The following is a 54,550-nucleotide window of genomic DNA, read 5'->3' on the forward strand; positions in this document are numbered from 1 at the left end:
TCCTGCTCTATCCGGGCGGCCACAGCGAAACGGAACTGCTGTTTGCCTATGGCAGCTCGTCTTTCGCCAGCAAGATGGGCGCGCTGGCCGGCAATCATTTTCTGACCCTGGTCGAAGGTCAGGAGCAGTTGGAAGAGATGGGCCGTCTCGTTCTCTGGCAAGGCGCCCAGCCGATCCGCTTCGAACGCTGAACTGCATCAAGACGCCAAGGACGGCGTAGCATCTCCCTGAAACAGCGATTGCTGGCTGTGAAACAGTGCCACCAGCCTGTCGATCATGATGCGCACCTCGGGCCGGTTGCGGTCATCGTCATGCATGGCGATCCACAGATCGACCGACAGCGCCTCGATCGGAGCGCCGATGCGCACCAGTCCCGGTTCCGTGTCTCCGATCAGGCAGGGCAGGACAGCCCTGCCGGCACCGGAACGGGCCAGCTCCAGCAGGGTTGGCGTGGTCGTCGTCCAGACGCTGATCCACTTGTCGGGCTGTCTTGAAATCCAGCGGTCGGCGGTGCTGGAGGCCTGCTCGCGGCCGATCGATATCCAGCGCTCTTCCGGCTCTGCCGCAACGGCCGGCGTCGCATAGGCGGCATAACCGGTGCGCACCGTTTGCCGTGACGCAAGATTGCCGGCCGCCGGCCGCTGGTGGGTCAATGCGATCTCCGCCTCGCGGAAAATCAGGTCGACACCGGTCTCCGTCGCTTTCAGGCACAGGCGGAACGGATCGTCCTTGGTCCAGATATCCGTCAAATGCCGCGCCAGGAACATGGCGAGCCAACCGTCACAGGCCACCGAGACGATCGGCAGGCAGTATCCGTTCTCGTTCCACTGGCGGATGAAGGATGCCTGTGCATCCATGGCCCGCACATGGGCCAGCAGCACTTCGCCATCCGGGGCCAGCGAATAGCCCTTGTTGTGACGGACGAAGAGATGATGGCCGGTCGCCCGCTCCAGCGCCAGCATGCGCCGGCCGATGGTCGGCCCGCTGATCCCGGTTTTTTCCGCAGCGCCCACCAGGCCACCCTCACGGGCCACCGCCAGGAACAGCCGAAGATCATCCCAGTTCTCGTCTTTCATGGTTGAAACGATCCGTTCATTCTTGCGTCTACACTGAACAATTCCAGAGGCTTAAGTGATGTTGCTGATGATTTCACTGTGAAGGAAACGGCAATGCAACTCAACTGGCTTTTGATATTCGAGGCCAAGACGGCCGAGGGAAAACGCAAGTGCCACCCGCTATCGGACCCTTTGGAAAGGCCGGAGTGGCAGAGGTGCGGATGGGCACTCGGAATGATGGCCTGGCTGTTGCACGAACCACGCGGCAAGCGGAAGGCCCGCCTGCCGGCCCGCCGTCAAGCGGAGTGCTCGGCCTCGCCGTCATAGAGGGCCTTCGCGGCGGCCGTGATGCCTGCCATCGCCTGCCGGTAGGCGCCGGGGCCATAGCTGAGGCGCGAGACGCCCAGTTCGGCCAGGCGCGGGATCGGCGGCGTGCTGCCCATCGCCATGATGTTGACCGGCAGCGAGACGGATGCGCAGACCTCGGCGATCAATTCCTCGCTTGCGAGACCTGGAACGAAGAACCCGTTTGCTCCGGCGTCGGCATAGGCGCGGGCTCGCCCAATCGCCTCCGTCATCAGGCCCTTGTGTCGGGCGTCGTCTCGTTCCTGCAGGAAAAAATCGGTGCGGGCGTTGATGAAGAGCGGTACGCCTTCGCTGTCGGCGACAGCGCGGATCGCGGCAATGCAGGCCGTTTGCCGCTCGATCGGGTACAGGCCGGATCCGTCGGGCTTGCCATCCTCGAAGTTGATGCCGATGGCGCCGGCTTTCAGCATGCGGCGGACATTCTGCGCAACGGTATCCGCGTCTGCCGCATAGCCGCTTTCGAAATCGACCGAGAGCGGCAGGTCTGTGGTGGCAGCGATCCGCGCGACGATGGTCTCGACCAGGCCGAGCGGGATGGCCTCGCCATCGGCATAGCCATGGGCGGCGGCCACCGACCAACTGCCGGTCGCCAGCGCCGGCGCACCGGCTGCAGCCACCGCCTTGGCGGAGCCGGCATCCCAGATATTGTAGAGCACAAGCGGCTTGCCTTTGACATGCAGGGCCGCAAACGCCGTCGCCTTGTCTGTTGTCATGTGTCAGGCCGCTCCTTGTTTCAGGTCGATTGCTTGGATGCGTCAGCGACCATACGCCGCTCGTGTTCGATCAGCCAGCGCTTGCGCCACAGACCGCCGCCATAGCCCGTCAGGCTGCCATCGGCACCCAGCACCCGGTGACACGGCACGACGATGGCGATCTGGTTGGCGCCATTGGCGCGTGCGACGGCCCTGACGGCAGACGGCCGCTCCAGCATCAGGGCGACATCGGTATAGCTGTGCACCACACCTGCCGGAATGGCGCGCAGAGCCGCCCAGACCTGTCGCTCGAAATCCGTGCCATGGCCTGCCAGCCGGGTGTCGAACGCTGCACCGGTGCCGGCAAAATAGCGGCCGAGTTCCTGTTCGATCTGCTCGATCGGCGCATTGCGTCCCATGACGATGCCGCAGCCGGTCACACGCTGTAGCCGGCGGATTTCGTTCGGCAGGGCCGGGCGGTCGGCGAATTCGAGAAGATGCAGGGCGTGCTCGTCGGCAATCGCCATCATCGGGCCGATCGGCGTTTCGATCCAGGCAGCCTTGAGAAAGACCTTGCCGCGCAGATGCGCCGGCGCCTCGCCGAACAGCTGCATCACGGCGGCGCGGAAGCCACTGCCCGATTCGAAACCGGCGTCGAGTTGGGCATCGATAACGGCTGTGCCGCCCGTCAGGTGTTCGGCAGCCTTGCCGACCCGGCGCAGGCGGGCGATTTCCAGAAAGCTCATGCCGAAGCGGCGCTTGAAGGCCCGCCGGACGGTGGACAGATCATGGCCGCGATCGGCAATGTCCCGCTCACTCCATCGCCGATCCGGCTCCGCATCAAGCGCTTCGAGCAGGGATTTGACCAGCGGGTCCGCCTCGCCGTAGGCCAGCATCGGCCGGCAGCGTTTGCAGGGCCGAAAGCCGGCCTCCAGGCAGCCGGCGATCGTCTCGCGAAACACGCAGTTTTCCCGTTTCGGCTTGCGGGCTGGGCAGGTGAACCGGCAGAAAATGCCGGTCGAGGTGACGCAGACATAGGCAAAGCCGTCATAGGCGGCGTCGCGGCCCGTCAGGGCTTCATAGAGGATATCGTCGGTGGGGCGTTTGAACAGCATGGACCGACTTTAGCCGATCGATGCGAAAACGCCGCCGAAAAAAGAGCGTTGATTCCTCTCCGTTCGGCGGCGCGGTTTGAATGCCGACGTTCAGGCGGCGTAGCGCTGGCTGTAGGCAGCCGAGACCGGCTTATGCGCTTGGGAGCGGGACACGGTGAAGCGGGAAATCAGCGTCGTCAGGTGGGTGGAGACATCGACCAGCGTATAGGTCGAGGCATTGGTTTCCTCCACCATGGCGGCGTTCTGCTGGGTCATCTGGTCCATGCTGTTGATGGCCGAATTGATCTCGCTGACGCCGGCCGCCTGTTCCTGGGCAGCGGTGGCAATCGCTGCGATATGGGTGTTGATCTCCTGCACCTGGGTGCTGATGGTGCGCAGCGCTTCGCCGGTCTCGTTGACCAGCGACACGCCTTGCGCCACGTCTCTGGAGGAACGGTCGATCAATGCCTTGATTTCCTTGGCCGCTTTGGCGGAGCGTTGTGCCAGCTCGCGCACCTCCTGGGCAACGACGGCAAAACCCTTGCCCGCGTCGCCGGCCCGGGCCGCCTCGACGCCGGCATTCAGCGCCAAAAGGTTGGTCTGGAACGAGATTTCGTCGATCACGCTGATGATCTGGGTGATCTTGGACGAGGAATCCTCGATGGCGCCCATCGCCTCGACCGCCTTGCCGACGATCGTTCCCGACCGGTTGGCTTCTTCGGCGGAACTGACCGCGACAGCCTGCGCCTCCTTGGTGCGCAGCGCCGATTGCTTGGCAATCGCCGTGATCTGCTCCAGGGCGGCCGATGTCTCTTCCAGTGCCGCAGCCTGTTGCTCGGTGCGCTTTGCCATCTCGTCGGTGCTGCTGGTCAGTTCGCGCGTATTGGTCGAAACCTGGACGGCCTGGCTGACAATGTCGGCAAAGGCGTTCGCAAGGGTTTCCAGCGCGGTGTTGAAGTTCGCCTTCAGCGGCGCAAATTTCGCCGCCAGCGGCTGGTCGATCGCAGCGGTCAGGTTGCCGCGGCTGAGTTCGCCAAGCGCTGCGTCGAGGGCTGCCAGTGCCTGTTCCTGTTCGGCTTCAAGGACATCACGTTCATGTTCCGCCGTGGCGCGGGTTTCCGCCAGCGCTTCCAGATAGACCGAGATCGAATAGTCCATGTCGAGCATGGCGGCCTTCATAATGGCGCCGATCTTGCTCGACAGCGCGCGCGCCTTCTTGGCCTGAAGGAAACCGCCCAACTCGTCGGCAATGATCGTTTCGATCAAAGCATCGAGGATCAGCGCATAGCCGCCGATATACCAGCGTGGCTCCAGCCCAAGTCGGGCATGGGTGCGGCCGATCGTCGATACCGCGCTCACATAATCCTGGTTGAATTTGCCAGAGGCGATCAGGCCCCAATGGCTCACCTGACGCTGTTTGGCGTGCTGGATATGCGCATCGTTCGAGAAGAATTTCGCGGTGTCCGGATGGGCCTTCGCCGTGGTGTAGAAACGGTCCAGGGCCGGGCCGATTCTGGCGGAAATCAGGGGTTGCAGAGCGGCAAGCGTGGCCTTCTGTTCAGGCCCGAGTCCTAAAAAAGTCAAGCGCTCGCCAAGCTGGAGATCGGTCCTGCTGGAATTTGTCATGATGTACCTATGGGGTCGCAATGCGAAGAAACGGAAAAGGGCATGGCGAAGAAACCGGGTTGCCTCGCCCCGTTCCTTACATGCGCATGCGTAATGCTATGTCGCATAACAAGTTAAGAATATGATAATAGTCAGATGATGATGCGCTCTGGCAGCCCGGTGGGCTGGGTGCCGCCGGTCGGCGGCGCGGGGCAAGGGGGCATCGGCGGCCGGCCATGCGGTTCGCCGCAGGCGCTCGGCTCAGTCTTCCAGGTCGATGTCGTTGGAGACCACTTCGACCGTGCGGCTCGGGCGTTCGCTCGGGTCGCGTCCCACTTCGGCCTTCAGGGTGACCAGGTCGATGAAATGGTCGGCCTGCCGGCGCAGGTCGTCGGCGATCATCGGCGGCTGGGTTGCCATGGTCGAAACGACCGAAACCTTGCGGCCCTTGCGCTGCAGCGCTTCCACCAGGGTGGTGAAATCGCCGTCGCCGGAGAAGATGACCAGGTGGTCGACCGTGCTCGACTGCTCCATGGCGTCGATGGCCAGTTCGATATCCATATTGCCCTTCACCTTGCGGCGGCCCATGGAGTCGGTGAACTCCTTGGCAGGCTTGGTGACGACCTTGTAGCCATTGTAGTCGAGCCAGTCGATTAGCGGCCGGATCGACGAATATTCCTGGTCTTCGATCAGGGCGGTGTAATAATAGGCCCGTAGCAGATAGCCGCGCTTTTGAAAGGCCTTCAGCAATTTTCGATAATCAATGTCGAAGCCGAGGCTCTTCGACGCAGCGTAAAGATTGGCGCCGTCGATGAACAGGGCAATTTTCTCCCGCGGGTCAAACATGCTGCAACATTCCTTTTCTTTTTAAAATTAGCATCGCGGCAAACGTCAATCAAAACAAAAGATTACCGTAGTTCTCATGAATAGCCCATGTAATTTATGAAATATTCATATACGAATCCATTTAGGGCAGGACTTCCGATATTCCAAGCACGCAGGGGTTGAGTAAGGGGTTTGTTGCGCCCATTTATTCGCTGCATCGCGGCAGGAATCGATCTGCCGGAAGGAAAAACTTGAATTTGCCCTGTTTTAATTGTATCGCGCTCCTAATCCAAAAGAACTTGACCAAAAAGGACAGGCAATGGCCCGCGTCACAGTAGAAGATTGCATCGACAAGGTAGACAACCGCTTCGAGCTGGTGCTCCTTGCAAGCCATCGCGCACGGCAGATTTCCCAGGGCGCTTCGATCACCATCGATCGCGACAACGACAAGAATCCGGTCGTGGCGCTGCGCGAGATTGCCGACGAAACCCTTTCGCCGGACGATCTGAAGGAAGACCTCATTCATTCGCTGCAGAAGCACGTCGAAATCGACGAGCCGGAGCAGGAAGCTGGTTCTTCGTCCGGCACGGCGGCCCTGGTCTCCAAGAACGATGAAGACGACGACATGCCGGAGCCCGTCACCTTCGACCAGATGTCGGAAGAAGAGCTTTTGGCCGGTATCGAAGGACTTGTTCCGCCGGAAAAGAGCGACGATTACTAATCGTCAAGCTTTCCGATCTAATCTGGCGTGATGGAGTGCGTTTTCGTGCGTCAACCGTAATGGTTGGCGCGCTTTTTCTTTCCCGGAGTAGCCTTGGATGATGCGGCAATACGAGCTCGTTGAGCGAGTTCAGAAATATAAGCCCGACGCCAACGAAGCGCTCCTGAACAAAGCCTACGTTTATGCCATGCAGAAGCATGGCCAGCAGAAGCGGGCGAGCGGCGACCCCTATATTTCCCACCCCCTCGAAGTCGCCGCCATTCTCACCGACATGCATCTGGACGAATCGACGATCGCCGTCGCCCTTCTGCATGACACGATCGAGGATACGACGGCGACGCGCGCCGAGATCGACGATCTGTTCGGCGAGGATATCGGCCGTCTGGTCGAGGGCCTGACCAAGCTCAAGAAGCTCGATCTGGTCACCAAGAAGGCCAAGCAGGCGGAAAATCTGCGCAAGCTGCTGCTGGCGATTTCGGACGATGTGCGCGTGCTGTTGGTCAAGCTTGCCGACCGGCTGCACAATATGCGCACGCTGGAGCATATGCGCGATGACAAGCGCGCCCGCATCTCCGAAGAGACGATGGAAATCTATGCGCCGCTGGCCGGTCGCATGGGCATGCAGGACATGCGCGACGAGCTGGAGGATCTGTCCTTCCGCTACATCAATCCCGAAGCCTATGAAACGGTGACCAAGCGCCTGGAGGAATTGTCCCAGCGCAACGAGGGACTGATCAAGAAGATCGAGGACGAGTTGCGCGAGCTTCTGGTGGCGCAGGGGCTGGAGGCGCCCGCCGTCAAGGGGCGCCAGAAGAAGCCCTATTCGGTCTTTCGCAAGATGCAGTCGAAGTCTTTGTCCTTCGAACAGCTCTCGGATGTCTACGGCTTCCGTGTCGTCGTCAACGACGTGCCGTCCTGTTACAAGGCGCTCGGCGTTGTCCACACCCGCTGGCGCGTCGTGCCGGGCCGGTTCAAGGATTATATCTCGACGCCCAAGCAGAACGATTATCGCTCCATTCACACCACCATCGTCGGCCCGTCGCGCCAGCGCATCGAGCTGCAGATCCGCACCCGCCGCATGCACGAGATCGCCGAATACGGTATCGCCGCCCATGCGCTTTATAAGGATGGTGAAAACGGCGAGCCCGGCGAACTGCTGTCGCGCGAAAGCAATGCCTATTCCTGGCTGCGCCATACCATCGAGGCCCTGGCCGAAGGCGATAACCCGGAGGAGTTCCTCGAGCATACCAAGCTCGAGCTGTTCCAGGACCAGGTGTTCTGCTTCACGCCGAAGGGCAAGTTGATCGCCCTGCCGCGTGGCGCCACGCCGATCGATTTTGCCTATGCCGTCCACACCAATATCGGCGACACCACGGTCGGCGCCAAGATCAACGGCCGGATCATGCCGCTGGTGACCCGTCTGAGCAATGGCGACGAGGTCGAGATCATCCGCTCGGGCGTCCAGGTGCCGCCGGCCGCCTGGGAGGAGATCGTCGTCACCGGCAAGGCGCGCTCTGCGATCCGCCGCGCCACCCGCATGGCGATCCGCAAGCAATATTCCGGCCTCGGCCATCGTATCCTGGAGCGCACCTTCGAGCGCGCCGGCAAGGTCTTTTCCCGCGACGCGTTGCGCCCGGCTTTGCATCGCCTCGGCCATCGCGATGTCGAGGATGCCATTGCCGCGGTTGGGCGTGGCGAAATGTCGTCGCTGGATGTTCTGCGCGCCGTGTTCCCCGACTACCAGGACGAGCGCGTCACGGTAAAGCCGGCGGCGGATGATGGCTGGTTCAACATGCGTTCGGCCAGCGGCATGATGTTCAAGCTGCCGGGCAAGACGGCGGCGGACCGTGAAGCGGCGGCCAAGGCGGCCGCGGCCGGCGAAGCGCTCGACCCCTTGCCGATCCGCGGCCTCTCCGGTGCCGTCGAGGTGCATTTCACCCCGGCCGGCGCTGTGCCGGGCGACCGCATCGTCGGCATCATGGAAGAAGGCAAGGGCATTACCATCTATCCGATCCAGGCCTCGGCGCTGCAGCGTTTCGACGACGAGCCGGAACGCTGGATCGATGTGCGCTGGGATCTCGACGAAGCCAACAAGTCGCGCTTCCGCGCCCGCATTCTGGTCAATGCCATCAACGAGCCGGGCACGCTGGCAACCGTGGCCCAGACAGTTGCCGGTCTCGACATCAATATCAGCAGCCTGACCATGATGCGCGTCGCCACCGATTTTACCGAAATGGCCTTCGACCTCGAAGTCTGGGATCTGCGCCAGCTCAACCAGCTGCTGAGCCAGATGAAGGAACTGGACTGTATCTCCACGGTCAAGCGCGTCTACGATTGACAATCCGCCGCCTGGAATGCGTTTCCTGGCGGCTGACGCACAAAGTCGTGCCATTATTCTCCTCGAAAGTTCCAAAAAACAGGCATTTATTCGCCTAGCTATGCGTTATGCGCAGGGCTGCGGTCTCTCCTTGGCGTTGGTAAATTGTGCATCGCACAACTATATTCGTGTCATACGATGAACAACCCAGAAGAGAAGGAACGAAACAATGTTTGCCCCCATTCGCAAGCTCGCCCGCGCCCTGCGCGTCCCCAGCGCCCAGGATCGTGAAATGGCCTATCTGAACGGCTCGCATGACCGCTTCGACCTGGAATACCGTCAGCGTCAGATCGACAACGGCCTGTTCCGCAACAAGTTCTGATTTCGCCTGCTGATGTGCCGGTCAGGATCTCCATCCCGGCCGGCTTGATATGCAAGGCTCGTCGCTCCGCCGAGCGCTCCGGCAAGGCCGTTTAGGCACTTGAACTTGGCCACGCATATCCACTACATGTGGCTCATGCTGTTTCGCCGTCGCAAACCCGCAGGATTGATGGAAAAGCTGCGCGGCTTGGTCTGGCCCCGTATGGGTTTTCTGCGCTCATTTCGGTATTTTCGCATGCGTGTCTTGAGGCTGACAGCCTCGCCCCATGCTGTCGCGGCCGGCGTTGCTGCCGGTGTCATGTCCTCCTGGACGCCTTTCGTCGGCTTTCACTTCATCCTGTCGTTTGTCCTGGCCTACCTGCTGGCCGGCAATCTGATCGCCGCCGCGCTCGGCACGGCTTTCGGCAATCCCCTGACGTTTCCGTTCATCTGGGCTTTCACCTGGGAAGTCGGAAACCAGATGATCGGCCATCAAAAGCCGGGGCAGGGCAGCGCCATCGATCTGGTCAGTCTGTTCGAGAAACTCGAGCTGTCGCAACTGTGGGATCCCGTGCTGAAGCCGATGCTGATCGGCGCGGTACCGCCGGCGCTGGTGTCCGGCCTGCTGGTCTACGGCCTGGTTTTTTATGCCGTTCGCGGCTTTCAGGCGCGCCGCCGCGCCCATCTGGCCGAGCGTGCCCGCAACCGCCTCGGCGAGGCGGTCAGCGGCGTTCGGAGCGTTTAAGAGGAACATGTCATGATCATCGGCATCGGCAGCGACCTGATCGATATTGCCCGCGTGGCAAAATCGATCGAGCGTTTCGGCGATCGGTTCACCGCCCGCTGCTTCACGGATATCGAGCAGCAGCGCTCCGATGCCAGCCGCAACCGCGCCGCATCTTACGCCAAGCGTTTCGCCGCCAAGGAGGCCTGTTCGAAGGCGCTGGGGACCGGTCTTGCCCAGGGCGTATTCTGGAAGGACATGGGCGTTGCCAATTCAAAGGAAGGCAAGCCCTCCATGGTGCTGACCGGCGGCGCCGAAACGCGGCTGAAGTCGCTGCTGCCGGCCGGCCATGAGGCGATCATCCACCTGACCATCACCGACGAGCATCCCTATGCCCAGGCCTTCGTGGTCATCGAGGCGCGGCCTCTGACCGGATGAACCGGGCGCCCTCCATGGATTTTCACGTCCTAACCGTTGCCGCGGATGCGCGAAGCGACTAGAGAAAGCAGCTAATTGCTAAAACAAGGAAGAGACAGGCGTGTCCGAGCAAGTTGAAAAGAAGCAGAGTGCCCTTTGGGAAAATATCAAGGTCGTCATTCAGGCCTTGCTCCTGGCGATGGTCATCCGCACGGTGTTCTTCCAGCCCTTCACGATTCCGTCCGGGTCGATGATGCCCACCCTGCTGGTCGGCGACTATATCTTCGTCAACAAGTTCTCCTACGGCTATTCGAAATATTCCCTGCCGTTTTCGCCCAATCTGTTTTCCGGCCGCATCTTCGGCAGTGATCCGGAGCGCGGCGACGTGGTGGTCTTCCGCTTTCCGCCCAATCCCGAAGTCGACTATATCAAGCGTCTGGTCGGTCTTCCCGGCGACCGCATCCAGGTGATCGAAGGCGTGCTGCATATCAACGGCAAGCCGGTGCCGAAGGCGCCGGACGGCACCTTCACCTCGGATTATCGCCAGGATCCGGGTATCAACGTGCCGGTCTTCCGCGAGACCATGGACAATGGCGTAACCTATGACACGCTGGACCAGTCGCCGATCTCCAAGGGCGACAACACGCCCGAGCGGATCGTGCCCGAGGGCCACTATTTCATGATGGGCGACAACCGCGACAATTCGCTCGACAGCCGTTTCGACGTCGGTTTCGTGCCTGCCGAAAACCTGATCGGCCGCGCCTCGGTCATCTTCTTCTCGCTGGGCAACGACACCTCCTTCCGCGAGATCTGGAAGTGGCCAACGAACATGCGGTGGGAGCGCCTGTTCAAGGTTGTTCAATGAAGACAGCCAAGGGGTTGAGAGACGAGGACCGGTCGCGCATCGAAGCTGCGATCGGTCATTCGTTTGCGAACAAGGAGCGCCTGGATCGGGCGCTCACCCATTCGAGCGCCAAGACCGCCAAGGGCGGCAATTACGAGCGGCTTGAATTCCTGGGCGACCGCGTGCTGGGCCTCTGCGTCGCAGAACTCTTGTTCACGACGTTTCGCGCGGCTGCGGAAGGCGAGCTTTCGGTCCGTCTCAATCAATTGGTCAGCGCCGAGACCTGCGCGCAGGTTGCCGATGAGCTGGAGCTGCATCGCTATATCCGCACCGGCGCCGATGTGAAGAAGCTGACCGGCAAGAACATGCAGAACATTCGCGCCGACGCGGTGGAAAGCCTGATCGCCGCGATCTACCTCGATGCCGGCCTGGAAGCCGCCCGCGCCTTCATCCTGCGTTTCTGGAGCGCCCGCGCGGCCCGTGCGGATGCGGCGCGGCGCGACGCCAAGACCGAGCTGCAGGAATGGGCGCATGCGAATTTCGCGCAGACTCCGGTTTATCGGGTTGCAGAGCGCTCCGGACCGGATCATGATCCCCGCTTCACGGTGACGGTGGAGATTATCGGCTTGCCACCCGAGACAGGCGTGGAGCGCTCCAAGCGCACCGCCGAACAAGTGGCCGCTACCAGATTACTTGAGCGCGAAGGCGTATGGCAGAAACCTTCTGCCGGAAATTGATTGGACATCATGACAGACAGTGACAACACCCCGGCCATCGGTGGCCGCGAGATCGAAGGCGTACCGACCCGTTCCGGCTTTGTGGCGCTGATCGGCCCCACCAATGCCGGCAAGTCGACGCTGGTCAATCGCCTCGTCGGCGCCAAGGTCTCGATCGTCAGCCACAAGGTGCAGACGACACGGGCGGTTATGCGCGGCATCGCCATCCACAACAACGCCCAGATCGTCTTCATGGACACGCCCGGCATCTTCAAGCCGCGCCGCCGGCTCGACCGTGCCATGGTCACCTCGGCTTGGGGCGGTGCCAAGGATGCCGATTACATCGTCCTGCTGATCGACAGCGAGCGCGGCCTGCGCGGCGATGCCGAATCGATCCTGGAAGCCTTGAAGGATGTGCACCAGCCGAAAGTCCTGGTGCTCAACAAGATCGACCAGGTGCGCCACGAGGACCTGCTGAAGCTTGCCGCGGCCGCCAATGAGACGGTCCGCTTCGAACGCACCTTCATGATTTCGGCGACGACCGGCTCGGGTTGCGACGACCTGATGGACTACATCTCCGCAGCATTGCCACAAGGACCCTGGTACTATCCGGAGGATCAGATCTCCGATCTGCCGATCCGCCAATTGGCCGCCGAAATCACCCGCGAAAAACTGTTCCTGCGGCTGCATCAGGAGCTGCCCTATTCCTCTCATGTCGAGACGGAAAAGTGGGAAGAGCGCAAGGACGGCTCGGTGCGAATCGAGCAGGTCATCTATGTCGAGCGCGACAGCCAGAAAAAGATCGTCCTCGGCAAGGGCGGTGATGCCATCAAGGCGATTTCGACCGCATCGCGCAAGGAAATGTCGGAAATCCTCGAGCAGCCCGTCCATCTCTTCCTGTTCGTCAAGGTGAGAGAGAACTGGGGCGACGATCCCGAGCGGTTCCGCGAAATGGGCCTCGAATTTCCAAGGGAATAGAAGAGACAAAGGGGGCTCCCATGACAATGGGAGCTCTTTTTGCTATCGTGGATCCGAACCCGAATCCAGGCAAGGCAGCGCATGCAGTGGAGCGATGAGGCAATTGTGCTGGGCGTGAAGCGTCACGGCGAGACAAGCGTCATTGCCGAAGTGATGACGCGCAGCCGCGGCCGCCATTTGGGCCTGGTGCGTGGCGGCCGGTCGCGCAGCCTGCAGCCTGTGCTGCAGCCGGGAAATCTGCTGGAGGTCACCTGGCGGGCGCGACTTGACGAACATCTTGGTGAATACAGGGTCGAGCCGGTGAGGCTGCGCGCTGCCCGGTTGATGGAGAGTGCGACGGCGGTCTACGGCGTCCAGGCGCTCTCGGCCGTGCTGCGGCTTCTGCCGGAGCGCGATCCCCATCCGCATCTCTACGAGATGCTGGATCTCGTTCTCGACCATCTCGACGAACCTCGGGCGGCCGGCGAACTCTTTATCCGCTTCGAGCTGGCCGTGCTGAACGATCTCGGATTCGGGCTGGATCTGGCGCGCTGCGCGGCGACGGGACGAAGCGAGGACCTGGTCTATGTCTCGCCGAAATCCGGCCGCGCCGTCTGCCGGGACGCGGGTGCACCCTATGCGGACAAGATGCTGGCTCTGCCGCGGTTTTTGTCTGCGGGGGAGGCCAAGGCCGCCGATGGCGGCAGTCTGGCCGAGGCTTTCCGTCTGACCGGCTATTTCCTCAACCGGCATGTCTACGAGCCGCGCGGTCTGGAACCGGGCGCGGCTCGCGACGGATTTCTTCATGCGGCGTTGAAGGCCTTGCGATCGGGCACGCCAAGCGATGGCCCGGTCACGGACGGAGCAATCGCCGAGGCGAAGATCGCCTGACCATTGCGATCGGCCATTTCAAGGTGGTTGCGGATGGCGACCTGCAGTTCCGCGAGGTTTTCATAGATCTCGCCATCGAGTTCGATGACCGGAAACTTGACCGCGATGAACTTGACGCCCTTGCCATCGGGAATGGTGATGCCGACCGGGATGCCGGCGTATTCGACAACTTGCTTTTCCATACTATAGATCCTCGCCCGCATGAAAAATCGCGGGCTTCAACACTGAATTCGATTGTGACGGGTTAGAGAGGCTGCCGGTTCACATTCGACAGATGCTGGATTTCACGCACACAAGGGATGTGCCATGTCGGACGCTGCGCCAGGAGCCGACTGTATTACGAACGATAAAACGCATTACACGAACCTCCTTTGTCTGCGGGCGCCAGTCTTCACGCCCAGGCTACGTCCTTGCCGGCTTGAGCCGACGGGTTGAAAGGTAGGTGCGTCGTGTCGCGACGTCAACCACCGCCAGAGAAAAAATAAAATAATATTTTGCAGCGCAGCAAATGTGAAAGCTTTGCGGCAAAATAAATCCGCTGCGCCGCAATTGTTAAAAAATGGATCCGTATTTTGGCTTATTCCGCCGGCACCAGCAGGCCGCGGTCGATCGGCCGTTCCTTGATCGGCCAATGCACCACGGCGGCAAAAAGCCCAAGCGCCACACCGAACCACCAGACGCTGTCATAGGAGCCGAGGCGGTCATAGAGATAGCCGCCCAGCCAGACGCCGAGGAAGGAGCCGATCTGGTGGGACAGGAACACCATGCCGCCCAGCAAGCCCAGATGGCGCGTGCCGAACATGATGGCAACCAGCCCATTGGTCGGCGGCACTGTCGACAGCCACAACAGCCCCATGACGATCGAGAACAGGATGACCGATGTCGGGCTCTGCGGCAAAAGCAGGAAAGCCGTCACTGCCACTGAGCGCAGGACATAGATCAGCGCCAGGAAATACGGTTTCGAGTACCGCTGGCCGATCACGCCGGCGGCCAGAGAGCCGATGATGTTGAAGAAACCGATCAGCGCCATGGCAATCACCGCGTATCGAGCCTCGATGCCGATATCGCCGAGATAGGCCGGGAAATGCGCGGTGATGAAGGCGACCTGGAACCCGCAGACGAAGAAGCCAACGGCCAGCAGGACGTAACTCGTGTGCGAAAAGGCTTCCTTCAGCGCTTCGGCAACGGTCTGCTTGAACTGGTTTTTGCCTTGCGTTCCGGAATTGGCATTGCCGCGCAGCGGATAGGCCAGAAGCGGCACGATCAGCATCATGATGCCCATATAGACCAGGCTGTCGGACCAGCCATAGGTCGATATCAGCGCCTGGCTCAGCGGCGCAAACAGGAACATGCCGGCTGAGCCTGCCGCCGTGCCGATGCCAAACGCCATCGAGCGCTGCTCGGGGGTGACATGGCGCGCAAAGGCCGACAGCACGACACTGAAGGATCCCGCACCGATCGCCATGCCGACCAGCACGCCGCCGCCGACATGCAGCCAGATCGGCGCCTCGGCATGGGCCATCATCAGCAGACCGGCCGCATAGAGCAGGCCCGACATGGCCAGCACGCGCGCCGTGCCGTATTTGTCGGCCAAGGCGCCGAAAAATGGCTGGCTGAGGCCCCAGCAGAGGTTCTGCAGCGCCATGGCCAGACCGAAGGTGGAACGGTCCCAGCCGGTATCGTGAAGCATCGGCAATTGGAAGAAGCCCATGGCCGAGCGCGGCCCGAACACCAGCATCGCAATCAGCGAACCGCTGGCGATGATCAGCCAGGGCATGGAACTGCGAGCGGTCTTTTCCATGGGGGGAATCCTTGTTCTTGATGAGACGACATTACGGCCGGCTCGAGCCAGGGAAAAGCGCCTTTTCGTGAAGCAAGGATCAGCTAAATTGATCGATGTCTGTTTTGATGAAAGGCCCGATGGCGCAAATAAACGCTGATGGCCCCACCCGAGCCTATCGCCGCTTTATGGCCCAACTCTCCGACCGTTCCGAAATCACCGTCACGGTATCGCCCACGGCAACCGCTCCGTGATCGCGGGGCGTGGCATTCCAGCCGAACAGCGGACCGGGCACCCGCCGGTCGGCCGACATGCGCAGGCGTCCCATGGCCGGCATCGGGCTGGCAATATCGCGCGAGCCGGTGCGCTGATCCTGGGTGGTCATGATGCAGCGCGCGCAGGGTTTGACGAGGTCGAAGCGGATGCCGTTGATTTCTATGGCCAGCCAGCGGTCGTCCGCCCAGGGCTCGTCGCAATCGATGACGATATTCGGACGGAAGCGGTCCATGCCGACAGGTGCCTCGCCATGGGCCTGCATATCCGCATTGAGGCCGTTCAGCGAGCCGGTGGTGGTGATCAGCACCTGATAGCCATCGGCAAAGGTGACGGGCGTGTCGGGGCCGGCCCATTCGGGATTGGCGATGCGCCGGGCCCGCTCATCGAAATGCACCAGCTTCAGGTCGCGGCCGAGCCAGTCGGAGAGGGCTGCGTTGGTGGCATCATCGGCAACGGCGGCGCTGACGATCGATTTCCACACCGCCACATCCATGCGGCGATCCGGGTCGGGCAGGGGCGTCGTCACCGATCGGCCGTCGTCCAGCAACAATTGCACCTTTCCGGCGCCGGGCGTCACGGTGAGGGTGGCGAGGGCCGGCAGCTCCCGTTGCGTCACGAAATGGCCCGAGGGATCGACAACCATCATCCGCCGGTCGCCGACGAGCCCGTGGGCATCGACGTCTGACGAGGTCAGGGCAATGCCGCGGGCACTCTTCAAGGGATAGATGTGGAGTTCGCTGACCTGCATGGGATGGACCTCAGATTTCGTCGATGAAAAGGGCAAGAACCTGTTTCAGCCGCTCATGGCGCTCCTCGGCAAGTGCCCGACCGGCCTGCGTCTGGAAGCCGTCGGCCAGTTTGAACAGTTTTGCCGCGAAATGGTCAATGGCATAGCGCCTGTCGTCGAGCGGCCGGTGGGCGGCCAGCGGATCGGCGGGGTCGTAGAGGGCGGAGCCCATGCGGCCGGCGCTATAGAAGCAGCGGGCGGCGCCGACCATGCCGATGGCATCGAGCCGGTCGGCATCCTGCAGGATCTTCGCCTCCAGCGTTTCAGGCGCAATATTGGCCGAAAAGCTGTGGGCGTGAATGGCATGCGCGACCTGGTCGATGGCCGCAGGCGTCCAGCCGAGCAGGCCAAGAATGCCGTGTGCCTTTTCCGCGGCGAGCTTTGATGCTTCTGCGCGCAAGGGAGAATTCTTTTCCACCGCCACGCAGTCGTGCAGCAGGACTGCCGCCGCCAGCACCTCGCCATCGCCGCCCTCACGGCCAAAGATCCGCATGGCGTTCTTGTAGACCCGCAGCAGATGCGCAATGTCATGGGAGCCGTCACTGCTGTCGGCGGCATACGGCAATAGCTGTTCGGCCAGATGCGGATGTGCCGAAAAGGCGGCCGCGTCAGCGGGCATGTCCATCGTTTGCGTCTTTCGATTCGGAAGCGACTATTCCGCTCTAAACGACGTTGCGACGGGTTCAAGCCGAAATGTGAAAGCGGGATGATGGAGCGGACGCAAAAGGCCGGCAGATGTCAATTATATGACGCGAATCGTGACGATCATTGCAGCCTGAAGCGGCATCGGGCGCAACTGTTAGTTATTGCCTATAACAAATAATTTTGACGATAGGGCCCAAATCACCTTATTTGCCTTAATCAAGTTTTGAGGTTCTTGTGCTGCGTACCGAAAAATCCGCCCATTTCCAATGACGCGAATTTTAACAGGGGGTATTCATGACCAGCATTTCAGCCGCATTGCCTACGACGTACACCAGTTCGATTTCCAGCCTCGACACCAACGGCGACGGCGTCGTCAGCGCCGAGGAACAGGAGGCCGCCAACAGTAACAAGCGTACCCAGGATCCGACCGTCGAGAGCGAGAACGCTGCCTCCAGCGTTGCCTCGCAGCTGACCGGCGACATGGTCGCCATGATGCTCAGCCGGGGCGACATGACGCCGCCGTCTGACGAAGACATGTTCTCCAATATGGACACAGATGAAGACGGCAAGGTGACCGAAGCCGAATTCGTCGCTGCCCGCCCTGAAGATGTGAGCGAGGAAGATGCCGCGTCGCTGTTCGCATCTTTCGATGAAGAGGGAACCGGTTCCTTGACCGAGGCCCAGCTTGCCGAGGCCCAGGAAGACATGGCCCCGCCGCCACCACCGATGATGATGGAGATGATCTCCACCGGTGATGAAGGCTCCGAGACCGAGACGATGAGCATCGAAGATGTTCTGGAGGAAATGAAGTCTGTGATCGACGCCTATCGTGAACTGGCCAGCAGCGCCGAGACGGCCGAGGCCGAGGCTGAAACCGAGGCCGTCTGACGGTCTGCACACCATGCATCAGGCGAGCCGGGGGTGGATGGAAATCTTCCCTCGGCTTTTTTTTGTGCGATGTCCAGTCAGGCGCCCGTAAGTGCTGCCGGTGCCGTCAGCGGCAGGACGAAAGGGGCATTGCCATCGGCATCTCTGCCGCGGCCGATTTGGCGAACCGCGCGGACAAGATTGCCCTGGCGGCCCAGAACATCATCGGCAATCTCCACCAGGCGGGCATTCGGCGTGGCAAAGGGCGAGGCGAGCCGCAGGCGCTCGGCAAGGGCGAAGTCGTCTTGCTGCGGGTCGACGGCGAGCCCGGCAATCAGCGCGGCGGCCGGCGACCGCGACACGCCCATCCAGCAATGGATCAGCAGCGGCGCCGACTGGTCCCATGTCCGGGCAAAATCGATGATCTGCAGCACATGGCTTTCCTGCGGTGCGATCAGGTCGCCGGTCCCGGCAAAGGTAATATCGTTCATGCCGAGCTTCAGGTGACGGGCGGCATCGATGACCGCCGGCCGGTGAAAGTCCTGCTTTTCGGCGAGAAGGCTGATCATCTCCCGCGCCTTGTGGCGCACGGCCATTTCGGCGATGCGCGACAGCGGCGCCACCACGATCGCGCTCATGGCGCCGGTCTCCCGCTGCCGGCCCTCGCCGCCTCGATCGCCTCGAAGCGCTCTGCAAACAGCCTCTGGGCCTGGGTGGCGGCAAGCGGTGCGATGGTCAGCATTTCGACGGTAATGCCGCGCGGCTGGCCGAAGAATTTGCGCGCCTCGGCTTCCGAAAACCCGGCCAGCACGGTCGCCTCGAAATAGGCTGCGATGCAGTCGGCTTTCTTGATCAGGGTCTTCAACTCCCGGGAGGGATGCGGCGGCAGGCCGAAGCGCAGGTGGATGGCCGCCTCCAGGCGCTTTTCAACCGTCTTGTAACCGCCGCCGACCACCGCCTTGAACGGAGAAATCATGTCGCCGATCACATATTCAGGCGCATCGTGCAGCAGCGCCATCTGCAGATCGTTAGGGGGCGCCTTCGGATTGCAGCGACGAAAGATCTCCTCGACCATCAGGCTGTGTTGCGCCACCGAGAAGGCGTGGTCGCCGGCGGTCTGGCCGTTCCAGCGCGCCACGCGGGCCAGCCCATGGGCGATATCGCCGATCTCCACGTCGAGCGGCGAGGGATCGAGCAGATCCAGCCGCCGTCCCGACAGCATGCGCTGCCAGGCCCGAGCCAGGGTTTCACCGGCGGCCGTCACGCCTTAAGCCTCTTCGCTCGTCGTGGTCGGGAAGGAGAGCCCGCTCCAGGCCGGCAGCGACAGCGAAACGGTCGTGTCACCGGCAAGGATTTCGGTGTTGGCCGCAAGGGCGTCACCCACCCGGTCGGTGCGCACGATCGCAAGGCCGCGGTTGCCGGCAACCGTGCCCAGCTGGCCGACCGGTTTGCCGCCAGAGGTGATCGCCGTGCCGGTTGCAGGCAACGGCTCTTCGGCGGAGACAATCACCACCCGCCGCCGTGCCGTGCCACGATGCTGCATGCGCGACACGACCTCCTGGCCGACATAACAGCCCTTCTTGAAGGATACGCCGCGATTGAGGTCCAGCAATACGTCGTGCGGAAAGGCATCCTGCAGTTCGAAGTCAAAGCCCGATTCGACAATGCCGTTGAGAATGCGCAGCGCGTGATAGCCAGCGGGTGGCGCCTCGGCATGCTGGCCTGCCCGGCGCAGCAGGGTCACGCCGGCGGCGGCAAACCGCATGTCCCGGATGTCGTCGGCTGCCGCATCCTCGCCCCAGAAAACGATAACCCCCTGTGTTTCGGAGACGGAAATCTCCACCGCCGCCCGCAATTTATACATGGAAAGCCGCCGGATCAGTGCTTCTTGAGCGGCCGCCGTCGTCTCGATCAGGAATGCGTTGCCATCGCGCCAGACCAGGAAATCGAACAGGATCTTGCCCTGTGGCGTCAAAAGTGCGCCGGGCCAAGCTTCGTTTTGGCCAATCGCCTCGATATCCGTCGTTATCAGGTTTTGCAGGAAGTGCTCGGCGTCGGCGCCGGCGACGCGGATCAACGCGCGATCTGGCAGGAATGCTGCTGGCATGGTCTGTTCATCCCGGTTGTTGAAGCCGAAGAATTAGAAGGTCGCAGACCAGGCGGCAAGGCCGTTAGTCGCCGGCGGTGAAGAATTTCCATTGGCCATCCGGCGAAATGCCGGCGCGGAAGAAATTGTAATTGCCGTATTCGAGCATGCCGTCGTAATCGCCGGCTGTGACGATCCGCAGCAGCTCGACCTTTTCCGGCGCCGTCAGCGTGCCGAGCGGCTTTTCTGCAAAATAGGGCCAGACATAGACTTCGTCGGGTGTGCCGGCATCGACGCGGACGAAGCCGGTCGACAGGACATCGAGCAGGATGGCCAGCACCTCAAGGCCGTCGGGATCGCCCGACAGGCTCTTCAGCAGCTCGACCGGGTCGGTGTCATTGTCGCCAAGCACCACCTGCGTCTGGTTGGGGCCGGGGTTCATCAGCGGACGCAATCGTTCGAGATCGCCGGACGCGGCTGCCTCGACCATCAGTTGGCGCAGCCGGCGGACCGGCTCGGGGGCTTTCTCGATATCGTAGATCACCTCGACAGGGGTTGCCGGCGGTTCTTCCGCGGCACTGGCGTCCGGTGTGGCGGCGGGCTTATTGTCGATCAGCGGTGCCGGTTCGGGCAGGCCGATGACGGCATCCGGTCTGTCCTCCGTGCTCTCATCGACGGAGGGAGCGGGCGGCGTCTCGTCCTTTGCCGGCGATTCGCTCGTCTGGCCGGGCAGGGGCTTCAGCTCGGAGAGCGCAAGGGCCGGGCGAATCGGAAAACCCACCGTCGAACTGGCGAGCATTGCCAACAGCAAAACTGATGAAACGGCCCACCGTCTGTGAGCTCCAGCCACGATCCGCATCGACAAAGGCCTCTAAATATTACTGAACGCTACGCGTTGGGGAAAATTCGCCGGCGAGCATGCGGGTCCGCAGGGAGTTCAGCATGGCCTCCGCGCCGTCCTCGCCATGAATTCGAATGGTCTCGCGCATTGCCAGCGCAATGGCAGCATCTGCAATGATTTCCGGCTCGATACCGTCGGCCATGCCGTCGGCCCAGGCCTCGTTTTGATATTCCAGGGCGGCTTGCATCTTCTCATGAACGATCATGTCGTCGATGTCGTTGCGGCGTGGTTCCATTTGCATTCCTCGCAAGCGTCCGGTTCTTACTCACTTGTTAACGACTTTATCAGCCTTTTATCAAAACGACACGGCCTCATGCCAAAACAGGTAAATTAACGGTTAATTTCCAAATCTGGTCGTGATTTCCGTAACCAGTGTTGCGCCTTCGTTACGGTATCGCTCGCCCGCGGCGCGTGCCGAGGCCGTGCAGGCGCTGTGAACCGAGGCAAAAGCCCGGTATCCGCGATTGAAGGCTGCGACCAGCTGCTCCTGCCGCGCCGGCTCATTGGCCGTCTCGGTCGCGATCAGATCCTGCATGGCCTTGCGCCATTGCGGCTCGGACGAATCCCTGCACAGATTGCGCAGATAGGCGACGGCGCCGAGGATCTCGGACAGCTTGCCGAGCTGGGCGTCATAGGGTGCCGGCGATGCGACTGCCGGCGCCGTTTCCACCACGCCAACAGCGCCTTGCGCTTGCGCGGGGCCGGCCGGATTCAGCGTCAAGAGCAGCAGTGCGGGAAGGAGAAGGCGGGTCACGATCGTTCTTCTTGGATTGGTACGGAATGGCACAATGCCCGGTTGGCGGCCCGGCTGTCCTGCTCTTACTCCCCTTTGCTCATCGCCACCAGCCTGCGCACGCAGTCGAGCACGCTTTCCGGCACGGGCAGTTCGGCGATCTCTTCCGGCAGATACCAGCCTGCTTCAGTGGCGTCGCTTGAGGCTTGCGCGATCGTCTCGTCATCCGTCTCGACACGAAACACCGACAGGAAGAAATGATGGGCTGCAACGCCGTCGCGGGTCTCCGGCAGCAGGTCGTAGGTGGCAAACAGCCGTGGATTGGCGCCGCGAAGCCCGGTCTCCTCGAACAGTTCGCGCAGGGCCGTCTCGGCCGGCGTCTCTCCGGCCTCCGCCCTGCCGCCGGGAAAGGCGAACAGGTCGGCGGCCGGCGGATTGCGCCGGCGAATCAACAGGAGACGGCTTTGCCGCTCCACGATGGCCGAAGAGGCGAGGGTGGGTTGGCTTGTCATGGCGCGCTGGCAGTCCTTCTGCACGACGGATCAGTCGCCGCATCTTAGGAGCAGCGCGGACGGAACGAAACGGAAAATCTTGCATCTCCTCGCCGCAGCGCACATCTTGACCCACCTGCGGCTGGCTGCCATGTAAAGTCCCATGTGTGGACGGTTTTCCCTGACGGCAACACCGCAAGAGGTGCAGGAATTCTTCGGCCTTCTCGAGATGGAAGGGTTTCCGGCGCGCTACAATATTGCCCCGACGCAGCCTATCCTCGTGGTCCTCTCCTCGGAACGTGCGATGCCCGGCAGCAATCTTCCCGACCGCCGCGCCATGCTGGTCAGATGGGGTCTGCTGCCGTCGTGGGTCAAGGATCCCAATGATTTCCCGCTGCTTCTGAACGCCCGCGCCGAAACGGCGATCGGCAAGGCGTCGTTCAAGGCGGCCATGCGTCATCGCCGGGTGCTGGTGCCGGCCTCCGGCTTTTATGAATGGCATAGGCCCGACAAGGAGAGCGGCGAAAAATCGCGGGCCTACTGGATCCGGCCGAAAAACGGCAAGATCGTCGCCTTTGCCGGGCTGATGGAGACGTGGTCGTCGGCCGATGGCAGCGAGGTCGACACCGGGGCGATCCTGACGACGGGGGCCAATAGCACGATCGGGCAGATCCACGATCGCATGCCCGTGGTGATCAAGCCGGAGGATTTTTCGCGGTGGCTCGATTGCAAGAGCCAGGAGCCGCGCGACGTTGTCGACCTGATGGTCGCGGCACCGGAGGATCTTTTCGAAGCCGTGCCTGTCTCCGACCTGGTCAATAAGGTCAAGAATACGGGCCCCGACGTTCAGGCTCCTGTCGCACCATCCCTGCCGGAAGCCGCGCCGCAGAAGCGCCGCGAACCGCCGGGCCAGATGTCACTGTTTTAAGATGGATCGCTGTGAAACTCAGGCGAGCTTCTTGACCGGCTTGCGCTTCAGCATCAGCGCCGCCGCCACCACCGCTTTCAATCCCAGCGGACGGTAATGGGTATGCAAGTCCGATTTGCCGGGCTGCTGCTGTTTGGCGCCGGCCTTGGTCGAGGTCATGTCAGTCTCCTGAAAGTGTTTCCCGTAGTTTCTTATTTTGGCTCTGTCGGGACAGATCATGACAAAAGCGTGACGGATGCAAATCAATTTAAGTCTTAACTGACCATAATTCGCGATTGGCACGACAAAATTTGGGATTTAGGGAAAAAGATCGGCTTCAACACCGATCAGAGGCCGCGGTCCATGGCCGGTCCGTCGTCTTCGCCGCTGTCCTCCTCCACCGTCAGCGTGCCATAGCGACGCTTCCAGGCCCGTGCACCGAAGGGCAGGGTGAGCAGGTAGAGAATCACCGTCAGCGACAGGACTTCCCAGGTGAAGCTCATCAGCAGCGCCACATAAAGCACCACGCCGAGCATCAGGGGAAGAACGAGGTCCCGGCGGATGCGGCTGGTGGCCGACTTGCCCGACCAGACCGGCAGGCGGCTGACCAGCAGATAGGCGATCAGCACGGTATAGCCCGCAGCGACATAGGCAAAGGTCGGCGAGGGCTCGACGCCGAGGAAGCCGAGATAGACCGGCAGAAGCACGATCATCGCACCCGCCGGCGCCGGTACGCCGACGAAATATTCCGACTGCCAGGGAGCCTTGTTTTCGCGCTCGTCCATGACATTGAAGCGCGCCAGCCGCAGCCCGGCGGCAATGGCGAAGATCAGGCAGGCGATCCAGCCCAATGAGCGGGCGCCGTCCAGCAGGAAGACATAGAGCACGAGGGCCGGGGCTACGCCGAAGTTGATGATGTCGGCAAGCGAATCCATCTGCGCGCCGAATTTTGACGTGGCTTTCATCAGCCGGGCAATCCGCCCGTCTATGCCGTCGAGAAAGGCGGCGACCAGAACCATGCCGACCGCCAGTTCATAGCGGTTCTCGAAGGCCAGGCGAATGCCGGTCAGGCCGGCGCAGATCGCCAGGACCGTGATGAGGTTGGGGACGATCAGCCGCAGCGGGATTTCGCGCAGCCGCGGCCCGCGGGCAGCGTCGCTCTGCCCGTTCGCCTCTTTCTGTTCGATCGTCGGTTCAGCCTTACTCATGGTCGAAATCCCGTCCCGTCCTGCGTGCCGCCAATGTCAGCTCCGGCGGCTGATCACCGGTCCCTTGGAAGAGCCATATTCCGCCAGAACCGTTTCGCCGCCGACGGCCTTCTGGCCCAGCGCGACACGAGGCTCGGCACCGGCCGGCAGGAAGACATCCAGGCGCGAACCGAAACGGATCAAGCCGAAACGTTCGCCGGCATCCAGCGGTTCGCTAGGATTGGCCCAGCACACGATGCGCCGCGCCACCAGGCCGGCGATCTGCACGACGCCGATCTGGCCATGCGGGCTGTCGATGACGAGGCCGTTGCGCTCGTTGTCGTGGCTCGCCTTGTCGAGTTCCGCATTGAGGAAGGAACCCTCGCGATAGACGATGTTGACGATGCGGCCACGCATCGGCGAGCGGTTGATATGGGCATCGAAGACATTCATGAACACCGAGATGCGCAGCATCGGCTCGTCGGACAGATGCAGTTCTTCCGGCGGCTTGACCATCTGGATGGACGAAATGCGGCCATCGGCCGGGCTGATCACCAGGTCGTCGTCCTGTGGCGTAACGCGTTCGGGATCCCGGAAGAAATAGGCGCACCACAGGGTCAGCACCATGCCGATCCAGAACAACGGTTCCCAGATCCAGCCGAGAACCAGCGATCCAACGAAGAAGGCGGCAACGAAAGGATAACCTTCCTTATGGATCGGCACGATGGTGTTGCGGATCGTATCGAACAAAGACATGGACCATCATTCTCCTTGGAAACGGACAGAACAGGTGACTACAGCGAAACCGGTCCCGGGGCAATGGCGCGGCGGTTGGCAGCATCGCCCTGCGCGCCGCGCCTAGCCGGAGACCTGTCATAAGCCATCTATAGGTTCCTATATCGAGACTTGGTATTACTTCATTCGAGGCGTTCTAAATTATGATTATCGTAAGGAAATCGAGCGATTTTGAGGTCGTCACACATCTGGAATTCGGCCGATCATGAACATCAAGCGAAACGACCGGGCAGCAGCAATGCCTCACGGCGACCTCGACGTTTTCTGGTATGCCCTGGACGGCGCTTCCGCGCCGGCAGATTTTCAAGATGTTGCTGTGTTCGATGATGCGAAATGCCTGCCCGGTGGTTCGGGGATCGTGCTCGCGCCGCTTGCCGCCAGCCGCATCGGGGAGGACCTGCGCGCCATACGGGCCGCAATTGGCGAGGAGACCTACCTGATCGCCGTCCTCGGGGACCATCTCAGCGCCGTCTGGCTGGAGCGGGTGATCGAACTGGGGGCCGACGACGTGGTCTTGCTATCCGAACGCCCGGCGATCCTCTTGAGCCTTGCGCGCGCCCGCAGGGTCGTCAGTGGGCGCGCCCGGACCTCAGCCAGCCTTCATGATCTGGCCGAGCAGCGTGACTATCTCCAATATTGTATCGACAATCTTCCCGCCCCGGTCTTCTTCAAGGGTGCCGATGGCGTTTACCTCGGCTGCAACAAGGCGTTCGAGGCCTATATCGGTCTGTCCGCCGAACAGATCATCGGTGGCACGGTCTACGACGTGGCGCCGCCGCATCTGGCGCAGACCTACGACCAGGCGGATCGGTCATTGCTCCATAGCGGCGGCGTGCAGATTTATGAGGCGCATTGTCGCTTCGCCGACGGCTCGTCCCGCGTCGTCAGCTACCAGAAGGCGGTCATGACCGATCGTCAGGGCAGGCCACTCGGCATCGCCGGCGCCATGCTGGATATTACCGAGCGCAAGGCGCTCGAGGCCAAGCTGATCCGCGCCGCCGAGCGCGACCCGCTGACGGATTCCTACAACCGGCGGAAATTCTTCGAACTGGCCGTGGATCTGTCCGCCGAGGCCCATGCGGCTGGCCGGCCGGTCTCCGTCGCGGTCATCGACATCGATCATTTCAAATCGGTCAACGATCGCTTCGGCCATCATATCGGCGATCAGGTCCTGTGCCGGGTGGCGCGGCACCTGGAGCGCCAGATCGGTGAGGGCAATGTCATGGCGCGGGCCGGCGGCGAGGAGTTTTTCGTCCTGTTGCCGGGACATACGATCAGCTCAGCCGGCGATATCCTCGACGCGGCGCGCCAGAATATCGCCGCCTATGAAATCGAATGCGAGAATGCGACGATCCCGGTGACGATCAGCCTCGGCCTTGCCCTCTACGAAGGCCCGTCCGAGACCATCTGGGATGTTCTGAAGAAGGCCGACCGGGCGCTCTACAGCGCCAAGAATGCCGGACGCAACCGCATCGTCATCGCAGCCTGAGGGTCAAAGCATGTCGCCCGAAAGTGGGCACCGGTTTCGGGGCAACGACATGCGATAAAACAAAGAGATGAAGCGTGACGAGCGAATCTGAAAGATCGCGACACGCTTTAAAGGCCAAAAACAATCAGCTGGCCGGCGGCTGGCGGACCACCACGCCGAGATCGTCGCTTTCGCGCACCTGGCGCAGATGTTCCTCAGCCTGGGTCGCTTCACGCTGGCGGTTCCACATCGAGGCATAGAGCCCGTTCTGCTCCAGAAGGCCGGCATGGGTACCGCGCTCGGCAATCTCGCCGCCCTTCAGCACGATGATCTCGTCGGCCCCGACCACGGTCGACAGCCGATGGGCAATGACCAGCGTCGTGCGGTTTTTCGAGACGATGTCGAGGGCGGCCTGGATCTCCTGTTCCGTCGTGGTGTCCAGCGCCGAGGTCGCCTCGTCGAGGATCAGGATCGGTGGCGCCTTCAGCACCGTGCGGGCAATGGCGACGCGCTGCTTCTCGCCGCCCGAAAGCTTCAGGCCGCGCTCGCCCACCATGGTCTTGAAACCGTGCGGCAATTCGCGGATGAAGCGGCTGATCTGCGCCACCTCGGCGGCCGCATCCACTTCCGCATCGGTGGCGCCGATCCGTCCGTAGCGGATATTGTAGGCGATGGTGTCGTTGAACAGTACCGTATCCTGCGGCACCATGCCGATCGCCGAGCGCAGGCTCTTCTGGGTAATGGCCCGCACATCCTGGCCGTCGATGGTGATCGAACCCTTCTGCACGTCGTAGAAGCGGTAGAGCAGCCGCGAGATCGTCGACTTTCCGGCGCCCGACGGACCGACGACGGCGACCGTCTTGCCGGCCGGCACCGTAAACGACACGCCCTTGAGGATCGGCCGCTCGGGATCATAGGAAAAATGCACGTTGTCGAAGACGATGGCGCCCTGTTCGATCGCCAGTTCCTTGGCATTCGGCGCATCCTTGATTTCGGCATCGACGTTCAGGAGGTCGAACATCTGCTCGATATCGGTCAGCCCCTGGCGGATTTCGCGATAGACGAAGCCGATGAAATTGAGCGGAACCGAGAGCTGCAAAAGCATGGCATTGACGAAGACGAAGTCGCCGATCGTCTGCTCGCCGCGCTGCACGGCCAGAGCCGATAGGATCAGCATCACCATCATGCCGAGCGAGAAGATCACGCCCTGGCCGAAGTTCAGCCAGCCGAGCGAGGTCCAGACCTGGGTCGCGGCCTTCTCGTAGCGCTCCATCGAGGCATCGTAGCGGCGCGCCTCCATGTCCTCGTTGCCGAAATATTTGACCGTCTCGAAGTTCAGCAGCGAATCGATCGCCTTGGTATTGGCGTCGGTATCGCTGTCGTTCATCGACCGGCGAATGCCGATGCGCCAGTCCGAGGCGCGGATGGTGAACCAGATATAGGCCCAGACCGTGAAGGCGGTGATGGCCAGATAGGAGAAGCCGTAGCCCCACCAGAACACCAGTGCCGTCAGCAGGAATTCCAGAACCGTCGGCACCGAGTTCAGAATCGTGAAGCGGACGATGGTTTCGATGCCCTTGGTGCCGCGTTCGATGATGCGCGACAGGCCGCCGGTCTTGCGCTCCAGGTGGAAGCGCAGCGACAGCTGGTGCATGTGTACGAAGGTCAGATGGGCAAGCCGCCGCACCGCATATTGGCCGACGCTGGCAAACAGCGCGTCGCGCAGCTGGTTGAGGCCCCATTGCACGATGCGGGCCACATTATAGGCCGCCACCAGCATGACCGCCGAAAGCAGGAAAGCCGGCAGCAGGCCGGCCATGTCGGTGGTGCCATCGAGCGCGTCGGTCGCCCATTTGAAGAAATAGGGCACCATGATCAGGATGAGTTTCGACAGCACCAGGAAGACCGAGGCCCAGACGACGCGCATTTTCAGGTCGAAGCGTTCGGCCGGCCACATATAGGGCCAGAGGTTGATCAGCGTCTGCATGGGATTGCTGCTGTCCGCCGATACGGTCTTCTTATTGTCCGCCATGCTGTCCGTCCCCCGAAGGAGCACCACCGAGTTGCAACGAACCCGCGATAAGCGCCCCTGGATAGTCAATGAGTGCTGTGAGACCCCGGCGGCCGTTCGATGGCGCCGGGATTAAAAAGCGGCGGCTCCCGAAGGAACCGCCGCATGGGCGCGAGATAGGTCCGGCAATCGGCTTTTGCAATGGCCGGAGTGTGAAACTTCAGTGACTTGTGGCGCAAGCGCCTCAGTTCGACCGTCGCTCCTGCAGCCGCTTGCGATGCAGCTCCTCGGCATTCGGCAGGGCCTCGTTCGGAACCTTGAAGGTCTGGCCGGGCTCGATCAGATCGGGATTGGCGATCTGGTCCTCATTGGCCAGATAGATCGTCGTGTAGCGCACGCCCTGGCCGTAGACGCGGCGGGAGATCTGCCACAGCGTATCGCCGCGGCGGATGATCACCGTGTTGCGGCTTTCGGTCAGCGGCGCCTGCTCGATCGTCTTCGGCGCACCGGCCACAACCGGTGCCGGAGCACTCGGCGGGGCAGCCGGAGTACCAGCCTGGGCCGTCTGGTCGGCTGGGGCTGCCGGCTGGGGCAGCGGTTCGAGGACGGCGTCGATCAGGCTGGAGAGTTTGTCGAGGGCAGCGCCAACGGCGGCGATGTCGCGCGGCAGGGCCTGCAACGTCGTCAGGGCCGTTGCGGCCTTGCCGGCAATCCGCATGACGAAATCTTCCTGGGCCTGATCGGCATCATTGCCGAGCCGGAACTCGGCCAGCGACTTCAGGGCGATTTCGGTGGCCGAACGGGCGGCCGCCAGACTTTCCAGCGCCGGCTGCTTGCCGTCGGCATAAAGCGATTTCAGGATGGAGAAAGCTTTTGCAAGCGCATCCCGCTGCTTGGCGAACGCCCCTTGCTCCAGCGGAATCATTGTTCCAGCGGCATCGGCTGTCGTATCGTTCGGCTGTGCGATGACGGCGACCTGATCGCCGGCCGGCCGGTCGAACGGCACGGAGGCGCGCAGCGCCACCTTTCCGTCCGCGCCGAGAAGGTCGACGCGGATGACGTGCTGGCCGACCGTCAGCGCCATCTTGCCATCGACGACGAAATGGCCGCTCTGGTCGACAATGGTTTGCCCGATCATCTGGTCGTCGGCATAGGCCTTGACGGAGCGGCCGGCGGCAGCGGTCCCGGCCACGAAGATCCGGTCGCCTTCCAGTTCCACGGCGGTCACCTGGATTTCCGGCTTCTGCGATGCATCGGCGGGCAGGGTGGTCGGCGCATTTGCCGGCTCGGTGCCGGTAGCCGGCGGTGCGGTGGCCAGAACGCTGGATGCGGCCGGCAGGGCCGGGGTGATGGCGGCCGCGTCGGCCGGCTGATCGGCCGCGACGCGGGTCGTCTTGTCGGCCGTGTTGACGGTCTCGGGCACGGAGATCAGACGGCTTGCCTCGCCGGGCTTGGTCACCATGGCGAGCAGTTCGCCGCCCGATTTTTCCGGGATCGACACGGTGGCGACCTCTTCCGATGTCACCGTCTTGCCATCCTTGGCGGTGGCCTTCAGTTCCAGCGTATGGTCGCCCGGCGCCAGCGGCTGGTCGATCACGGCTGCGAAATCGCCGCTGGGGCCGACTTCGATCGTGGAGATCGGTTTGTCGCCATCGATAATTTCAAGTTTGGAACCGGGGGCCGCACTGCCGGCAATCACGGTGGAACCGTCCGGCTCGACGCGAAGCACGTCGAAGCGCGGCAGGGCGGCGTCATCGGCTGCAGCCGGTACATCGGCCGACGGCTGCGACGCAGGTGCCGCCGGAACATCGGCCGTTATCGTTTCGCCCTTCAGGGCTTTGAGGATGGTCGAGATCGCCGCGGCGGCCTCCTGGGGGCTGTCGGGCAACGATTGCAGCAGCGTGAGCGTCCGGGTGGCCGCCTCGCGCGTCTTGCGGGCGGCTTCCATCACGGCGGCGTCGAGGCCTTCTGGAATCTCCAGTGCCGACAGGGCCGAAACGGCGCTGGTCGCCAGCGCCCGTGCGCCGGCATAGGCTTCGGCGGTCGGTGTCTTGCCGTCGGCAAACAGGGTGGACAGGTCGGTGACGGCCTTTTCGGCCTCGGCCGCCAGCCGCGCCATCTTGGCCGAAACCTCGTTCACGGCCTTTGCCGCCGTATCCGTGGCGGTCGGCGCTGCGTCCGGTGCCTTTGCTGCGGTATCCTTGGCAGGTTGTTGCGGATCGCTTGCCGCCTGTTCGGCCGCTTGTCTGTCGCCCGTCACCCGTGGCAGCACGAAAAAGATCATCAGTACAGTTGCAATGCCAAGCACTACCAAAGCCAGCCAGCCGGCACGGTTTTTCATCATCATTCGTCTCCGCGCGGCCATACCGCTGTATCCCTTGGAATTGCTAGCGTTTTCTCCGCTGTTTCACAAGCTTTGTCGGCGCTGTTCGGCAGCTGCGTCCCCGCCTTTTCGTCAAAATTGTTGACCTTGCTGCCGCTGCATTGTCTTTTTGGCGCATGACGGAAAACACAGACACGATTCGATCCATCTGCGTCTATTGCGGCTCACGGCCCGGACGTGATCCCGACTACATGGCCGCTGGCCGGGCGCTCGGCAAATCTATCGCCGACCACGGCCTTCGCCTCGTCTATGGCGGCGGCACCAAGGGCATCATGGGAGCTGTCGCCAGCGGTGTGCTGTCGAACGGCGGCAGGGTCACCGGCATCATCCCGGAATTCCTGGTCGACATGGAAGCGACGCGCCATTCGCTGGGACAGCTCGACGAGTTGATCATAACCCCTGACATGCATGCGCGCAAACATGGCATGTTCGAACGCGCCGATGCCTTTGTCACCTTGCCGGGCGGCATTGGCACGCTGGAGGAGATCGTCGAGATCATGACCTGGGCGCAGCTCGGGCAGCATGAAAAGCCGATGGTCTTTGCCAATGTCAACGGCTTCTGGGATCCGATGCTGGAACTGATCCAGCACATGCGCGAGGAAGGTTTCGTCCATACCGGCCACCGCGTTCAGCCGATGGTGATCTCGTCGATCGACGAGATCGTGCCGGCCATCCTCAAGCGCTGGGACAGTACGGACAATCTCGACGGCGAAGAGGACCTGATCGCCAAGCTCTGATCACGACGCGGCGGTCGGCTTCAGTCGACGATAAAGAGCTTTGCGCCGCCTGTCGTCGACGAGCGGTGCGGTTCGGCATTGTCGGCCACCTGATAGCTCATGCCGGGCTTCAGGACAAAGGTCCGGCCGTCGGCAAGCTCGGTGGTCAGTTCCCCTTCAAGACACAAGAGGATATGGCCTTTGACGCACCAGTGGTCGGCCAGATAGCCCGGCGTATACTCCACCATGCGCACCCGGACATCGCCGAATTTCTGCGTGCGCCATGTGGCCGAGCCGGTTTCGCCGGTATGTTCGGTTTTCGGGATGGTGGCCCAATCCGTGGTGCCGAACGGAATGCCGCTCATCTGCATCGAAATGTCTCCTGAATGAAACTCAGCGGTTCCGGTAGTCGCGCAGCATCGACCAGGTGTAAATGGCAAGTGCAGCCCAGATCAGCGGAAAGGCGATCATCTTCGCCGTGCCGAACGGCTCCTTGAAGATGAAGACGGCAATCAGGAAGATCATCGTCGGTGCGATATACTGCATGATGCCGATGGTGGACAGCCGCAGCAACTTGGCGCCATTGGCATAGATCATCAGCGGGCCGGCGGTGATTACGCCGCTGCCGAGCAAGAGCAGCGTGTCGCTCATGCCGGTTTGCAGGAAATGGCCCTGGCCGGTTGTCTCGGCATAGAGAATATACAGCATCGCGGGGACACTCAGCAGCAGCACTTCCAGGAAGAAGCCCTGGTTGGGCCCGACCGGCAGCGTCTTGCGGAAGAAGGCGTAAAAACCCCAGGTAAGCGTCAGGGCCAGCGAAACCCAGGGCAATTGCCCGGCGTCATAGGTCAGGATACCGACGGCAACCGCCACCAGCGCGATGGCGCCGATCTGCGTCGGCTTCAGTTTTTCCTTGAGCAGCACTGCGCCGAGGAAGATCGAGAATAGCGGATTGATGAAATAGCCGAGCGCCGTGTCCAGTGCGCGGCCGGCACCGATCGCCCAGACATAGATGCCCCAGTTGACGCTGATCAGGCCGGCGGTCAGAAGCGCCATCAAAAGCGTGCGCGGCGAGCGCAGCGCGGCCTTCAGGTCGTCGGTGCGCTTCAGGATCAGCAGGACAGCAGCGGCGATCGGCACGGACCAGATCACCCGGTGCGACAGCACCTCCAGCGGCGGGATATGCGCGACCATCTTCATGTAGATCGGCAGGAAGCCCCAGAGGAAATAGGCGGTCAGCGCAAAGGCAAAACCGCGTGCGCTGTCTTCGTTCTTCGCGACCGGAGTCGCTGCATTCTGATCAGCCATGGTGTTTCCGCCTTTGTTGTCTTTTGAATGAGGCGTTACCCCATGGCGGGCGAATGGACAAATTCATTCGGGTGAACAATGGCTGATTGCAATTGAAGGGTCGGCGCGGCACACTTCGCGCCGGAGGGCGGGCCGACGGAGAACAACCATGCACGGTGTCTCGAGCGAGGAGCAGCGTCGTCTGTTTTCGATGAAGATGCTGGAAAAGGCCGGTGTTCAGGCGGATGAAGCGCTTTTGAGCGCCTTTACCCGGGTGCGCCGCGAGGATTTTGTCGGGCCGCCGCCCTGGCTGCTGTCAAGCCGCGGCAGCTATCGCCGCCCGCCATCCGAGGATGTCAAGTTTCTCTACGACGACGTGCTGGTCGCCCTCGATGCCGCCCGCGGCGTGAACAATGGCAGCCCCTCTTTGCATGCGCTCGGCATCCATGCCCTGGCGCCGCAGCCCGGCGAGACGGCGGTGCATATCGGCGCCGGCAGCGGTTACTACACGGCGATCCTCGCCGAGTTGCTGGGCGCTGGCGGCCACGTGACGGCCATCGAATATGACGCGCTGCTGACCATCCGTGCGCAACAGTGTCTGGTGGGGCGGACCAATGTCACGGTGGTCTGCGGCAATGGCGCGGACTGGCCGCAGGAGCCGGTCGATATCGTCTATGTCAATTTCGCGGTCGATCGGCCGGCAGATCCGTGGATCGAACGGCTGAAGCCCGGTGGGCGCCTGCTCTTTCCGCTCGGCGTGCCGGTCTTCGAAGGCCGGGGCGAGGGACCGGATTATACCGCCATGGCCGGCTACCTGCTGGTGCGGCGCGAGACCAATGGCTACGCCGCGCGCTTCATCGAGCGGGTGTCCTTCGTGTGGGGCGAGGGTGTCGCCCTGTCCGACTGGTCGAGCCATGCCCGCCTGCGCACCGCCTTCCACGGCAATTGGCGCGCCGTGCGCAGCCTGCGCTGGAAGACACCCGCCGAACATGACGAATGGTATAGCGAGGCCGATTGGGGCCTGTCCATCGAAGAGCCGCACGACATCCGCCACTGACGGGCATGATCCCACTCAGCATCGAGGGCGGGACCATGTCCGGGCCGGCCGGTTATTCCGCGGCGATCTTGCCGGCCAGCTGGCGGTTCTTCATCAGCTTGTAGACGATACTGTCCATCAAGGCCTGGAACGAGGCGTCGATGATGTTTTCCGAAACGCCGACCGTCCACCAGCGGGCGCCGCTGGCATCCGTCGATTCGATCAGCACGCGGGTGATGGCCTCGGTGCCGCCGTTCAGGATGCGCACCTTGTAGTCGGCCAGTTCCAGATCGGCGATCTCCGCCTGGTATTTGCCGATATCCTTGCGCAGCGCCAGATCCAGCGCATTGACCGGCCCGTCGCCTTCGGCCACCGACATCACCTCGTTACCGTCGATGACGATCTTGACCACCGCCTCCGAGACGGTCTTCAGCCGGCCATGGCTGTCAAAGCGCCGCTCCACCATGACGCGGAAACTTTCCACCGCGAAAAACTCCGGCACGCTGCCGAGTGTGCGGTGCGCCAGAAGCTCGAAACTGGCATCGGCGCCCTCATAGGCATAGCCGCTCGCCTCGCGCTCCTTGACGATCGAGATCAGCGCGTCGAGCTTGCCATCATTGCGGTCGACCACGATGCCGCGGCGCTTCAGCTCGTTGATGAAATTGGCCTTGCCGCCCTGGTCCGACACCATGACCTTGCGGAAATTGCCGACGCTTTCCGGCACGACATGCTCGTAGGTGCGCGGATCTTTCAGCAGCGCCGAGGCATGGATGCCGGCCTTGGTGGCGAACGCCGAAGCGCCGACATAGGGGCTCTGGTGATCGGGCGAGCGGTTCAAAAGCTCGTCGAAGGCATGCGACAGGCGGGTCAGGTCGACCAGTCTGTCCGGGTCGATCGCGGTGACGAACCGCGACGTATAGGTGTCCTTCAGACAGAGCGTGGCAATCAGCGTGATCAGGTTGGCATTGCCGCAGCGCTCGCCGATGCCGTTCAGTGTGCCCTGGATCTGCCGCACCCCGGCCTCCACGGCGGCCAGCGAATTGGCGACCGCCTGGCCGGTGTCGTTATGGGCATGGATACCGAGGGCCGAACCCGGAACGCCGCTGGCGATCACCGCAGCCACGATATCGCGGATCTCCGGCGGCTGCGTGCCGCCATTGGTGTCGCACAGCACCACCCAGCGGGCGCCGGCCTCATAGGCCGCCTTGGCACAGGCCAGCGCATAGGCCGGATTGGCCTTGTAGCCATCGAAGAAATGCTCGCAATCGACCAGCGCTTCCTTGTTCGCGGCAACCGCCGCCTCGACGCTGTCGCGGATGCTGTCGAGGTTTTCCTCGTTGCTGCAGCCCAGCGCCACGGCGACATGATAGTCCCAGCTCTTGGCGACAAAACAGATCGCGTCGCTCTTGGCCTGCAGCAGTTGTGACAGGCCCGGATCGTTTGACGCCGAAATGCCGGCGCGTTTGGTCATGCCGAAGGCGACGAAGGAGGCGTGCTGCGTCCGCTTTTGCGAGAAGAAGGCCGTGTCGGTCGGATTGGCACCGGGATAGCCGCCCTCGACATAATCAAGCCCGAACCCGTCCAGCATGGCGGCGATGGCAATCTTGTCCTCGACCGAAAAATCGATCCCGGGCGTCTGCTGGCCGTCGCGCAGGGTGGTGTCGAACAGCGTGATCTTTTCGCGTGTCATGGTCAGTGTGCCCTCCCGGGGCGTCTTTATACTTTTCGGCGTCGCAGCCCCTTATCCGCAGATGCGGAGGACTGTGGTGTGCCCCTCATCTGCCTGCCGGCACCTTCTCCCCGCTTGCGGGGAGAAGGCATACGCCGCAGCGCTTGCACTCCCTCGCCCCGCTTGCGGGGAGAGGGTGAGGTGAGGGGCATTTGTTCCCTCGAAGAACCTCAGTTCTTCCCCGCAAACCGATCGGTCGCGCGGATCAGCTGGTCGAGGATGCCGGGTTCGCCCAGCGAATGGCCGGCGCCCTCGATGATGTGGAAATCGGCCTTCGGCCAGGCCTTTGCCAGCTGATAGGCGTATTTCAGCGGGCAGGGCATGTCGTAGCGGCCGTGCACGATGACGCCGGGAATATCCTTGAGCTTATAGGCGTCACGCAGCAACTGTCCGTCCTCCAGCCAGCCGGCATGGACGAAATAGTGGTTTTCCAGCCGGGCAAAGGCGATGGCGAAATCGTCCTCGCCGAAATGGGCGCTATAGACCGGGTCCGGCAGAAGGGTGATCGTTTCGCCCTCCCAGGTGCTCCAGGCCTTGGCGCATTCGAGTTGGACAGCCTTGTCGCTGCCGGTCAGGCGGCGGTGATAGGCCAGCATCATCTCGTGGCGCTCGTCTTGCGGGATCGGCGCGATAAAACGCTCCCACTTTTCCGGATGCATTTCCGAGACGCCGAACTGGTAATACCAGTCGAGCTCCGGCCGGGTGACCGTGTAGATGCCGCGCAGCAACAGCTCGCTCACCCGCTCCGGATGGGTCTCGGCATAGGCAAGGCCGAGGGTGGAACCCCAGGAACCGCCGAACACCAGCCATTTTTCGACACCCACCAGCACCCGCAGCCGCTCGATATCGGCGACCAGATGCCAGGTGGTATTGGCCTCCAGCCCCGCATGCGGCGTCGACTTGCCGCAGCCGCGCTGGTCGAACAGCACGACGTCGTAGAGATCAGGGTCGAACAGCCGGCGCTGGTTGGGATTGATGGTGCCGCCCGGCCCGCCATGCAGGAAGACGGCCGGTTTGGCGCCCTTGGTGCCGACCCGTTCCCAATAGATCGTATGGCCGTCGCCGACATCGAGAAAACCGGTCTCGAATGGTTCGATCTCGGGATAGTAGCCGCGCAGTTCAGTGGTCATGGAAAAATCCTTACAGTAGCCTGCATTTGGAGGACAATGACGGGCTTGCCGTCATTTCCAGGGCTCCATCGCCGGCCAGACGTCGGTGTCGTGATCGGGGTGCTGGAAGGAGATGATCTGCTCCTGCCGGCTGTAGAAATCCGGATCGGTCAGGACCGGCTGGTCGAAGATCGTCTCGACCCAGGGCAGGCGCGAGGCATGGTTCACCTGGATTTCCGGCGCAAGCTCCGTGCGGTCGTCGAAGGCGCCGATCGCCATTTCCAGCCCGCCGGGATGGCGATAGGTCATCGGCGTGCCGCATTTGGCGCAGAAGCCGCGATCGATATTGATCGACGACTGGAAATAGGCCGGTTCTCCCCGGGTCCAGGAAAAATGCTCCGGCTCGACCGTGACCAGCGCGCTGAAAAAGCCGCCAAACTGCTTCTGGCACATCCGGCAATGGCAGATCGACGGGCGCCCAAGTTTTTCGGCACGAAACCGCACGGCCCCGCATTGGCAACCGCCGGTGAATAGACCTTCTTTCATGCTACGCCTCCTGTCAGAGATAGATGTAAAGCATCACGCCAATGATGACCGCCGCGACAATCGCCCCCTTGGCGATCAGTCCGTAGAGCAGCCATTTCGGCATCTGCGTGTTCGGGTTGCCTTGGCTCATGGGGTCTGCTCCTTCGGCCAGTCGCCATCGGTATCATGGTCCGGATGCTGGTAGGACACCACCTCCAGCACGAAGGGCGCCTCTTCGGCATCTTCCTCTGTCGTGTGGCCGGGCAGCAGGTGCAGCCGGTCGACGAAATCGATCTTGCCCTCGGTGCCGAACTGCACGGTCGGCGGCAGCGCTGAGGGATCGTCGAAGGCGCCGGCGGCAATCGCGATCCCGTCCGGAGCCTCATAGGTCAGCGGCGTGCCGCAGGTCTCGCAGAAGCCGCGGTTGGCAAAATTGGAGGACCGAAACGTTTTTCTGGCCCCGCGCGTCCAGACGAGGTCGGCGCCGCGCGTCGACACCAGCGGCGCATAATAGGCGCCGAACGCCTTCTGGCACATGCGGCAATGGCAGATCGAGCTGTCCGTCAGCACGCCCGTGACGCGAAACCGCACCGCGCCGCATTGGCATCCGCCGGTATGGGTTGGCTCAGTCATTTGCGCTCTCCTCCAGCCAGTTTTCGACCTTCAAGCCCGGCACGCGGGCAAACTCGCGGGTGTTGTTGGTCACCAGCGTCAGATCCAGCGAGCGGGCATGGGCGGCGATGAACAGGTCGGTGGCGCCGATCGGCTTTCCGGTCTTTTCCAGTTCAAAGCGGATCTGCGCGAAATGATGCGCCTCGCTCTCCTCGTAAGGCAGAACGGCGATGCGCCGCAAGATGTTCTCCACCAGGAAGCTGAGGCGCTCCGATCCCTTCTTCATCGCACCGAAGCGCATTTCGGAGGCAACAATGGCGCTGACGGATATCTGCTGGTCGCCCAGCCCGTCCATCTTGTTCGCCGCGCGGCCATATGGGTGCCGGATCGCGTCGGAAATGATGTTGGTGTCGAGCATGAACCGCAAGGAGGTCATAGATCGACATCTCTCGGCGGCGGTTCCGCTATATCGAAATCGAAGTCCTCGGCGAGCGGCTCTTGTGTCCGCAGCCATTCGATCAGATTGCCTGTCTTCTTGACCGGTTCCATGATGATCCTGTCGCCTTCCTTGCGCATCATCACCGCGTCCCCGGGAAATTCGAATTCCACGGGGATGCGAACGGCGCGGTTTCTGCCGTTCTTGAAAACGCGAACCTGTCTTTCGTTATCCATGCAACTCTCCTCGGGTGGATTGGCATATGCCTTAACATATGCCTTCCTTCCCCGTTGCGCAATTCACCGCTTCACCTCCCAGGTCGTCACCCGCTCGCCCGTCGCCGGATCCTTGCCATCCTTCAACTGGATACCCTTGGTGAGAAGCTCGTCGCGGATCTTGTCGGCTTCGGCGAAGTTCTTGGCAGCGAGGAGGGCGAGGCGGGAGGCGATTTGTTTTTCGACGCCTGACGTATCTAGCTTGCTGTCTTCGGTAACAGCCTCAAGTGTGACGGAGCCGTGTCCGTGAAGTCTAATTTCGACCTGATCGTCGATCATTTCGATATTGAGGTCCTTGAAACGCCTGTTCAAACTCTGCCTAGAAGCAGTTCGCTCCGTCGCATCTTGCGACCAGTTATAGTAATTCAGGGTAAGCGCCCGCGCGCTATCGAGCTCCGAGGCATATTTGCTCAGAAGACGAGGGTGAGCAGAGTGCATCGTTGAATCGAAATATGCGAGAGCAAGATAGCTGCGAAACAATCCAAGCCAAATCAGATTGCAGCCTAGTTCATCTGCCGCTTTCGTGTCGTGAAGTGCACGCTGGGCCAGACTGTCGAGGTGAACCAAAATCATCTGGCCGTTGAGGTCATCAGACAACGCATCAACGATTTCCGGAGACGGAGTTACGTTGGCCTGCCCCATCAGAAGGGAGAGTTTGAAATCTTCCCCGGCATAATTGGTGAATACCTTCACCCAATCCGATAGCTTTTGTGTCCAATAAAGAAGTTTGGACTCGCTGAAATCGATGGGTTGACGATAGTGTGTCGCTAACATTGTTAGTCGAATGACTTCACCGGCATAAGGGCGACGACCTACTCCAGAGAGCAACTCGTGGATCGTCACGAAATTCCCGTCCGACTTCGACATCTTTTTGCCTTCGACCTGCACGAAACCGTTGTGCATCCAGACATTGGCCATGACCTCGGTGCCATGGGCGCAGCGCGACTGGGCGATCTCGTTTTCGTGGTGCGGGAAGATCAGGTCGAGCCCGCCACCGTGGATATCGAAGACCTCGCCGAGATAGCGGCTCGACATGGCCGAGCACTCGATATGCCAGCCCGGCCGGCCGCGGCCCCAGGGGCTGTCCCAGCCGGGTTCGTTATGGGAGGACAGCTTCCACAGCACGAAATCCTGCGGGTTCTTCTTGTGGGCATCGACGGCGACGCGGGCGCCGGCCTGCTGCTCGTCGAGATTGCGCTTCGACAATTGTCCGTAATCGGCCATTGAGCGGGTGTCGAACAGCACTTCGCCGGCAGCCTGATAGGCATGGCCCTTGGCAATCAGCGCTTCGATGATCGTGATCATCTGGGCGATATTGTCGGTGGCGCGCGGCTCCACGGTCGGCTCCAGGCAGCCGAGCGCCTTGACGTCGGCATGGAACTGGTCGGCGGTTTTCTGCGTGACGCGGGCAATCGCTTCGTTGAGCGGCAGATCGGGAAAATCGCGCAGCGCCCGCGCGTTGATCTTGTCGTCGACGTCGGTGATGTTGCGCGCATAGGTGACATGGTTTTCGCCATAGACATGGCGCAGCAGCCGGAACAGCACGTCGAAGACGATGACGGGCCTGGCATTGCCGATATGGGCGAAATCATAGACGGTCGGGCCGCACACATACAGGCGCACGTTTTCCGGGTCGATCGGCGTGAAATCGACCTTGTCGCGCGTCAGTGTATTGTAAAGCTTGAGGCTTGCCGCCATCGAATGTCTCCCGAAATGGTAAACGCCGGCTGGGCCGGGTCGTTTGTCATCTGGGACTGTTCAGGAGACGAAAACGGCCGGGCCAGCGCTGACGCTAGCGAATAATCTTCCCGCAAATGATGCAGACGGTCGTTTTCATGGGGCGTGTTATGGCGCGGGTCGCAGGCGAGGTCAAGGGGTCGGCAGGCGCCGGGCCGATCGCAGGGGAAAAAGACCCAGCACCAGCGCGCAGCCGGCAATGATCACCGCGCCGCCGACCAGCTGCATCGCCGTCAAGGGTTCATCCAGCACCAGCGCGCCAACCAGAACGGCCACCACGGTCACGGCAAATTCGACGCTGATGGCCGGCGTCGCGCCGATGCTTTTCACAAGCCCGAAATAGAGCAGATAGGTGAGCGAGCTCATCAAGGCCGCGAGAGCGACGAGATAGACATAGTCCATCGGGCCGGGAATGCCCGGTACGGGGACGAAAACGAGCAGCGGAAAGGACAGGACACCGCCCGCGACGAAGGAGCCGATGGTCACCTCCCAAGGGCCGGTACCTTTCAGATAACGGCTGGCATAATTGCTGCCGAAGGCCGCGGAAAAGGTCGACAGAACCATGGCGACGCAGCCGAGCACAAAAGTGCCGGTGACCGGCACGGCCGGAAAGCCGACCAGCATGACGATGCCGATCGTTCCCAAGACCAGGCCGAGGATACGCGCCGGGGTAATCCTCTCTATCCCCCAGACCTGGGCGATGATCATGGAAAACAGCGGAATGGTGGCAACGAAGATCGCGGCCATGGCCGTTCCGATCCGCGGCGTGGCAAAGGACAGGCCGATCAACTGCCCGGCAACGGTGGTCGCGCCCACCACGGCCAGCGGCCCGATGCCGGTGTCGAAGACCAGCTTTCGGCCGGAGGCGCGCGCCACCACGAACAGCAGACTGCCGGCGATCAGCGCCCGAAAGGTCACCGCGCCGATCCAGCCGAAGGCCTCGACCACATGCAGCAGGAGCAGGAAGGACAGGCCCCAGGCAAACGCCAGGAAAATGTAGGAAGCGATATCTCTGGCGCGCATGCTGAACTGGATCCGTCCTATTGGCGGTCGGCCCTAAGCCGATTTTCCTGTCACAATAAACAGGATGGTCGCTATTCCGGCATCCGGTAATCGACGATCTTGCTATCCCGCACGACATAGAGCTTGCCGGTCTCGGTCTGATCCGGCCCGACCAGCGAGAGCAGCGTGGCGGCGACTTCGGACGGATGCGGCAGCGTTGCTGGGTCCTCGCCGGGCATCGCCTGGGCACGCATGGCGGTGCGGGTGGCGCCGGGATCGACCGACAGGATGCGCAGCGGCAGGCGCTGGGTTTCGGCGGCCCAGGTGCGGGCCAGCGCCTCGACGGCGGCCTTGGAGGCCGAATAGGCGCCCCAGAACGGCCGGCATTTGTGGGCGGCACCCGACGACAGGATCAGCGCCCGGCCGGCATCGGATTTGATCAGCAGCGGCTCGACCGAGCGGATCAGCCGCCAGGTGGCTACGACATTGGTGGTCATGACCTTTTCGAACACCTTGGCCTCGATATGGCCGATCGGCGAGATGACGCCGAGAATGCCGGCATTGGCGACCAGGATGTCGAGCTTGCCCCAGCGCTCGTTGATCGAGCCGCCGAGCGCATCGATCGCCTTCATGTCGGTGAGGTCGAAAGGCACCAGCGTCGCCGAACCGCCGGCCGCCTGGATTGCGTCGTCCAGCTCTTCAAGTCCGCCGACGGTGCGGGCGCAGGCAATCACATGCGCGCCGGCCTTTGCCAGTTCGAGGGCCGTGAAATAGCCGATGCCGCGCGAGGCGCCGGTGACGAGAGCGATACGGCCCTTAAGGTCGATGGTCATGAAAACGTCCTGCTGCAGAGTGTGCGGTCGGTCGCTTGGGATTGCGGCCGTTGAAATGTCCTAGCGCGGTCCGCAGGCCTTCAACCAGCCCGCAGATTGCCGCATCGCCGGCTCAGCCGTTGGTGGCCAGCATCGACACCTTGCGCCCGACCTTTTCGCCTTCCTTGTCGAGAAGCCGGGTCGGATAGTCGCCGGTAAAATAATGATCGGTGAATTGCGGCTTGTCATTGTTGCGCTTCTCGCCGCCGACCGCCTGGTAAAGCCCGTCGATGGTGAGGAACGCCAGCGAATCCGCGCCGATGAATTTGGCCATGGCGTCCAGATTGGCGAACTGGTTGGCGAGCAGCTTGTCGGCATCCGGCGTGTCGATGCCGTAGAAATCCGGATGGTAGATCATCGGGCTGGCGACGCGCACATGCACTTCCCGGGCTCCGGCATCGCGGATCATCTGCACGATCTTCAGCGAGGTCGTGCCGCGCACGATCGAATCGTCGACCAGCACGACGCGCTTGCCCTCGATCATCGCCCGGTTGGCCGAATGCTTGAGCTTGACGCCGAAGGCGCGGATCTGCTGGGTCGGCTCGATGAAGGTGCGTCCGACATAGTGGTTGCGGATGATGCCGTATTCGAACGGAATGCCGCTGGCCTGGGCATAACCGAGGGCCGCCGGCGTGCCGCCGTCGGGCACCGGCACCACGACGTCGCCGTCGCAAGGCGCCTCGATCGCCAGATTGTGCCCCATGGCCTTGCGGGTCTGGTAGACATTGCGACCGCTGACGACCGAATCGGGGCGGGCGAAATAGACATATTCGAACAGGCAGGGGCGCTCGGGCTGCGGGCGGGCCGGGCGGCGGCTGTCGATGGTGATCGAGCCATCCGGCTGGATTTCGCAGATGATCACTTCGCCGTTTTCCACATCCCGGACGAACTTCGCGCCGATGATATCGAGCGCGCAGGTCTCCGAGCAGAAGATCGGCTTGCCATCGAGATCGCCCATGACAAGCGGGCGGATGCCGATCGGATCGCGGGCGGCGATCAGCTTGGTGCGGGTCAGGGCGACCATCGCGTAGCCACCTTCCATCTGCCGCATGGCGTCGATGAAACGGTCGGCGGTCGACGAATGGCGCGAACGGGCGATGAGATGCAGCACCACTTCCGAATCTGACGTCGATTGACAGATGGCGCCGGTGGCGATGATCTGGCGGCGCAGCGTCAGGCCGTTGGTGAAATTGCCGTTATGGGCAATGGCAATGCCGCCTTCTTCGAGTTCGGCAAACAGCGGCTGCACGTTGCGCAGCGCCACTTCGCCTGTCGTCGAGTAGCGCGTATGGCCGATCGTCGCCGTGCCGGGCAGTTTGGCGAGCGTCACCGGATTGGTATAGTGATCACCGACCAGGCCCATGTGTTTCTCGGTATGGAACTGCGTGCCGTCGAACGAGACGATACCAGCCGCTTCCTGGCCGCGATGCTGGAGCGCATGCAGGCCAAGCGCCGTCAGCGTCGCCGCATCGGGATGGCCCAGAATGCCGAACACGCCGCATTCCTCATGCAGCGTGTCATCGTCGAGGCCATTGTCGAAACGGGAAAGGAGTGACTGGTTCATTGCAACAAGCCTTTGCTCGGAACGGGATAAGGGCGAGAAATGCATTTCAGGTTCACCGCCCGGCCTTTGCCGCACAGGTGGTGATGGACACAGGGATCTGCAAGATCGCAAAACGGGGCGCAGGGCCCCGTTTCATCAATTGTTGACGGGCGGCGTGACAGGTGCCGTCGGGGCCGGTGCTTCTTCGGCGGGGGCCTGTTCGCCAGGCGTTTCCGCGGCGGGCTCTTCCTTGCCGAGGATGCGGGCACGCAGCTGCGGCTCGATATCGTCGGGAAGCACGGCTTCGAGCTTCAGCACCAGCGCATCGAGGAACGGCTTCGACTTGGCATTGTTGACCCAGTCCGGACGCTGGCGAACATCGATCAGCCAGTTCCAGAAGGCGACGGCCACCACCAGCAACAGAATGCCGCGGGCCGCCCCGAACAGGAAGCCGAGCGTGCGGTCGAGCGCGCCGATCCGGCTGTCGATGATGAAATCGGCAATGCGCGTGGTGATGAAGGAAATCACGATCAGCGCGAGAAGGAACACGGCGCCGGCCGCACCGGCCAGCGCGATGCGGTCATCGGCCGTGTAATTCTTCACGTAGGGCAGAACCAGCGGATGCAGGTAATAGGCGGCGGCAACGGCGCCGACCCAGCTGGCGATCGACAGGACCTCGCGGGAAAAGCCGCGGATCATGGCAAGCACGGCGGAAAACAGCACGACGCCGATAACAATACCGTCGAAAATCGTAATGGGCATCTAGTTCAACTCCAAGACTTCCCGGCAAACGCCCGATATCTGCATGTGCGACGGCGTCACCCTCATACACCACCGGCCAAGGCGGTGAAAGGTTCAATCCCCGTCGATTTCCTGTCCGGCCTTCAGCTTCGAGCCGGCGATGCGCGCCACGAGATCCGGCAGGCTTCCCACTTCGTTCCAGCGACCCGATGCGCCTTTCGGCAAGTCGACGGAGGAAGCGGGCAGAACCGCTGACGAAAAGCCCAGCTTCTCGGCTTCCTTGAGCCGCTGGGCCGTGTGCGCAACCGGCCGGACGGCGCCTGACAGGCTGACTTCGCCGAAATAGACGCAATCGGCCGGAAGGGCAATACCGGCAAGCGAGGAAACAAGGGCGGATACAATGGCGATATCGGCCGCCGGTTCGCTGATCCGGTAGCCGCCGGCAATATTGAGGTAGACATCGTGCTGCCCGAGCCGCACCCCGCAATGGGCCTCCAGCACCGCGAGGATCATCGCCAGCCGGCTGGAATCCCAGCCGACCACGGCGCGGCGCGGCGTGCCGAGAGAGGTCTGCGCCACCAGCGCCTGCACCTCGACCAGGATGGGACGCGTGCCTTCCATGCCCGCAAAAACCGCAGCACCCGGCGCTTTCTCGTTGCGTTCGCCCAGAAACAGCTCGGACGGATTGGCCACCTCGCGCAATCCCTTGTCCGACATTTCGAACACGCCGATCTCGTCGGTCGGGCCGAAGCGGTTCTTGACGGTGCGCAGGATGCGGTAGTGATGGCCGCGATCGCCCTCGAAATAGAGAACGGCATCGACCATGTGCTCGACGACGCGCGGTCCGGCGATCTGCCCGTCCTTGGTGACATGGCCGACCAGAACCATGGTGGCGCCGGTCTGCTTGGCAAAGCGGATCATCGCCTGCACGCCGGTCCTGACCTGCGTGACCGTGCCCGGCGCCGAATCGGCCGTGTCGCTCCACAGCGTCTGGATCGAATCGATGATGACCAGATCCGGACGCTTGCCCTCGGAAATCGTCGCCAGGATATCCTCGACATTGGTTTCGGCGGCCAGCAGCACATCGGTCTCGGCCGCATTCAGCCGCTGGGCGCGCAGCCGCACCTGGGCGACCGCTTCTTCGCCCGAGACATAGATGACGCGGTGGCCCTTGCGCGACAGGGCGGCGGCGGCCTGCATCAGCAGCGTCGACTTGCCGATGCCGGGGTCGCCGCCGATCAGCACGGCCGAGCCGCGCACGAAACCGCCGCCGGTCGCCCGGTCCAGCTCGTCCATGCCGGTCGGAATGCGCGGCGCCTCCTCGATCTCGCCCGATAGCGCCGTCAGCGCCACGGCGCGGCCCTTCTTCGGCACCTTGCCGGGACCGGACCCGATGCCGCCCATCGGGTCTTCCTCGACGATGGTGTTCCACTCGCCGCAGCCGTCACACTTGCCGGCCCAGCGATTGTGGACGGCGCCACAGTTCTGGCAGATGAATTGGGTCTTGGCCTTGGCCATTCAGGAACTGCTTTCGGTAAAATCGTCGGATGTGATGTTCTGATGGCCGTGCGCGACCTTCAAAACCGAAAGGGTGTCATCCGTAACGCGGATGTAGAAACGACGATCGCGATAGACCAGGAGACGGATGCCCACGCCCAACTCCTCTTTGCTCGTGCCAGTCAGGCCGAGTTCGGCGAGCGAGTTCATTTTTCGGTAAAGGTCCCCAACAAAATCATCGGCCGACTTGGGGCTATATTGCGCTATATGCCGGTACATCCGCCGCAGGTCTCGGCGCGCTTTGGTGGACCAGATGACCCGTCGGCGTTTAATCCTCTTTCTCCGACTTGCGGATGTCGGCCAACATCTCTTCAGCACTGTCGTAAACGTGATAACGGCCAGCCTCTATGTCATCGATGCCTTCCTGGATCAGCATCCGCAGCGTGTCGTTTTCCTGCTCCCTGAGCAGATCGAGGCCAGCGCTGACCATGTCCTCAGCGGTCTCATAGGTTCCTGCTTCAAGAAGGTGCTCTACAAACAGGCCATCTTTTTTGTTCAGTCGCACATTCGACATGGCGTCCTCCGGATCGGCGGGGTCTCACAGGTCAACAGAATGGAACAATAGCAGAACAAAGCCGCGTTTGTCACCCGGAAAATGCAGCCCCTGCGGTGATCAATCGATGCTGTCGATATAGTGCCGCTCGTAGCGCAGGCCGAGGCCGGTCAGCATTTCGTAGCCGATCGTGCCGGCCGAGCGGGCGACCTCGTCGACGGGCAGATTGGCGCCGAAAAGCTCGACATAGTCGCCGGCCGAAACTGCGTTGGCGGGCAGGTCTGTCACGTCGAAGATGGTGAGGTCCATGGTGACGCGCCCGACGATCGGTACAAGGTGCCCGGCGATGAAGCCGTACGCGCCGGCAATGCCGGTGCCGCGCAGCGGCACGCCGGCGCCCGACAGGTTGCGCAGATAGCCGTCGGCATAACCGACCGAGGCAATGGCCAGCCGGCTGTCGCGCGTCAGAACATGCGTTGCGCCATAGCTGACGGTCTCGCCCGCCCTGGCCTCGCGCACCTGCAGGATCCGTGCTTCCGCCTTGACCACCGGCCGCATCGGATTGGCCACGCCATGGACCGCTTCCCCCCCATAGACGGCGATGCCGGGCCGGGTCAGGTCGAAATGGAAATCCGGCCCGAGAAAGGTTCCGGCAGACGCCGCAAGGCTGGATTCGATCCCCTCGAAGGCCTCGGCGACCTGGCGGAAGGCCTGAAGCTGCTGCGCATTCATCGGCGATGTCGGGTCGTCGCCACAGGCCAGATGGCTGAGCACCAGCACGGGAGAAAAACTGGCCGGCCGCGACACGTCGTCGGCCAAAGCCAGCGCATCGTCGATCAGCAGGCCGAGGCGGTTGAAGCCGGTATCGACATGCAGGGCGCAAGGGTGGTCGCCGCGCTCGGCAACCACTGACATCCAGAAGGCGAGTTGCTCTTCCGAGGCGATGACCGGCACCAGGTCGTGCTCGAAGAACAGGTGTTCGACGCCGGGCCAGAGGCCCGAGAGCACGAAGATGCGCGCTTCCGGCGCATAGCCGCGCAATGTGGCGCCTTCGGAAGGGACGGCGACGAAGAAATCGCGGGCGCCGGCCCGGTAGAGCGTCGCACCGGCATCCTCGATGCCGAGCCCATAGGCATCCGCCTTGACGACGGCCGCCGTGCGGGCCGAACCGGAGCGCCTGGCCATGTCGCGCCAATTGTCGGCCAGCGCCTGGAGATCGACCGTCAGCCGCAAGGGCGCGGCCAGGAATTCGTCGGTCAGGAAGTCGGGATCAACGTCAAATGTCATCGGATATCATTGCCAGAACAGGGAACACGGGCATCGGCACGGCCAATGGCAAAACCCTATCACTTTTGTTCAAGACTGGAATGCCCGGCCGGCGTATAATTCCGCAATGCACAACGTTTCGCAGGAACAGGCCACGAAGAGCATGCCGACCGTCCGCACCGAGCAGACGCGGTTTTGGCGCGACGGTCGATTCCGCGCCATGGAATGCATGACGGCGACCTTCATCACCCACGAATTCGCGCCGCATTCCCATGACACCTTCTCGATCGGCGCGATCGAGGCGGGGTGCCAGGTGGCGATGATCCGCGGCGAACGAGAGCATACCGGCCCCGGCGCGCTTTATCTGATCAATCCCGGCGAGACCCATGACGGCCAGCCGGGCGGCGACAGCGGCTATCGTTATCGCATGGTCTATCCGGACAAGGACCTGTTCGTGGAAATCCTCGAGGAGGCCACCGGCCGGTCTTTTGAAGGAACGCCGAGCTTTTCCCGGCAATTGTTGACCGACCCGCAACTGGCCCAGGCCTTCAATCAGGCCCATCGCCGGCTGGAGGATGGCTCGAGCGCACTTGAAGGCGAGGAGAGCATGTATTCCGTGCTCTCGGCCATGTTCGCGCGCCATGGCAGTGCGATCATCGCGTCGCAGGACTTTTGCGAGCCCAAGGCCGTGCGGCGCGCCCGCGACTATATCGAGGCGCATTTCGACCGGGAAATCAGCCTGGAGCGGTTGGCATGCCAGGCGGGCCTCAGCCGCGCCCATCTGATCCGCGCCTTCCGCAAACACTATTTCATCACGCCGCATGCCTATCAGACCGATCTGCGCGTCCGCCATGCCCGCCAATTGCTCAGCGCCGGTGCCGCACCTTCCGAGACGGCGCTGGCCTGCGGCTTTGCCGATCAGGCCCATCTGACGCGGCAGTTCAAGGCGCGTGTCGGGCTGACGCCCGGTCAGTATCGCCAGCGCTGATCACTTTCCTTCAAGACCCGGTCGGGCGACAGCACTACCCAGACAGTCCATCGACAAAGGACTGGAAGACCTGAATGACCACGGCCACGGCATCCGCCTCCTCACAGTTCCAGGCCGGCCTGCGGCGCATGTTGCCGCTGATCGTCGCGGTCCTGCCGGTCGGCCTCGTCTTCGGTGCCGTTGCGGCCACCAAGGGCCTGTCGCCGCTTGAAATCACCCTGATGAGTGCGCTGGTCTTTGCCGGCGGCTCGCAATTCGTCGCCATGGACATCTGGACCCATCCGGCCAGTTGGGTCGGCGTCGGCTTTGCCGCCCTGCTGGTCAACGTGCGCCATGTCCTGATGAGCGCGTCGATCGCCAGCAAGATGGACGGTTTCAGTGCCGTGCAGAAGGGCGCCGGCCTGCTGTTTCTCGCCGACGAGATCTGGGCCATGGCGGAATTCCGGGCCCGCGAGGCGGTGCTGACGCCAAGTTTTTATGCCGGCCTGGTCATCCCCTTCTACCTGGCCTGGGTCCTGTCGGGACTGGCCGGTGGACTGCTCGGCACCTTGATCGGCGACCCGGCGCTGATCGGCCTGGATTTCGCCTTTCCCGCCGTCTTCATCGTGCTGATCATGGGCTTCTGGAAAGGCCGGGAAACCGGCGTCGTTCTTGTCGCCAGTGCCGCCTGCGCTCTTACCGTCCATCATTTTGTTCCGGGCGTCTGGTACATTGCGGCCGGCGCGCTTGGCGGGCTTGCCGCCGCTGCGATTAGTGGTTCCAAGGAGGAAGGGCCATGACGTTTGATCTTGCCACGCTCGCCGCCATCCTTGCCATGGCCGGCGCCACCGCGCTGACGCGGCTGGGTGGACTGCTGGTGCTGCGCTTTGTCGCCCTTCAGCCGCGAACCCGCCGGGCGCTGGACGCCATTCCGCCGGCCGTGCTGGCCGCCGTGGTGACGCCGACCGCACTTTCGACGGGCCTCGCCGAAACGATCGCCTGTCTGGCGACCGCTCTGGCGGCGCTGCGATTGCCGATGTTGCCGGCGGCCGCCGTCGGTGTCTGCTGTGTCGCGTTGTTTCGCCAAGCAGGCCTCTGAGAGGCCCCTATTTGCTCAGTGCTCCTCGTAGGCCGTGAAGCTCGGATCGGCCAGATCGGCAAAGCGGGTGAACTCGGACTGGAAGGCGAGCTTGACCGTGCCGGTCGGCCCGTGGCGCTGCTTGGCGATGATCACGTCGGCGGTGCCCTTCACCTTGTCCATCAGCGCTTCCCATTCCGGATATTTCGGATCGGAGAGATCGCGCGGCTCGGCGTTCTTCACATAGTATTCCTCGCGGAACACGAACAGCACCACGTCGGCGTCCTGCTCGATCGAGCCGGATTCGCGAAGGTCGGAGAGCTGCGGGCGCTTGTCGTCGCGGCTTTCCACCTGACGCGACAGCTGCGACAGCGCGATGATCGGCACGTTCAGTTCCTTGCCGAGCGCCTTCAGGCCCGTGGTGATCTGGGTGATTTCCTGCACGCGGTTTTCGCCCGACTTGCCGGAACCAGTCATCAGCTGGATATAGTCGACGACGAGGCAATCGAGGCCGCGCTGGCGCTTCAGGCGACGGGCCCGCGCCGACAGCTGGGCGATCGAGATACCACCGGTCTGGTCGATGAACAGCGGCACTTTCTGCATCATCTGGCTGCAGGCCACCAGTTTTTCGAAATCGGCCTCGGTGATGTCGCCGCGGCGGATTTTCGACGAAGAGACTTCGGTCTGCTCGGAAATGATACGGGTGGCCAGCTGTTCGGACGACATTTCGAGCGAATAGAAGCCGACGACGCCGCCGTTCTTGGCCTTGAACGAGCCGTCCGGCTGCACCTCCGGCTCGTAGGATGCAGCGATGTTATAGGCGATATTCGTGGCAAGCGAGGTCTTGCCCATGCCGGGACGTCCGGCCAGTACGATCAAGTCGGAGCGCTGCAAGCCGCCCATCTTGCTGTCGAGCGACATGATGCCGGTCGAAATGCCGGAGAGATGGCCGTCGCGCTCGAAGGCAGCGCCCGCCATGTCGATCGCCAGCGCCACGGCATCGTTGAACGACTGGAAGCCGCCGTCATAGCGGCCGTTTTCGGCCAGTTCGAACAGGCGGCGTTCGGTATCTTCGATCTGCGTCTGCGGCGGCATGTCGAGTGGCGCGTCATAGGCGATGTTGACGACGTCCTCACCGATGGTGATCAGCGCGCGGCGCAGCGCCAGGTCGTAGATCGCCCGGCCGTAGTCCTCGGCATTGATGATCGAGACCGCTTCGGAAGCCAATCGCGCCAGATACTGGGCCACGGTCAGGTCGCCGACCTTGTCGTCGGCGGCAAGGAAGGTCTTGATCGTCACCGGATTGGCCGTCTTGCCCATGCGGATGATTTCCGACGCCACTTCGAAGATCTTGCGATGCAGCGGCTCGTAGAGATGAACGGGCTTCAGGAAGTCGGACACCCGGTAATAGGCGTCGTTATTGACCAGGATGGCGCCGAGCAGGGCCTGTTCCGCCTCGATATTGTTCGGGGCTTCGCGATAATGCGGCTCGGCCGGCTGGATGGGGGCGATCTTGCGCGCAGCGTCGTTCATCTGGTTCTATCCGTCATTCTTTTTTGGGCTTGAACCGCCACCATAGCCCAGACGATCGGCCATTGCGCGGTCCTTGCGTCGCTTCGTGGCATACCCACAGTGATTCACAGGCTGTCCCGGCCATAACGCAAAAATCGGGCATTTCTCAAGGAATTCGATTGACAGTGACAACTGGCGAATCGGCCTTTTCCATTATACCCCGCCACAAACGAAAACGCCCGGATTGCTCCGGGCGTTTCGTATTCCAGCCGTGTGGCGATAAGGCTTATTCGTCGTCGCCGTCGCGGTCGGCTTCCGGATCGAAGAAGTCTTCCGGACGCAGCGCGTCTTCGTCGATGCCGTAGATGGCGTCGGCCGAGGTCAGGCTTTCGCCCTTGGTCTGGCGTTCCGCTTCTTCAGCCGAACGGGCAACGTTCAGTTCCACCGAGATTTCGACTTCTGCATGCAGGTGCAGAACGACCTTGTGCAGGCCGATGGTCTTGATCGGGGTGTTGAGGTCGACCTGGTTGCGGCCGATGGTGAAGCCTTCGGCGCCGAGGATTTCGACGATGTCGCGGGCAGCAACGGAACCGTAGAGCTGGCCGGTTTCGCCGGCCGAACGCACGACGATGAAGGACTTGCCGTCCAGCACGTCGGCAACGGTCTGGGCTTCGCTCTTGCGCTCCAGGTTGCGGGCTTCCAGGGTGGAGCGCTCGGCCTCAAAACGGGCCTTGTTGGCGGCGTTGGCGCGCAGCGCCTTGCCGAGCGGCAGCAGGTAGTTACGGGCAAAGCCGTCGCGAACCTTGACGGTTTCGCCCATCTGGCCGAGCTTGGAGATGCGTTCGAGAAGAATGACGTTCATGATCTTGGATTCCTTTCTTGAGTCTTAGTCAGGTGTGTTGGTCTTGTCAGTCGTTTCGGCCTTGTGGGCCGGTGTCAGTGCCACGGCCCGGCGGGTGTCGATGAGCCCGAGAACCAGGATGAAGATGACCGGCAGCAGCATCAGCGCTGCCAGGTAGCAAAGGATCAGGACCGGCAGACGCCAGTCCTTGCCGCGGGTACGCAGATGCAGCGACGCGAAGCCGGCCAGCAGAAAACCGGCACCGAACGTGCCGCAGATCGTAGCACCCAGCATGGCCGGCACGCCGCCGACGAAGCAGGCGAGAATGCCGGCGAGAAAGACGAAGGGGGCATTACGGTTCATGCGCAGTGCCGAGGGAATATCCTCGCGCGGCCTGAGCGCATGGCCCGACATGTTGACGACGCGGGTCGCGATATAATAGGCGGCAAACAGCATCAGCACCCACATGCCGCCCTGCACGATCGGCAGGGTCAGCACCATCAGGCTCTTGATACGGTCGAGATCGGCCGGTGTCGGCGCAAGCGTCGGATCCTGGGTACTGAGCGAGGCGGCCAGAAGATCGACCATCTGGCCGGTGAGTTCCGGGCCGTAGCCAATCGTCACACCCAGTACGATCACCGAAACGCTGACCAGGCCGCACAGATGCAGCAGGATATCGGACAGCGGATACCAGGCGACCAGATGATCCGGCCCGCCGAGTTCGGAAGCCGGGCGCGCCAGATTGGCGAGATGGCTCAGCCAGCCGGCCGGTATCAGGGTGAAGATCGCCATGGCGAAGGCAAACATCGGCGACACCGCTAGGGTGCCGATCACCGCCGCGGTGACGATCGCCGCAATCGCTGCCAGGTTACCCCAGCGCAGGCCGACGATCAGAACGGGCAGGGCGGATGCCGCATAGAGAATGGACGAAAAAGACGGCTGCGCGCTCGCGCCGAGCACCAGAAGTGCGGCGGTAATGCCGGCAAGCATGCCGGTCAGCAGCAATTTTGTATCCAAAGATTTCACGGCGTCGCTGTCCTGCCAATCAAGCAGTTAGAGGATGTTCCGGGCATCTGCCCTTGGTGGAACCACTCCCCAACATGGGATTTTCCAAAAACTCCGATCCACGCCCAACGCGGAAGGAAGATCTGTCCCGTGGGCTTAGAAAGCCTGCGGGACAGGGAGTGTCAGAAGTTTAGGCCAGCACGTAGGGCAGCAGGCCGAGGAAGCGGGCGCGCTTGATGGCCTGGGCCAGTTCGCGCTGCTTCTTCTGGCTTACAGCCGTGATGCGGGACGGAACGATCTTGCCGCGCTCGGAAATGTAGCGCTGCAGAAGACGAACGTCCTTGTAGTCGATCTTCGGAGCGTTGGCGCCGGAGAAGGGGCAGGTCTTGCGACGACGGTGGAACGGACGACGTGCCTGGGAGGAAGATGCATCAGCCATGGTCAGTTCTCCTTACACGCGGTCTTCGCGCGGACGGCGCGGACGGTCTTCAAAGCCACCTTCGCGGGGTGCACGGTCCGGACGCGGACCACGGTCGCCGAAGCCACCTTCGCGGCGCGGGCCACGGTCGTCGCCATCGCGGCGCGGACGGTCGTCGCGGTCGCGCTTCTGCATCATGGCAGACGGGCCTTCTTCGTGGGCTTCCACGGCGATGGTCATGTAACGAAGAATGTCTTCGTTGATGCGCATCTGGCGTTCCATTTCGTGGATCGCTGCACCCGGAGCTTCGATGTCCATCAGGGCGTAGTGTGCCTTGCGGTTCTTCTTGATGCGATAGGTCAGGGACTTCAAGCCCCAGTTTTCTACGCGCCCGACCTTGCCGCCATTCGCTTCGATAACACCCTTGTACTGTTCGACGAGGGCATCAACCTGCTGTGCGGACATATCCTGCCGGGCAAGGAATACATGTTCGTAAAGAGCCATTGTAAGCTTTGCCTTTCTTGCGGTTGTCATCACCCGGACAAGGCGCTAAGCCTCAACGACTGCTCCTGAATGGGAAAACCCAAGGCAAGAAAAGCGTATGATCGAGACGGTCGAGAGCGGAGACACGGGAGGCCGGAAAACCCTGCGGTTCCTGCGGCTCCCTTACGAGAGCCGGCCCTCCGTTCAGCCACCAGCCATAAGACCGGGTGTTGTGAACAGCCGCGCTTATACGCATTTTTGACGGGATGGCAAGGGGCAGGGGTGTAATCCCTTGGGCAATCGGCGGATTGATGCCCGATCGGGCCTGACGTTATCGCCCTGCCACTCGCAATCAGCGGATCGACAGCGCGTAGGCGCCCTGATCCATGGTGAATTCATAGGCCGGCGT

62 protein-coding genes (2 of these 62 running past the window's edge) are annotated in these 54,550 nt (G+C 62.3%); 18 read left to right on the plus strand and 44 right to left on the minus strand.

The window, feature by feature from the left end; all coding sequences use genetic code 11:
• Positions 1–191, plus strand: partial view of a DUF3830 family protein gene (locus tag HFC70_RS16415; protein ID WP_168474356.1) — the final stretch only. 229 nt of this gene lie to the left of the window's left edge; only the last 191 of its 420 coding nucleotides appear in the window; its start codon lies off the left edge, out of view; it ends in the stop codon at positions 189–191.
• A 6-nt stretch (positions 192–197) separates the two neighbouring features.
• Here the strand turns inward: HFC70_RS16415 and HFC70_RS16420 are convergent, their stop codons facing one another.
• The 5 genes from HFC70_RS16420 to HFC70_RS16440 all read right to left on the minus strand — a co-directional run bounded on the left by HFC70_RS16420 (position 198) and on the right by HFC70_RS16440 (position 5,658).
• A complete protein-coding gene (locus HFC70_RS16420; RefSeq protein WP_168474357.1) occupies positions 198–1,076 on the minus strand; it encodes a LysR family transcriptional regulator in 879 nt (292 codons plus the stop codon).
• A 275-nt stretch (positions 1,077–1,351) separates the two neighbouring features.
• Complete coding sequence (locus HFC70_RS16425; protein WP_168474358.1) at positions 1,352–2,134, minus strand: isocitrate lyase/phosphoenolpyruvate mutase family protein; 783 nt, start codon at positions 2,132–2,134, stop codon at positions 1,352–1,354.
• Positions 2,135–2,154: 20 nt separating this feature from the next.
• Complete coding sequence (locus HFC70_RS16430; RefSeq protein WP_168474359.1) at positions 2,155–3,228, minus strand: bifunctional transcriptional activator/DNA repair enzyme AdaA; 1,074 nt, start codon at positions 3,226–3,228, stop codon at positions 2,155–2,157.
• Positions 3,229–3,318: 90 nt separating this feature from the next.
• The gene (locus tag HFC70_RS16435; RefSeq protein WP_168474360.1) at positions 3,319–4,833 is read right to left on the minus strand and encodes a globin-coupled sensor protein; all 1,515 of its coding nucleotides are present in this window, start codon (positions 4,831–4,833) and stop codon (positions 3,319–3,321) included.
• A 240-nt stretch (positions 4,834–5,073) separates the two neighbouring features.
• Positions 5,074–5,658, minus strand: coding sequence for an NYN domain-containing protein (locus HFC70_RS16440; protein ID WP_168474361.1), 585 nt, complete (start codon positions 5,656–5,658; stop codon positions 5,074–5,076).
• A 298-nt stretch (positions 5,659–5,956) separates the two neighbouring features.
• Here HFC70_RS16440 and rpoZ point away from each other — a divergent pair, with 298 nt between their 5' ends.
• The 9 genes from rpoZ to recO all read left to right on the plus strand — a co-directional run bounded on the left by rpoZ (position 5,957) and on the right by recO (position 13,584).
• The gene (gene rpoZ, locus HFC70_RS16445) at positions 5,957–6,358 is read left to right on the plus strand and encodes a DNA-directed RNA polymerase subunit omega (protein WP_168474362.1); all 402 of its coding nucleotides are present in this window, start codon (positions 5,957–5,959) and stop codon (positions 6,356–6,358) included.
• A 97-nt stretch (positions 6,359–6,455) separates the two neighbouring features.
• Entirely contained in the window at positions 6,456–8,696 is a 2,241-nt protein-coding gene (locus HFC70_RS16450) for a bifunctional (p)ppGpp synthetase/guanosine-3',5'-bis(diphosphate) 3'-pyrophosphohydrolase (RefSeq protein ID WP_168474363.1), read from the plus strand.
• Between the two features lie 208 nt (positions 8,697–8,904).
• Complete coding sequence (locus tag HFC70_RS16455) at positions 8,905–9,057, plus strand: DUF3563 family protein (protein ID WP_168474364.1); 153 nt, start codon at positions 8,905–8,907, stop codon at positions 9,055–9,057.
• A gap of 135 nt (positions 9,058–9,192) precedes the next feature.
• Complete coding sequence (locus HFC70_RS16460; RefSeq protein WP_168474547.1) at positions 9,193–9,780, plus strand: DUF2062 domain-containing protein; 588 nt, start codon at positions 9,193–9,195, stop codon at positions 9,778–9,780.
• Positions 9,781–9,792: 12 nt separating this feature from the next.
• Positions 9,793–10,197 carry a holo-ACP synthase gene (gene acpS, locus HFC70_RS16465; RefSeq protein WP_168474365.1) on the plus strand — a complete coding sequence of 135 codons (405 nt, stop codon included), beginning with the start codon at positions 9,793–9,795 and terminating at the stop codon, positions 10,195–10,197.
• A gap of 100 nt (positions 10,198–10,297) precedes the next feature.
• Positions 10,298–11,041 (plus strand): signal peptidase I, encoded by a 744-nt coding sequence (gene lepB, locus HFC70_RS16470; protein WP_168474366.1) that lies wholly within the window; start codon positions 10,298–10,300, stop codon positions 11,039–11,041.
• A complete protein-coding gene (gene rnc / locus HFC70_RS16475; RefSeq protein WP_168474367.1) occupies positions 11,038–11,757 on the plus strand; it encodes a ribonuclease III in 720 nt (239 codons plus the stop codon). The genes lepB and rnc overlap by 4 nt, the downstream gene beginning before the upstream one ends.
• A 9-nt stretch (positions 11,758–11,766) precedes the next feature.
• Entirely contained in the window at positions 11,767–12,714 is a 948-nt protein-coding gene (gene era / locus HFC70_RS16480) for a GTPase Era (protein WP_168474368.1), read from the plus strand.
• Positions 12,715–12,795: 81 nt separating this feature from the next.
• Positions 12,796–13,584: a DNA repair protein RecO gene (gene recO, locus HFC70_RS16485; protein WP_168474369.1), complete on the plus strand. Its 789-nt coding sequence runs from the start codon at positions 12,796–12,798 to the stop codon at positions 13,582–13,584.
• Here the strand turns inward: recO and HFC70_RS16490 are convergent.
• From HFC70_RS16490 to HFC70_RS16505, 4 genes are all read right to left on the minus strand, one after another.
• Positions 13,497–13,766 carry a hypothetical protein gene (locus tag HFC70_RS16490; RefSeq protein WP_168474307.1) on the minus strand — a complete coding sequence of 90 codons (270 nt, stop codon included), beginning with the start codon at positions 13,764–13,766 and terminating at the stop codon, positions 13,497–13,499. The genes recO and HFC70_RS16490 overlap by 88 nt on opposite strands.
• A gap of 395 nt (positions 13,767–14,161) precedes the next feature.
• Entirely contained in the window at positions 14,162–15,385 is a 1,224-nt protein-coding gene (locus tag HFC70_RS16495) for an MFS transporter (RefSeq protein WP_168474370.1), read from the minus strand.
• A 154-nt stretch (positions 15,386–15,539) separates the two neighbouring features.
• Complete coding sequence (locus HFC70_RS16500; protein WP_168474371.1) at positions 15,540–16,388, minus strand: MOSC domain-containing protein; 849 nt, start codon at positions 16,386–16,388, stop codon at positions 15,540–15,542.
• Between the two features lie 10 nt (positions 16,389–16,398).
• Complete coding sequence (locus HFC70_RS16505; protein ID WP_246735823.1) at positions 16,399–17,052, minus strand: HD domain-containing protein; 654 nt, start codon at positions 17,050–17,052, stop codon at positions 16,399–16,401.
• A 314-nt stretch (positions 17,053–17,366) separates the two neighbouring features.
• Between HFC70_RS16505 and HFC70_RS16510 the strand changes: the two genes are divergently transcribed.
• Complete coding sequence (locus HFC70_RS16510) at positions 17,367–17,960, plus strand: EF-hand domain-containing protein (RefSeq protein ID WP_168474372.1); 594 nt, start codon at positions 17,367–17,369, stop codon at positions 17,958–17,960.
• A gap of 77 nt (positions 17,961–18,037) precedes the next feature.
• On the opposite strand, the gene HFC70_RS16515 is transcribed toward HFC70_RS16510, so the two are convergent.
• The 7 genes from HFC70_RS16515 to HFC70_RS16545 all read right to left on the minus strand — a co-directional run bounded on the left by HFC70_RS16515 (position 18,038) and on the right by HFC70_RS16545 (position 22,171).
• Positions 18,038–18,577, minus strand: coding sequence for a tyrosine phosphatase family protein (locus tag HFC70_RS16515; protein WP_168474373.1), 540 nt, complete (start codon positions 18,575–18,577; stop codon positions 18,038–18,040).
• Positions 18,574–19,161, minus strand: a complete 588-nt coding sequence (locus HFC70_RS16520) for a YfbR-like 5'-deoxynucleotidase (RefSeq protein WP_168474549.1) — start codon at positions 19,159–19,161, stop codon at positions 18,574–18,576. The genes HFC70_RS16515 and HFC70_RS16520 overlap by 4 nt, the downstream gene beginning before the upstream one ends.
• 45 nt (positions 19,162–19,206) lie before the next feature.
• Positions 19,207–20,046: a folate-binding protein YgfZ gene (locus HFC70_RS16525; RefSeq protein ID WP_168474374.1), complete on the minus strand. Its 840-nt coding sequence runs from the start codon at positions 20,044–20,046 to the stop codon at positions 19,207–19,209.
• Between the two features lie 64 nt (positions 20,047–20,110).
• Positions 20,111–20,824 (minus strand): hypothetical protein, encoded by a 714-nt coding sequence (locus HFC70_RS16530; protein ID WP_246735824.1) that lies wholly within the window; start codon positions 20,822–20,824, stop codon positions 20,111–20,113.
• Positions 20,825–20,903: 79 nt separating this feature from the next.
• Positions 20,904–21,161, minus strand: a complete 258-nt coding sequence (locus HFC70_RS16535) for a hypothetical protein (protein WP_168474376.1) — start codon at positions 21,159–21,161, stop codon at positions 20,904–20,906.
• Positions 21,162–21,263: 102 nt separating this feature from the next.
• Positions 21,264–21,680: a TIGR02301 family protein gene (locus HFC70_RS16540; RefSeq protein ID WP_368669683.1), complete on the minus strand. Its 417-nt coding sequence runs from the start codon at positions 21,678–21,680 to the stop codon at positions 21,264–21,266.
• A gap of 65 nt (positions 21,681–21,745) precedes the next feature.
• Positions 21,746–22,171, minus strand: a complete 426-nt coding sequence (locus HFC70_RS16545; RefSeq protein ID WP_168474377.1) for an NUDIX hydrolase — start codon at positions 22,169–22,171, stop codon at positions 21,746–21,748.
• 142 nt (positions 22,172–22,313) lie between these two features.
• Here HFC70_RS16545 and HFC70_RS16550 point away from each other — a divergent pair, with 142 nt between their 5' ends.
• On the plus strand, positions 22,314–23,078 hold the full coding sequence (locus tag HFC70_RS16550; RefSeq protein ID WP_168474378.1) for an SOS response-associated peptidase: 765 nt from the start codon (positions 22,314–22,316) through the stop codon (positions 23,076–23,078).
• Between the two features lie 18 nt (positions 23,079–23,096).
• Here the strand turns inward: HFC70_RS16550 and HFC70_RS16555 are convergent, their stop codons facing one another.
• The 3 genes from HFC70_RS16555 to HFC70_RS16565 form a co-directional block, all read right to left on the minus strand.
• Positions 23,097–23,237 (minus strand): hypothetical protein, encoded by a 141-nt coding sequence (locus HFC70_RS16555; protein ID WP_168474379.1) that lies wholly within the window; start codon positions 23,235–23,237, stop codon positions 23,097–23,099.
• A gap of 167 nt (positions 23,238–23,404) precedes the next feature.
• A complete protein-coding gene (locus HFC70_RS16560) occupies positions 23,405–24,265 on the minus strand; it encodes a phosphatidylcholine/phosphatidylserine synthase (RefSeq protein ID WP_168474380.1) in 861 nt (286 codons plus the stop codon).
• Between the two features lie 36 nt (positions 24,266–24,301).
• Complete coding sequence (locus HFC70_RS16565; protein WP_168474381.1) at positions 24,302–25,000, minus strand: phosphatidylserine decarboxylase; 699 nt, start codon at positions 24,998–25,000, stop codon at positions 24,302–24,304.
• A 244-nt stretch (positions 25,001–25,244) separates the two neighbouring features.
• Between HFC70_RS16565 and HFC70_RS16570 the strand changes: the two genes are divergently transcribed.
• Positions 25,245–26,528, plus strand: coding sequence for a GGDEF domain-containing protein (locus tag HFC70_RS16570; protein WP_168474382.1), 1,284 nt, complete (start codon positions 25,245–25,247; stop codon positions 26,526–26,528).
• A gap of 124 nt (positions 26,529–26,652) precedes the next feature.
• Here the strand turns inward: HFC70_RS16570 and HFC70_RS16575 are convergent, their stop codons facing one another.
• The gene (locus HFC70_RS16575; RefSeq protein ID WP_168474383.1) at positions 26,653–28,539 is read right to left on the minus strand and encodes an ABC transporter ATP-binding protein/permease; all 1,887 of its coding nucleotides are present in this window, start codon (positions 28,537–28,539) and stop codon (positions 26,653–26,655) included.
• 223 nt (positions 28,540–28,762) lie between these two features.
• Complete coding sequence (locus HFC70_RS16580) at positions 28,763–30,862, minus strand: LysM peptidoglycan-binding domain-containing protein (protein ID WP_168474384.1); 2,100 nt, start codon at positions 30,860–30,862, stop codon at positions 28,763–28,765.
• Between the two features lie 155 nt (positions 30,863–31,017).
• Between HFC70_RS16580 and HFC70_RS16585 the strand changes: the two genes are divergently transcribed.
• The gene (locus HFC70_RS16585) at positions 31,018–31,638 is read left to right on the plus strand and encodes a TIGR00730 family Rossman fold protein (RefSeq protein WP_168474385.1); all 621 of its coding nucleotides are present in this window, start codon (positions 31,018–31,020) and stop codon (positions 31,636–31,638) included.
• Between the two features lie 20 nt (positions 31,639–31,658).
• Here the strand turns inward: HFC70_RS16585 and HFC70_RS16590 are convergent, their stop codons facing one another.
• Both HFC70_RS16590 and rarD read right to left on the minus strand, forming a co-directional pair.
• Positions 31,659–31,988, minus strand: a complete 330-nt coding sequence (locus HFC70_RS16590) for a DHCW motif cupin fold protein (protein ID WP_168474386.1) — start codon at positions 31,986–31,988, stop codon at positions 31,659–31,661.
• A 22-nt stretch (positions 31,989–32,010) separates the two neighbouring features.
• On the minus strand, positions 32,011–32,925 hold the full coding sequence (rarD, locus tag HFC70_RS16595; protein ID WP_168474387.1) for an EamA family transporter RarD: 915 nt from the start codon (positions 32,923–32,925) through the stop codon (positions 32,011–32,013).
• Between the two features lie 148 nt (positions 32,926–33,073).
• Between rarD and HFC70_RS16600 the strand changes: the two genes are divergently transcribed.
• Positions 33,074–33,961: a protein-L-isoaspartate O-methyltransferase gene (locus HFC70_RS16600; protein ID WP_168474388.1), complete on the plus strand. Its 888-nt coding sequence runs from the start codon at positions 33,074–33,076 to the stop codon at positions 33,959–33,961.
• A 52-nt stretch (positions 33,962–34,013) separates the two neighbouring features.
• On the opposite strand, the gene cimA is transcribed toward HFC70_RS16600, so the two are convergent.
• The 15 genes from cimA to alr all read right to left on the minus strand — a co-directional run bounded on the left by cimA (position 34,014) and on the right by alr (position 47,858).
• Complete coding sequence (gene cimA / locus HFC70_RS16605; RefSeq protein WP_168474389.1) at positions 34,014–35,630, minus strand: citramalate synthase; 1,617 nt, start codon at positions 35,628–35,630, stop codon at positions 34,014–34,016.
• 209 nt (positions 35,631–35,839) lie between these two features.
• On the minus strand, positions 35,840–36,799 hold the full coding sequence (pip, locus tag HFC70_RS16610) for a prolyl aminopeptidase (RefSeq protein WP_168474390.1): 960 nt from the start codon (positions 36,797–36,799) through the stop codon (positions 35,840–35,842).
• 51 nt (positions 36,800–36,850) lie between these two features.
• Positions 36,851–37,324 (minus strand): GFA family protein, encoded by a 474-nt coding sequence (locus HFC70_RS16615; protein ID WP_168474391.1) that lies wholly within the window; start codon positions 37,322–37,324, stop codon positions 36,851–36,853.
• A gap of 126 nt (positions 37,325–37,450) precedes the next feature.
• On the minus strand, positions 37,451–37,936 hold the full coding sequence (locus HFC70_RS16620) for a GFA family protein (protein ID WP_168474392.1): 486 nt from the start codon (positions 37,934–37,936) through the stop codon (positions 37,451–37,453).
• Positions 37,929–38,351, minus strand: coding sequence for a type II toxin-antitoxin system VapC family toxin (locus HFC70_RS16625; protein ID WP_168474393.1), 423 nt, complete (start codon positions 38,349–38,351; stop codon positions 37,929–37,931). Before HFC70_RS16625 ends, HFC70_RS16620 begins: the two co-directional genes overlap by 8 nt.
• On the minus strand, positions 38,348–38,587 hold the full coding sequence (locus tag HFC70_RS16630; RefSeq protein ID WP_168474394.1) for an antitoxin: 240 nt from the start codon (positions 38,585–38,587) through the stop codon (positions 38,348–38,350). Before HFC70_RS16630 ends, HFC70_RS16625 begins: the two co-directional genes overlap by 4 nt.
• A gap of 63 nt (positions 38,588–38,650) precedes the next feature.
• The gene (gene cysS, locus HFC70_RS16635; RefSeq protein WP_168474395.1) at positions 38,651–40,324 is read right to left on the minus strand and encodes a cysteine--tRNA ligase; all 1,674 of its coding nucleotides are present in this window, start codon (positions 40,322–40,324) and stop codon (positions 38,651–38,653) included.
• Positions 40,325–40,495: 171 nt separating this feature from the next.
• Entirely contained in the window at positions 40,496–41,386 is an 891-nt protein-coding gene (locus tag HFC70_RS16640) for a DMT family transporter (RefSeq protein ID WP_168474396.1), read from the minus strand.
• 71 nt (positions 41,387–41,457) lie between these two features.
• The gene (locus HFC70_RS16645) at positions 41,458–42,198 is read right to left on the minus strand and encodes an SDR family NAD(P)-dependent oxidoreductase (protein WP_168474397.1); all 741 of its coding nucleotides are present in this window, start codon (positions 42,196–42,198) and stop codon (positions 41,458–41,460) included.
• Positions 42,199–42,310: 112 nt separating this feature from the next.
• Positions 42,311–43,801 (minus strand): amidophosphoribosyltransferase, encoded by a 1,491-nt coding sequence (gene purF, locus HFC70_RS16650; RefSeq protein WP_168474398.1) that lies wholly within the window; start codon positions 43,799–43,801, stop codon positions 42,311–42,313.
• Positions 43,802–43,936: 135 nt separating this feature from the next.
• Entirely contained in the window at positions 43,937–44,542 is a 606-nt protein-coding gene (locus tag HFC70_RS16655; protein ID WP_168474399.1) for a CvpA family protein, read from the minus strand.
• Between the two features lie 93 nt (positions 44,543–44,635).
• Entirely contained in the window at positions 44,636–46,039 is a 1,404-nt protein-coding gene (gene radA / locus HFC70_RS16660; protein ID WP_168474400.1) for a DNA repair protein RadA, read from the minus strand.
• Positions 46,040–46,396, minus strand: coding sequence for a type II toxin-antitoxin system RelE/ParE family toxin (locus tag HFC70_RS16665; protein WP_368669685.1), 357 nt, complete (start codon positions 46,394–46,396; stop codon positions 46,040–46,042). It abuts the gene before it with no gap.
• Positions 46,347–46,592 (minus strand): type II toxin-antitoxin system ParD family antitoxin, encoded by a 246-nt coding sequence (locus tag HFC70_RS16670; RefSeq protein WP_168474402.1) that lies wholly within the window; start codon positions 46,590–46,592, stop codon positions 46,347–46,349. Before HFC70_RS16670 ends, HFC70_RS16665 begins: the two co-directional genes overlap by 50 nt.
• Positions 46,593–46,691: 99 nt before the next feature.
• Positions 46,692–47,858 (minus strand): alanine racemase, encoded by a 1,167-nt coding sequence (gene alr / locus HFC70_RS16675; RefSeq protein WP_168474403.1) that lies wholly within the window; start codon positions 47,856–47,858, stop codon positions 46,692–46,694.
• A 106-nt stretch (positions 47,859–47,964) separates the two neighbouring features.
• Here alr and HFC70_RS16680 point away from each other — a divergent pair, with 106 nt between their 5' ends.
• The 3 genes from HFC70_RS16680 (at position 47,965) to HFC70_RS16690 (ending at position 49,903) form a co-directional block, all read left to right on the plus strand.
• On the plus strand, positions 47,965–48,825 hold the full coding sequence (locus HFC70_RS16680; protein ID WP_168474404.1) for an AraC family transcriptional regulator: 861 nt from the start codon (positions 47,965–47,967) through the stop codon (positions 48,823–48,825).
• 74 nt (positions 48,826–48,899) lie between these two features.
• Positions 48,900–49,604: an AzlC family ABC transporter permease gene (locus HFC70_RS16685; RefSeq protein ID WP_168474405.1), complete on the plus strand. Its 705-nt coding sequence runs from the start codon at positions 48,900–48,902 to the stop codon at positions 49,602–49,604.
• Positions 49,601–49,903, plus strand: a complete 303-nt coding sequence (locus HFC70_RS16690) for an AzlD family protein (protein WP_168474406.1) — start codon at positions 49,601–49,603, stop codon at positions 49,901–49,903. The genes HFC70_RS16685 and HFC70_RS16690 overlap by 4 nt, the downstream gene beginning before the upstream one ends.
• A gap of 15 nt (positions 49,904–49,918) precedes the next feature.
• Here the strand turns inward: HFC70_RS16690 and HFC70_RS16695 are convergent, their stop codons facing one another.
• The 6 genes from HFC70_RS16695 to HFC70_RS16720 form a co-directional block, all read right to left on the minus strand.
• Positions 49,919–51,415 (minus strand): replicative DNA helicase, encoded by a 1,497-nt coding sequence (locus tag HFC70_RS16695; protein ID WP_168474407.1) that lies wholly within the window; start codon positions 51,413–51,415, stop codon positions 49,919–49,921.
• A 265-nt stretch (positions 51,416–51,680) separates the two neighbouring features.
• Complete coding sequence (rplI, locus tag HFC70_RS16700; protein ID WP_168474408.1) at positions 51,681–52,256, minus strand: 50S ribosomal protein L9; 576 nt, start codon at positions 52,254–52,256, stop codon at positions 51,681–51,683.
• A 24-nt stretch (positions 52,257–52,280) separates the two neighbouring features.
• On the minus strand, positions 52,281–53,261 hold the full coding sequence (locus tag HFC70_RS16705) for a DUF2232 domain-containing protein (RefSeq protein ID WP_168474409.1): 981 nt from the start codon (positions 53,259–53,261) through the stop codon (positions 52,281–52,283).
• A 169-nt stretch (positions 53,262–53,430) separates the two neighbouring features.
• Complete coding sequence (gene rpsR, locus HFC70_RS16710; RefSeq protein WP_168474410.1) at positions 53,431–53,679, minus strand: 30S ribosomal protein S18; 249 nt, start codon at positions 53,677–53,679, stop codon at positions 53,431–53,433.
• A gap of 12 nt (positions 53,680–53,691) precedes the next feature.
• The gene (gene rpsF / locus HFC70_RS16715; protein ID WP_168474411.1) at positions 53,692–54,162 is read right to left on the minus strand and encodes a 30S ribosomal protein S6; all 471 of its coding nucleotides are present in this window, start codon (positions 54,160–54,162) and stop codon (positions 53,692–53,694) included.
• A gap of 331 nt (positions 54,163–54,493) precedes the next feature.
• A protein-coding gene (locus tag HFC70_RS16720; RefSeq protein WP_168474412.1) for an RTX toxin crosses the window boundary here: on the minus strand, positions 54,494–54,550 show its final stretch. The gene runs 876 nt beyond the window's last position; 57 of the gene's 933 nt are visible here — the last part of the coding sequence; the start codon falls outside the window, past its right edge; it ends in the stop codon at positions 54,494–54,496.

The sequence above is a fragment of the Agrobacterium sp. a22-2 genome (genome assembly GCF_012276985.1).
Classification (GTDB): domain Bacteria; phylum Pseudomonadota; class Alphaproteobacteria; order Rhizobiales; family Rhizobiaceae; genus Allorhizobium.

Coding starts and splice junctions, on each gene's coding strand:
- HFC70_RS16420 (WP_168474357.1), bottom strand. CDS start 1,076: ATGAAAGACGAGAACTGGGATGATCTTCGGCTGTTCCTGGCGGTGGCC.
- HFC70_RS16425 (WP_168474358.1), bottom strand. CDS start 2,134: ATGACAACAGACAAGGCGACGGCGTTTGCGGCCCTGCATGTCAAAGGC.
- HFC70_RS16430 (WP_168474359.1), bottom strand. CDS start 3,228: ATGCTGTTCAAACGCCCCACCGACGATATCCTCTATGAAGCCCTGACG.
- HFC70_RS16435 (WP_168474360.1), bottom strand. CDS start 4,833: ATGACAAATTCCAGCAGGACCGATCTCCAGCTTGGCGAGCGCTTGACT.
- HFC70_RS16440 (WP_168474361.1), bottom strand. CDS start 5,658: ATGTTTGACCCGCGGGAGAAAATTGCCCTGTTCATCGACGGCGCCAAT.
- rpoZ (WP_168474362.1), top strand. CDS start 5,957: ATGGCCCGCGTCACAGTAGAAGATTGCATCGACAAGGTAGACAACCGC.
- HFC70_RS16450 (WP_168474363.1), top strand. CDS start 6,456: ATGATGCGGCAATACGAGCTCGTTGAGCGAGTTCAGAAATATAAGCCC.
- HFC70_RS16455 (WP_168474364.1), top strand. CDS start 8,905: ATGTTTGCCCCCATTCGCAAGCTCGCCCGCGCCCTGCGCGTCCCCAGC.
- HFC70_RS16460 (WP_168474547.1), top strand. CDS start 9,193: ATGCTGTTTCGCCGTCGCAAACCCGCAGGATTGATGGAAAAGCTGCGC.
- acpS (WP_168474365.1), top strand. CDS start 9,793: ATGATCATCGGCATCGGCAGCGACCTGATCGATATTGCCCGCGTGGCA.
- rnc (WP_168474367.1), top strand. CDS start 11,038: ATGAAGACAGCCAAGGGGTTGAGAGACGAGGACCGGTCGCGCATCGAA.
- era (WP_168474368.1), top strand. CDS start 11,767: ATGACAGACAGTGACAACACCCCGGCCATCGGTGGCCGCGAGATCGAA.
- recO (WP_168474369.1), top strand. CDS start 12,796: ATGCAGTGGAGCGATGAGGCAATTGTGCTGGGCGTGAAGCGTCACGGC.
- HFC70_RS16490 (WP_168474307.1), bottom strand. CDS start 13,766: ATGGAAAAGCAAGTTGTCGAATACGCCGGCATCCCGGTCGGCATCACC.
- HFC70_RS16495 (WP_168474370.1), bottom strand. CDS start 15,385: ATGGAAAAGACCGCTCGCAGTTCCATGCCCTGGCTGATCATCGCCAGC.
- HFC70_RS16500 (WP_168474371.1), bottom strand. CDS start 16,388: ATGCAGGTCAGCGAACTCCACATCTATCCCTTGAAGAGTGCCCGCGGC.
- HFC70_RS16505 (WP_246735823.1), bottom strand. CDS start 17,052: ATGGACATGCCCGCTGACGCGGCCGCCTTTTCGGCACATCCGCATCTG.
- HFC70_RS16510 (WP_168474372.1), top strand. CDS start 17,367: ATGACCAGCATTTCAGCCGCATTGCCTACGACGTACACCAGTTCGATT.
- HFC70_RS16515 (WP_168474373.1), bottom strand. CDS start 18,577: ATGAGCGCGATCGTGGTGGCGCCGCTGTCGCGCATCGCCGAAATGGCC.
- HFC70_RS16520 (WP_168474549.1), bottom strand. CDS start 19,161: ATGCTGTCGGGACGGCGGCTGGATCTGCTCGATCCCTCGCCGCTCGAC.
- HFC70_RS16525 (WP_168474374.1), bottom strand. CDS start 20,046: ATGCCAGCAGCATTCCTGCCAGATCGCGCGTTGATCCGCGTCGCCGGC.
- HFC70_RS16530 (WP_246735824.1), bottom strand. CDS start 20,824: ATGCTCGCCAGTTCGACGGTGGGTTTTCCGATTCGCCCGGCCCTTGCG.
- HFC70_RS16535 (WP_168474376.1), bottom strand. CDS start 21,161: ATGGAACCACGCCGCAACGACATCGACGACATGATCGTTCATGAGAAG.
- HFC70_RS16545 (WP_168474377.1), bottom strand. CDS start 22,171: ATGACAAGCCAACCCACCCTCGCCTCTTCGGCCATCGTGGAGCGGCAA.
- HFC70_RS16550 (WP_168474378.1), top strand. CDS start 22,314: ATGTGTGGACGGTTTTCCCTGACGGCAACACCGCAAGAGGTGCAGGAA.
- HFC70_RS16555 (WP_168474379.1), bottom strand. CDS start 23,237: ATGACCTCGACCAAGGCCGGCGCCAAACAGCAGCAGCCCGGCAAATCG.
- HFC70_RS16560 (WP_168474380.1), bottom strand. CDS start 24,265: ATGAGTAAGGCTGAACCGACGATCGAACAGAAAGAGGCGAACGGGCAG.
- HFC70_RS16565 (WP_168474381.1), bottom strand. CDS start 25,000: ATGTCTTTGTTCGATACGATCCGCAACACCATCGTGCCGATCCATAAG.
- HFC70_RS16570 (WP_168474382.1), top strand. CDS start 25,245: ATGAACATCAAGCGAAACGACCGGGCAGCAGCAATGCCTCACGGCGAC.
- HFC70_RS16575 (WP_168474383.1), bottom strand. CDS start 28,539: ATGGCGGACAATAAGAAGACCGTATCGGCGGACAGCAGCAATCCCATG.
- HFC70_RS16580 (WP_168474384.1), bottom strand. CDS start 30,862: ATGATGAAAAACCGTGCCGGCTGGCTGGCTTTGGTAGTGCTTGGCATT.
- HFC70_RS16585 (WP_168474385.1), top strand. CDS start 31,018: ATGACGGAAAACACAGACACGATTCGATCCATCTGCGTCTATTGCGGC.
- HFC70_RS16590 (WP_168474386.1), bottom strand. CDS start 31,988: ATGCAGATGAGCGGCATTCCGTTCGGCACCACGGATTGGGCCACCATC.
- rarD (WP_168474387.1), bottom strand. CDS start 32,925: ATGGCTGATCAGAATGCAGCGACTCCGGTCGCGAAGAACGAAGACAGC.
- HFC70_RS16600 (WP_168474388.1), top strand. CDS start 33,074: ATGCACGGTGTCTCGAGCGAGGAGCAGCGTCGTCTGTTTTCGATGAAG.
- cimA (WP_168474389.1), bottom strand. CDS start 35,630: ATGACACGCGAAAAGATCACGCTGTTCGACACCACCCTGCGCGACGGC.
- pip (WP_168474390.1), bottom strand. CDS start 36,799: ATGACCACTGAACTGCGCGGCTACTATCCCGAGATCGAACCATTCGAG.
- HFC70_RS16615 (WP_168474391.1), bottom strand. CDS start 37,324: ATGAAAGAAGGTCTATTCACCGGCGGTTGCCAATGCGGGGCCGTGCGG.
- HFC70_RS16620 (WP_168474392.1), bottom strand. CDS start 37,936: ATGACTGAGCCAACCCATACCGGCGGATGCCAATGCGGCGCGGTGCGG.
- HFC70_RS16625 (WP_168474393.1), bottom strand. CDS start 38,351: ATGACCTCCTTGCGGTTCATGCTCGACACCAACATCATTTCCGACGCG.
- HFC70_RS16630 (WP_168474394.1), bottom strand. CDS start 38,587: ATGGATAACGAAAGACAGGTTCGCGTTTTCAAGAACGGCAGAAACCGC.
- cysS (WP_168474395.1), bottom strand. CDS start 40,324: ATGGCGGCAAGCCTCAAGCTTTACAATACACTGACGCGCGACAAGGTC.
- HFC70_RS16640 (WP_168474396.1), bottom strand. CDS start 41,386: ATGCGCGCCAGAGATATCGCTTCCTACATTTTCCTGGCGTTTGCCTGG.
- HFC70_RS16645 (WP_168474397.1), bottom strand. CDS start 42,198: ATGACCATCGACCTTAAGGGCCGTATCGCTCTCGTCACCGGCGCCTCG.
- purF (WP_168474398.1), bottom strand. CDS start 43,801: ATGAACCAGTCACTCCTTTCCCGTTTCGACAATGGCCTCGACGATGAC.
- HFC70_RS16655 (WP_168474399.1), bottom strand. CDS start 44,542: ATGCCCATTACGATTTTCGACGGTATTGTTATCGGCGTCGTGCTGTTT.
- radA (WP_168474400.1), bottom strand. CDS start 46,039: ATGGCCAAGGCCAAGACCCAATTCATCTGCCAGAACTGTGGCGCCGTC.
- HFC70_RS16670 (WP_168474402.1), bottom strand. CDS start 46,592: ATGTCGAATGTGCGACTGAACAAAAAAGATGGCCTGTTTGTAGAGCAC.
- alr (WP_168474403.1), bottom strand. CDS start 47,858: ATGACATTTGACGTTGATCCCGACTTCCTGACCGACGAATTCCTGGCC.
- HFC70_RS16680 (WP_168474404.1), top strand. CDS start 47,965: ATGCACAACGTTTCGCAGGAACAGGCCACGAAGAGCATGCCGACCGTC.
- HFC70_RS16685 (WP_168474405.1), top strand. CDS start 48,900: ATGACCACGGCCACGGCATCCGCCTCCTCACAGTTCCAGGCCGGCCTG.
- HFC70_RS16690 (WP_168474406.1), top strand. CDS start 49,601: ATGACGTTTGATCTTGCCACGCTCGCCGCCATCCTTGCCATGGCCGGC.
- HFC70_RS16695 (WP_168474407.1), bottom strand. CDS start 51,415: ATGAACGACGCTGCGCGCAAGATCGCCCCCATCCAGCCGGCCGAGCCG.
- rplI (WP_168474408.1), bottom strand. CDS start 52,256: ATGAACGTCATTCTTCTCGAACGCATCTCCAAGCTCGGCCAGATGGGC.
- rpsR (WP_168474410.1), bottom strand. CDS start 53,679: ATGGCTGATGCATCTTCCTCCCAGGCACGTCGTCCGTTCCACCGTCGT.
- rpsF (WP_168474411.1), bottom strand. CDS start 54,162: ATGGCTCTTTACGAACATGTATTCCTTGCCCGGCAGGATATGTCCGCA.